Raw genomic sequence first — 54331 nt, forward strand, 5'->3', positions numbered from 1 at the left:
GTACCGTTTTCTTTTTTTCATGCGGCTTCCTTGGTGTGCCATCGGCCCAGTAGCTGAACCGATGGAGGATAATGCGTTCGATGATGATTTGGATGATGATCAGGGCCAATTTAATGATGGTGGGCATGTTTTATTCGTATACGATGCCGCCGCCGATTAATTCGGGATGGGCGTCAAAATCGATGCAGCCATGATCGGGATTGCACTCTTGGGCGGCTGTATTTTCATGGTGGGCAATGGCTGGGGCGCAACCATAACCGAGTGCGGCGGCTAGGATGGCGATGATTAGTGTGTAGCGGATTTTCATTTCAGACGGCCTTTCTTAAAAATATCGGGGATTGCGTCCATTAATGCTTCTGCAACCATTTCGGCGCGGTCTTGCGTTAATGCTTTAAAAATTCGGTCTTGCTTTGAGCGATTTGGAAATTTGAATTGCCATGTGGTGTTGATCGATTTAACTGTCCCGCTTGCTTCGAAATGTGAATTCGGGATATTAAGCACGAATATCGATTGGTAGTTATTGCGATGCTGTGTTTGAATTTTCAGCATAAGCCGGCCATATTTTGTGCGGTAGATTTTACGTTTCATTTACATGCTCCCTAAGTGAATGGTTTGTAGTAATTCTTTGAGTGCGGCTTTGACTGCTTGCTGTGGTTCGCGGTGTCCGCCGGTTCTGGCTAGGTTTTCGCCGGATTCGTTGCGGATGATGCAGCTGTAGTAGGTCAGATAGTTGGTTGTGGTGTTGGCGGTTACGTCAATCCGCAACAGGTAGGTTTCTTGGGCTTGTGTAGTCATGCGGCGGCTCCTTTTGGGTTGTTGGCTTTTGCGGCTTGAGTGGCCAACCATGCGTCTATGTTGGATTCAAGCCATACTGTTACGTTGCAGGCGATTTTGAAGGGTTTGGGGAAAGTGGCGTCATAGCGGGTGTTGTCGGGGTTGCATTTTGCCCAGACAAAGGGAATGCTGACCCCCAGCTTTTCGGCGACTTGTTTGGCGCGTAGGGCGCGGTCGGTATATTTTTCTGAAGTCATGGCGGTTTCCTTTGTTTTTGCTTCGATGTGAGAATATTAGCAAATTGCTATTGTAAATAAAATAGCAAAATGTTATTTTTATTGTATTTTATTGTTTTGAAAGGTTATTTATTTTTTGTGAAATATCAATTTGCTATCTTTAGATAAAATAAAGGCCGTCTGAATATTCAGACGGCCAAGTATAGGGAAAAGAAAAACCCGCTTTGTGGCGGGCTGGTAAAAAATATTACTTAGGCTGCAGCATCTGGATTGTCACGCAGATATTCAGCTTCTGCTACGTCGTCTTCAAAGTTGAGAGAAAGTGGAATATCACTGCCTTTTTTATCATTGCATACGTCAACGTCGGTTTTAAGCTGGACACAATCTCCGACAATTTGTTGTCGGCGCTGTGAAAATGCTTTATGAAAATGTTCTACGGGGACGTTGGGGTCATCTAAATCAGCCCATAGCGTCAATTGTTTGCCATTAACACTTTCTCTTACCGCGTGTTTGGCACGATAGCTGCGTCCTTTAGGGTCTGCGCGCAGCTCTTCTCTGAAGTGGCGTGAAAATGTATTGGCGGCAAGCTGGATTTCATCGCGCATATTGGGCTGGTAAAGTTTGTTGTCCAATGCCCATCCTGCCAAATCATGAACATCTACTCTTCCGTCTTCAATGCCTTTGGCCTGTTTGTATTGTTCTACGATTTCTGAGATTTGTTTTTTTGTGGCGTTACTCATCATTACTCCTATTTGCAAAACCCCAGCCGTCATAGGTTGAGCCGTTTAAAATGAAATTCCGTACCGGAACAAGATGTTTGCGCAATTGCTGATATTTTCCTGTGCGGTTGTGAAGCTGCCCGACCACCAAGCCCGGGTGTATTTCATTGACACCTGCAAAGGCAATAATTTTCCTTTCGGAAAAAATATAGGCACCTACGCGGACAATATAGCTGTCAAGTTTGGCGGCGGGGACGCAAAAATCTGCCGCTGCTTTGTTTGCCAAATGTTCCGATTCGGGTAGCCCGTCAATCTGAATGCCGATGTCTTCATCAATGACAGCCTGGTTTTTGCCGTCTCCGTTTAGGATGTGTTCCAATTCATGCCGGAGGGTAAACCAGAAATTGTCTATGCGGTCGTAGCGCAAGGTCATGCCGATAACTGGCTTTTGATTGTCCAGCCAAAAACAGGCGGCATCCAGTTTGCTGTTGGGCAAGCTTTCGACAAAGATTAATCGGATGCCGCATGCAGACAGTATTTTGGGAACGTGGCGGACTTCTTCTGCCGAACGAAGCAGACCGGACAATTCGTCAATGGCTTTTTTTATAGCCGCATTGCTGAATTTTCCCGTTGTCAGTTGTTCGGCTGCCAGTTGTCTGACTTTAAAAAGCCATGCCAAGTTTGTTGTGCTGATTGTTTGTTGGTAGGCAGCCGCGTTTTGCTTGGCAGAAAATTGGAATTGCGGTGTTTGGTTGATTGTCTCGAGATTGAAGAAGTTTTTTACAGCACTTTCTAACTCTTCAAATGTTTTGCCGGCAGAAATCCAGCCGCGTTTTACCATTTCTTTAATCGGATAGTTCTGATACAAGGCTGCTCTTAACGGAATCTCTTGATACTTGTCGGCTTCGAGTTGGGATAGCTGGAATCGGGCTTGAAGATTAAGCCATGTTTCTGCAGAAATACCCAATGCTTGATGCAGCTGCATGGCAGTATCAGGGGTGATGCCCAATTTGCCGGATATGATTTGGTTTATGGTTTTGGCGGGTCGTTGAATGATTTCTGCTAAATCTGACTGTGTCAGATTTCTAGCGGAAAGTTCGGCTTTTAGAACTTGTCCTGGGTGTATCGGTTGAGCGGGTAAAATTTGTGTATTCATTTTGGGTGGTCTTTTAACTCTAGTCGGTGCAATACGATTTGTTCGTTTTCTATGTGGATAATTAAATTACATTTTGAATTGACGGTTATGGAATAGTGGCCTGAACTGTCATTACACGGCGACAAGTTTAAAAATGAAGCTTGGTGCAAATCGGTTATGCGCTGTACAGACAAAAGATAGTTCACAATTAACCTGTATGCACCTGTTGCTTTTACACCTATCTGCTTATCCTGAAAATATGGTTCGGTGAACAGCAAGTATAAATAGTTTGTTTCAAACTTTAGCTGCATTCTAAGATTTTCCTATTATATCAAATTTACACTTAGTGTAAATCTGTAATATTTAGATTTTAAGATGGCCGTCTGACAACAGACGGCCTTTTGTGATTATGTCCGGATTACAGGTCTAAAAAGTCGAGGGGGAGGACTTTCCAAAATTTTCCGTGTACGGTTAATTGGTCGTATTCGTCCGGCAATATATCAAAATTGGATTTTGTGTAGGCGGGATTGTCGGATGTGACGTGCAAAACGCCGCCTTTCCCGCGTGCGAGCCTTTTGATGTAGGTATAGCCTTGGAAGGTAATCAGGTATATGCCGCTGTTGGTAAATTCGGCGATGTCGGTTTTTATCAGGGTAATGGATCGGCGCGGAATGGTCGGTTCCATGCTGTCGCCGTCGGGCGGGCATAAGCTGACGTTTTTCAGATTAGCTGTGCCAAGCAGTTCTTGTAGGGCGCTATTGGGTAATTCTATCGATCGGAGGAGGTCGGGGAATTCGGGGTTAATGTGTCCGTGGCCGCAAGATGCGGCTACGTCGTATAGATTTAATGTTGTGCTGTCATTTTTTCGAGATGAGAAGCTACCTATCGTTTGACTATCTTTATCTTCAGGCTGATCAAACCAGCCAATCGGTTTGCCTGTTTTTCTTTCAATTTCGCGCGCGGTATCAGATTTTAGCGATCGGGGCTTACCCGTGGAACTGGGTGTGCCGTTTATCCATTGGCTTATTTGTGCAGGATTTTTATCAATTTGCCGTGCAAGTGTAGCTTGAGAACCGTATTCGGCAATTAGGATGCGCAGTTTTTCGCGGTATGTCTCTTCAATGGTTTTCATAATAATTCCTTTTTTTAAATCATAGCAAAATGCTATAAATTTAAAATACGCAAAATGCTATTGCTTAGTAATTAGCAATTTGCTAATATTGCACCATTAGGAAAGGAATTTTATGAAGCTTAATGAATATTTCCATTCGGAAAGTATTTCTGCGGCCGCTTTTGCAAGAAAGATTAAAGCCCATGCTCCTGATGTTTTGCGTTGGGCAAATGGCCAACGAACACCGCCTGTGATTTGGTGTGTCCGTATTGAGAGTGCTACTGGTGGGGTTGTTACGCGCCGCGATTTACGCCCTGATGATTTTGCTGAAATTTGGCCTGAATTAGTTGAGGTATGAAATGAATGAAATTGTAATTGCCGATAAGACCATTCGTCTTTCAGATGGTTTGTATTGCCTGAATGATTTGCATAAGGCTTCAGGCGGTGAAAAACGATATGAGCCGAATCGGTGGCTTAGATTATTGCAAACATCTGAGCTAATTCGAGAGTTGGAGTTTGAACAATGTGAACCGCAGATTTGCGGTTCAATGAAAAATCAATCACTTAGTGAACCCCAGATATGGGGTTCAATGAAAAATCAACCACTTATTAAAACCATTAAAGGTTTTGGAAAAAATCAAGGGACTTTCGCCTGCCGTGAGTTGGTTTACAGCTATGCGATGTGGATTAGCCCGAAATTTCATCTACAGGTTGTCCGTGCTTTTGATGCGTTGGTATCGGGTCGGACGGCTGTATCGGCGGTTTGTCCGAACCAGCTGCCGCCGTCGGTGATTCCGTTTGAGTTGTCGGTGCCGCGTACTGCCGATGAGGCGCGCAAGCTGGCGTCGCAGTTGGCTTTGGAGCGCCGTTCGCTGGATTTCAAAATTGCGCGTGCCCAGCCTTGGTTAAGGTTTTGGGCTGATTTGGAAGCTGAGGGCGGCGGTGCCGGCTTGGTTTTGCGTTAATTCTGTCGCCTTTGGTGACTGTGTCTTGAAATACCCCTGATTCCGATACGCCATGTCGGGATGTTTTTCCACCTGCCTTTTCCATTAGAGGGGGGGGCAGGCTTTTTTTACGCCTAAATTTTGTATAAGGCCGTCTGAAATGAATAAATTAGACTTTAAATCTGTTGCTGATGCTGCTTTGAATGCGGTGGATAATTTGCTTGCGGAATGGTTGCCCGGTGGCAAGTATAAGGGGCATGAGTTTTTTGCGCTGAATCCGACACGCGCGGACCGTCATTTGGGTTCATTTGCGGTGAATACGCATTCGGGCGCATGGGCTGATTATGCGACTGATGATGCCGGCGGGGATCTGATCAGCCTTTATGCTTATTTGTTTACGCATGGCAATCAGGGCGATGCGCTTCGTGCTGTGGCCGAACGTTTGAATATAGGTGGCTTTGAGCCGGTGGAGCGTGTTCTTTGGGATGGTACTCCGAACTATGGTAAATCTGGTCGGGCGCGGGAAACGTGGACGCCGATTGTGCCGGTGGATGAGGCGAAATTGGGCTTTTTGCGTGGTTCGTCGTCGTTTAAATTTCGGGCTAGGGATAAGAGGGTTGATCGGCAGGCGGTTTATCGTGATGAGCAGGGCCGTCCGTTGATGGTTATTCAGCGCTTTATCGGTGCTGACGGGCATAAGGAAGATCTGCCGTTTGCATGGTGCCAGAATGGCAAGGGCGAGCAGGAATGGCGGAATCGTCGTGTGCTTGAGCCTTTGCCGTTGTATGGTTTGGATGATTTGGCACGTCGCCCGAATGCGCCTGTTTTGTTGGTCGAGGGGGAGAAATGTCGGGACGCGGCGGCAAATTGCCATGATTTGGCTGATTATGTTGCGGTATCTTGGCACGGTGGTGCAAATGGTTGGAAAAAATCCAACTGGCAGCCACTTGCCGGCCGTAGGGTGGTGTGTTGGCCGGATTGTGATAGTCAGCGCCGAAAACGTTCCAAAAAAGATGCTGAGGAGGGTTTGAGTGAATGGGATATGCCGTATTTGGATTATTTGGAACAGCCGGGTATGGCGGCGATGTTGGGTATTGCGGCGGTATTGGTTGATTTGGGCTGTTCGGTCGAAATCGCGGATATTCCACGCCCTGGCGTTTGGCCAAGTGGTTACGATATTGCTGATGTGTTGGTGGATACTGAGCCGCTTACCAGTGTTCGGGCGGTGATGTCCGCTTTGCGGACGTATCCTTTTGTGGATGATTCCGACCCGGCAATCTTCCCGCGCCCTTCTGATAATATGAGTGGGTGCGATGCACCGCACCCACAAGATCAAGGGGGCGGCGCGGGGGCGGATGTTGAACATTCGTCTGTGGGTAGCCGTGAAGGTTTGGTTATGCAGGAATTGATGGATAATTTTGCTCAAGTCGGTTTGAAGGAGCGTGTTATCTCTTTGAAAACAGGGGAAATTTTTAGTTTTCGTCAGTTGGGCAAGATTTTCGGCAAAGAGGCGGTGCTTGGTTGGTCTTATAAGGCTAAACGGCAAAAGGTTGAGGAATTTGAGGCTGAAATCATCGGTAAGCGGTTGAAGTTGGAGGCGTTGGCCAAGATTGATGATATGTTTGCGGATATGATTAACCGCTATATTTATTTGGATGGGACAACTGATGCTTTTGATATTAAGTTGGATTCGGTTGTGTCATTGGCGGCGGTAAAGGCGGCGTGGCCGGAGCAGTTTGATGATTGGTCGAAATCTCCGGCACGAATGGTATGCCCGATCTCAAATTATGTTTTTGAGCCTGATTTGCCGTGTGGAGTATCGTTTAATGATGATAATTTAGTCAATTATATCAATATGTTTCGTGGTTTACCTGTGCCTGCGGTTTTTCCGGAGGTTGAGACGGCCAAGGATGTGTCGATTGATGATTTGAAGGCGCGTTTCCCCGGGTGTAAGCATATCATTGGCTTGATTGAAAATTTATGTGCCGGCAATGGTAATAAGGCTGATGCATCTGTTGAGTGGGTTTTGAATTGGTTGGCTTGCCGCTTCCGCTGGCCTGAACGTAAGCCTGCAACGGCTTTGGTTTTCATTTCTGAAACTCAGGGGGTGGGTAAATCGACGTTCGGTGAGCGTGTTGTTAAGGGTTTGTTTGGTGATTATTTGCGCCAACTTGACCAAAATGCGCTGGAATCTCGCTTTAATGCGGTTTTGTTGTTTGCGTTGGTTACAATTTTTGAAGAGATTAGTCCGTCTGATGAGCGAATGAATATTATCGGTAAGCTTAAAAATATGATTACGAGTGATGTGATTATGGTGGAGCGCAAAGGGCGCGATGCTGAAAAACATTCGGATTATAATTCGTATATCATTTTTTCGAATGATGAGCGTTCGATACCGATTGAATCAAATGACCGTCGTTTTATGGTATCAGGTTGTAGTCGGAAATTCACGGATGATATGTATGCTAATTTGGATGCAGAATTGAAAAATGGCGGTATTGAGGAATTTGCTGCGTTTTTATGTGCTTTGCCGTTGATGTACACCAATGATCAGGGGGAGCGTGTGCCGTTTAATCCGCATTCTAAGCCGTTGATGACGCCTATTAAACGCCGAATGATTAATCTGAATAAGCCGGGTTGGGAGGCATTTTTGGATGATTGGTATAATGGTGATATTGATGTGCCTTTTATTACTTGTGCGGCGGCGGATTTGTGGAAGGTTTATAAGAAATGGTGCTACGATACTAAGACTTTTAGTATGACCCAGAAGAATTTTTATTCAAATATGGCCAAGCGCTTACAAGATGTGAGAACTTGGGTTAGAATGAATGGATATGACAAGAAGCGGTTGCGTATCTTTGTGGTGCCACATAATTGGTTGCGCCCGGAAATGCAGCAGCTCTTCCCACAGCCCAACACGGATAATACTGCCCGTGATTCGGAGGATGCTGTCAGTAAGATGGATTATTACGGCAATCAGGTGGCGGAATTTAGCCGCATTTTAGAAAAATTGTCGTTGTAATTTTGGTTTGTCCATATTTTTGATGGTTTGTCCATATTATGGGGTCTTCTGAAAGCCTTATAAATCGTGGTTTGTCCAGTTTGTCCAGTTTGTCCATAGGTTAAAACCTTATACGCGCGTAATGATTTTTTCCATTACGCGCTTTTTTGTGTATACATGGTTTTTTATTTTTATTTTTTACTTCCACATACGGACTTACTTAAAAAGTATGGACAAACTGGACAAACCAATAAATATAAGGCTTTTGCTATGGACAACACCCTGGACAAGTATGGACAAACCAGATAAAAATTTTGAAAAATGTGGACAATCTAATTTTTGTTGGTTGTTGTTGCTTGGTTTGATATAATTTCATTCATATAAAACAAAGCTCTGCGTTAATTGATGGGGCTACAGGGTAACTGTATGGCGAGATTGATACAGGATTGAATGACAATTAATGGACTGTTGGAATATTGGGCAGATTGGTGTTTAGGCCGGTTTGATTCTTCAGGTCGGTGTTCGAGTAAATTAAATGCGTTGATGGCTTCTGGAGTGTCGTTGCCCGGCAGTTCAAACGCTTTTTCGCAAATTCCATATGGTATTGATGGTGATGCGGTTGCGATGACTGTTGATCGGTATGTGTCTAGGTTGTCGGCAGTGCCCGCGGCGGTGGTGCGGGTTGAGTTTTTAACGGTTGGTAATCAGTTGGAAAAAGCGGCTAATGTATCGCAGCAGTGTGGGGCGGTTGTCAGTCATCAAAACTACCGTGTAACATTGCACCGGACAATCAAGAAACTTGAGGCCAATCCTGAAATTGCATTTTTATTGAGAAAATTGTCTTGACGGGTTGTAACATTTGATGTTTAATTATGACAGACTGTGGTTTACGTGCGTAACGAGACCACAGTTTTTTATTGTCATTACCCGTATAGGCCGTCTGAACCGCCATTCAGACGGCCATTTCTTTGGGGTGGATATGATAAAGATTAAAGTGGATGCCCGCGAAACTGTGCGTTGGTTTGATAATGTGCAGAAAAAACAATTGCCGTTTGCGTGTAGTCGAGCTTTAAACGCTGTGGCAAAAGACGTTAAGACCGCCGAACAAACGGAAATGAAGTCGGTTTTTGCTACTCCGAAAGCTTATACCGTGAATTCGGTTTTTGTCCGAAAGTATGCGCGTAAGGCTGATTTAACTGCTGTTGTTGATTTTAAAGACGGTGGCCGTGGGCGCAGTGCTGCGAAATATCTTGCGGCACAAATCGAAGGTGGGAGCCGTAGGCAGAAGGCGGTGGAATCATTATTGATTGGCCGTGGGTTAATGCCTGCAGGAATGAAGATTGTTCCGGCTGCGGTCAAGCTGGATCAGTACGGTAACATAACGCTTGGCACGTTTAGGCGCATGGTTGCCGGCGTAGCGGCGGGTACGCACTTTGCGCTGCATTGTCGGCATGGCAAGCTTGAGCCTGGGCTTTATCAGCGTAGTAAGCGCGGCAAGGTTAAGCCCTTGCTGATTTATGTGAGTGGTGCCAGCTATGGTAAGCGATTTAAATACTTCGAAACGGCAGAACGTACAGTTCAGTCCAAGTATCGTCAACACTTCGATAGGGAGTTGGCAAATGCTGTGGCAACAGCCCGTTAGGTACTTCCGCCGTTGTTGGACACGCGGGTGATTCGCGCCGCGTTTTTTGTGAAGCGACAGGGGGCGTTAGCTTCCTTACTTGGTTTTGTTTCGATGATTTTTGTGTGTGCTGTGAGTTTTATGGGTGGCCTTTATCCACCCAATTTTTTTAGTGTGTTTCAGATGGCCTGTCATTTTTGGATGGGTGATATTGGGTCTAGTGGCAAGCCGTCTGAAGTGCATTTTTAGGACTTGGATATGCTGGTAAATAAAAGGCAGTTGTCCGAGATTTTAGGCGTGTCCGAACGATCGTTGACGGATTGGCAGAAAGAGGGTTTACCTGTTGCCAGCTATGCCGACAATCGAGGACAGGCAAATGAATACGAAAGCAGTGAAGTTATCCGCTGGATGGTTCAGCGTGAAATTGAGCGACTGAACAAAGAGAAGCCACGCGATAGACTGGACAGGCTTAAAGCTGATGCGATTGAGCTTGATATTAAAGAGAGAACGGGCGAACTTGCCCCGGCCGCGTTGTTTGAACGCGCTTGGTCGGATCATATACTTGCTGCTCGTACCGAATTTTTAACGATGCCTGATATTTTGGCCACCGAATTAAGCGCGACGGCTGGCGTTGAAATCGACCCAGATGCCATTGCCGCCCATATTTACCGAGCGCTTGATAAGCTGGTGAACTACGGAGCCGATGACGATGCAGACAGCGACAACAACGATGCAAGTGCAGATGGCTGATACCGTGTTGCGCGTGTTGCGGCAGGCATGCCAGAAATGGCGTCCGCCGCGTAAGGTAAAAACGCGTGACTGGGCGAATAAGTACCGCTACTTGTCGAGTATTGAAGCAGCCCGACCCGGTAAATATGTTTTGGGCGTTACGCCATATCTTGAGTGGGAAAACAGCCCGCTTGACGCTCTTGATGATCCAAATGTACAAGTGATTTGCTGCCAAAAATCCGCGCAAGTCGCATGGACTTCCGGTGTATTGGGTAACTTTTTGGGCAAGACAATCGACACCGACCCTAGCCCAATACTGGTGCTATTCCCGAAAGAGGGTGCGGCCAAGGAGTATATGGACGAGAAGTTCACGCCGATGGTAGAGGCTACACCTGCCCTGCGTGAAAAAGTCGATACCCGTGCACGCGTGAAAGGGCAAAGGCAGCTATTTAAGAAATTCCCTGGCGGTTTCCTTAAGCTGGTAGGTTCAAACAGCCCGGCTAGCGTGAAATCGTCGCCAGTGCCGATTGTGTGTGTGGAAGAACCAGACGACTGTAACTTAAACCTACGGGGACAGGGCGACAGTATCAAGCTGGCGAAGGAGCGAACAAAAACCTACCGCCGCCCGAAAATTGTTTTAGGTGGAACACCAACCATTGCAGGCGTATCAACCATAGCAGCCGAAATGGAGCTATCCGATAAACGCGTGGGGATGGTGCCATGCCATGAATGTGGCGAGGCGCACGCTTTGAGTTTTGACTACTTAAATTGTGATGAAGATCCAAACGGCAACCATCCCGTTTTCGGCAAGAAATTGCCCGAAACTGCACACTACACCTGCCCGCATTGTGGCAGCGTATGGAACGATATGCAGAAAAACCGCAATGTGAAGCGAGGCTGGTGGCAAGCTACCGCCCCCTTTCATGGCACCGCTGGTTTTTATTTGAACGAGCTTTACAGCCCGTTTCCCGGCAGTGTCTTTTCGGAATTGATGAAGAAATGGCTGACCGCGCAGTACGAGATGGATAACGGCGATGTCGCCCCAATGATTGCATTTGTCAATTCATCAATCGGCATTCCGTTTGAAATGACGAACGACGGCGTTAAAGAGGATGAGCTGGCTGAACGTGCCGAAGACTACCCGGAAAATACCGTGCCACGCGGTGGCCTGTTGTTGACAATGGGTGTTGACGTACAGCACGACCGATTGGCCATTATTATTCGCGCCTGGGGGCGTGGTGAGGAAAGCTGGCTGGTTTGGTGGGGCGAGATACATGGCAATACCGTTGACCCAAAATCAGACGTTTGGCGTAAGCTGGCGGAAATGATTTTTCAGACGGTCTACCGGCATGAAAGTGGTTCCGGTCTGAAGATTGCCGCGGTGTCTATTGACAGTTCGGACGGCAATACGTCTGATGCGGTTTATGGTTTCGTACGCGCCTGCCGCGGTTATAAGAATATCAATGTGATGGCTGTAAAGGGTAGTTCGAACCCGGATAAAGAGATTTTCAGCCGCGCCCGTGCGATTGATCTGAAACACAAAAACACCAAGGCCGACAAATTCGGCGTACAGGTGTATAGCGTTGGGGTGAGCCGTGCGAAAGACCTGCTTATTGATGAGCACGCCCGAATTAATTTAGAAGGTAGCGGCGCCGGCCGTATGCACTTTTATTCAGGCGTACGCGCCGATTACTGCGGTCAGTTGTTGTCTGAAATCAAAGTGCCGAGCCGGATGAATAAGCACAAAAAAGTGTGGCAGAAAAAAGTAGGAGTGCGAAACGAAGCGTTGGACTGTGAAGTGTACGCACTTCATGCCGCCCGTTCGCTGGGTACGCATACCATGTCTGCCACGCGGTGGGCACTTTATGAATCGGCCTTGTTGCAATCGGAACTGTTTTCAGAACCGAAAGCTGAAGCTGATCAGGTTGTTGGATCTGAAACCGGCCACAAAAACAGCAGCGGTTATTCGGCCGTGAACCGTCGCAAGCGTGGCAGCAATTTTGCAACTAATTTTTAAAATCGTATCCTGATTGCGTAGAATGTCAGGCAACTTCACAGGGATAAGCAGCCTATGTTTCTGTGTCGGAATATTGCTGCCGGGGATTTATTCGCCTCGTTAGACAGTTAGGATATGACAGCCGGAAAGACGGCTTTTAAATCATTGACACGTCGGCGGTGGCACTGCACGACGGTGAAGGACCGAGGCCGGAGAGATGTAGCCGGTACAGTCTGTAAACAGCCCGGCGGTGGCGCGTCGTTAGCAAAGGCAACTGCTACTGTTACTCTCAACCGCCGCCCGGCCTGTAAGTTATGCTTACAAGTTAGGGCGGTTTATAACCGCTTAAAACTATGAAAACCAAAATTTTAGACTACATCCGCGCCAATCCCGGCTGCACAACTACCAGTATTAATAAAGCAGTGCGAGAAGATCGAAGCTGGGCAGATTGGATTAATACGCGCAACGATATAGACAACCTGATTAAAGAAGGGTTGGTCAAATCGAGTGAAGGAAACTGTATCACTTTATTTTATTTAATGGATAAGGCCGTCTGAAATGACTATCCAGCAAATCACCGCCGATCAGCGTGAACAGCAGTTCATAGCCGAATTGGATGATGCCCGTGAAATCTTGCAGGTGCTTAAAACCGCCTATAAGGAACATGCTACCGGCCGTGGCTTGACCAAGCGCTACAAAATTAAAGACCGTGAAATGGAGTTTGTCGATTTGGCAGATTTGCTGAAGCAAATCCGCTATTGGGAAAACGAAATCCGGAAATTTGAAGCTGCTTTAGGTTTTTCAGCCCGGCGTAGCGGACGTATTATTTGCCGATTCTAGGATTACACCATGCCAACAAATAACCCAACCGTGCAAAAGCGCGGTTTTTTTGCGCGGTTGTTCGGCAGGCGGGAAGCCGTCCCGAAAACAGCCCGCCGCAGCTTTGCCGGAGCACGTCCGGTCGGATCGCTGGCTTCATGGCAGCCGCAAAACTGGTCGGCGGATGCCTTGGCGCGGTCAGACCTTGACCGCCTGCGTGCCCGCGCCCGCAGCCTTGCTCGCGACAACGACTACATGCGCAAGTTTTTGAACATGGTCGAAAGTAACGTTATCGGGCGCGACGGTTTTGCCCTGCAAATGCGTGTTTTGCTGGATAACGCCGACAAGCCCGATGCCTTGGCGAACAAAGCCATCGAAGCAGCGTTTTCCCGCTGGGCGCGGCGCGGGGTGTGCGACGTTACCGGCCAGATGTCTTTTACCGACCTGCAACGGCTGCTGATTCGCAGCGTGGCGCGGGACGGCGAAGTGCTGATTCGTCATATTTCAGGGTTTGATAATGATTACGGCTATGCGTTGCAGGTGCTGGATATTGACCGTTTGGATACGGGATACAACGTTCCGCAGCAAAACGGGCGTAACGCCGTGCGCATGGGGGTTGAGTTAAACAGCTATTCCCGTCCTGTGGCGTACTGGCTGCGGACGGCGCATCCGGGCGAATCATACGGACAGACGAATACGGGCAATTTACGCGAACGGGTGCCGGCAGCGCAAATCAGCCATATTTTCCTGCACGACCGCCCGGAGCAGCGGCGCGGCTTTCCATGGGTGGCTTCGGCCATCATCGGCCTGCAAAACCTGTCGGGCTATCAGGAAGCGGCCATTATCGCCGCCCGTGTCGGTGCATCGAAAATGGGCTTTTTCAAACAGACGGAAGATGCCGACAACTTTATGCCGCCGATTGACGGGCAAGAGGTCGATAACGGGCGCGGCAGCATCGATTTAATCGATTCGGTCGAGCCGGGTACGTTCCACGAACTGCCGCAGGGTTACGACTTTACGCCGTTCGACCCGGATTACCCGCACGCCAATTACGACGCATTCGTCAAAGCCAGTCTGCGCGGTATCGCCAGCGGTTTGAACGTGGCTTATCACAGTTTGGCGAACGACCTTGAGGGCGTGAACTTTTCCAGTATCCGCAGCGGGACGCTGGAGGAACGCGACACATGGATGACGTTGCAAAACTGGTTTGCCGAAGCGTTCTTGTATGACGTATTCGACCGCTGGATTGAGGCGGCGTTGCTAATGGGCGCAATCAAGATGCCGTCCGGCAAATCGCTGCCTGCCGGCAAGCTGGACAAGTTTAAGGCCTGCAACTGGCAGGGGCGCCGCTGGTCGTGGGTTGACCCGCTGAAAGATATTAATGCGCATAAAGAGGCGGTGGCGCTGACGGTCAAATCCCGCCGCGATATTTGCGCGGAAATGGGTTTGGATTTTGAAGATGTTATTACCCAAATCGAACAGGAAAACCAGATGTTGGCAGGAAAAGGAATCATTGCCGACGTAAAACCGGCCGCATCGGCGGCAGAACCGGAATCGGAGGATAACTCGAATGAAGAAAATGAAGCCTGATAAGGCGCAAATGCAGAAAATGAGCCGCTTTGCCGTATTTCAGCGCGAAAGTGTTGATGTTGAAAAACGGACGGTTGAAGTGGCGTTTTCCAGCGAAGAACCGGTACGCCGCTGGTTCGGCGATGAAGTATTAAGTCATGCGGCGGGCGCCGTTGACTTGAGCCGCCTGAATGACGGCGGCGCGGTGCTGTTCAATCACGCCTGGGGTGACCAAATCGGCGTCATCGAACGGGCTTGGATTGATGCCGACAAGCGCGGCCGTGCTTTGGTACGTTTTGGCAACGGTGCGAAAGCGGCGGAAAAATTCCAAGACGTGCAAGACGGCATCCTACGCCATATCAGCGTTGGCTACCGCGTGGAAGACATGGTATTGGACAATCCCGATGCAGACGATGAGGACTACCGTTACATCGTTACCCGCTGGATGCCGTATGAAATCAGCTTTGTAACCGTTCCGGCAGACCCGACAGTAGGTGTCGGCAGGTCGGTGGAGCCATTTATTGAAAACCCTGTAAACCCAACCCCTGAAAAAGGAAATCGAAACATGGATAAAAATCAAACGCCCACTACGGTGGAAACTCCCGCTGCTGCAACCCCTGCCGCCGCAGCAACCGATACCAACAACACTGCCGAACGCGGTATGCAGAATGAACGCGCCCGCGTTTCCGAACTGTTGGCCATTGGTCGCAGTTACGCCGCCCACGGCGGTATCGAAGCCGCCGAAAAGGTTATTAAAGAGGGTGGCAGTGAAGCCCAATTACGCGCCGCCATCATGGCAAACATGCAGACGAAGCCGACCGTTACCGCCGGTGAAATCGGCATGACGGATAAGGAACAGCGTGAATTTTCCCTTCTGCGCGCCATGTCTGCCGCCGCAACCGGCAAATGGGACAAAGCGGGCTTGGAACGCGAAGTGTCGGAAGAGTTGGAAAAACGACATGGTCGTGCAGCGGCGGGCTTCTTTGTGCCGACTGATTTGATTGCCCGCGCTTACAGCAAAGGCTATGCGGCAAACGGCGGCAACGTCATCGAAAACGACTTCCGCGAAGACTTGTTCATCGAACTGTTGCGCAACAGACTTGCCGTTGCCCAGTTGGGCGCCACCGTACTGGACGGCTTGGTCGGCGACATCACCATTCCGAAACACCTGACCGGCAACACCGTTCAATGGGTGTATGAAAACGGCAGCGCGTCCGAATCGAACGCCACTTTCGGACAAATGAGCCTGAAACCGAAAACCATTACCGCCAATACCGAATTGAGCCGCAAATTCATTTTGCAGTCTTCGCTGTCTGCCGAACAGTTCGCCCGCAGCGAATTGTTGAAAGCGATGATGCTGGGTATCGATTTGGCGGCCATCAACGGCAAAGGTACCGGCAACGAACCGACCGGCATCCTGAACACTGCCGGCATCGGCGCGGTGGAAATCGGTGCGAACGGTGGTGCGCCCGAATGGAAGCATATCGTCGCTTTGGAAAGTGCCATTGCCGCCGCCAATGCCGACATCGGCGATTTGGCCTACATCACCAATGCCCGCGTGCGCGGTTTGCTGAAAACCAAGCTGAAGGCCGACGGCGTGTCCGGCTACATCTGGCAGGACGGCGCAACGCCGTTGAACGGCTACCGTTGCGCGGTATCAAACCAAATTCCGTCCAACCTGACCAAAGGCACGGCGGCCAACAACTGCAGTCCGCTGATTTTCGGTAACTGGTCTGATCTGATGATTGCACACTGGGGCGTTTTGGATGTGATCGTTGATCCGTACACCAAGTCTACTGCGGGCGCGGTACGCATCACCACGTTGCAAGATGTGGATATTGCCGTCCGTCATGTCGAATCCTTTGCCGCCATTAAAGACATCGTGGCTGCTTGATTGTGAAACCCAAGGTCGTCTGAATTTCAGACGACCTTATTGATTGAGGTATTAAAAATGGCAAAAATCAAAATTATCCCGACTCGTAGTTTTTTCGATGGTGAACAGATGTTTGCCGTAGGGAAAAAATATTCGGTGGACGAATCTGCGGCGGCTGTCTATATCCGCGAAGGTTGGGCGGCAGAAGCGCCTGCCAAAGAGGCTGAATCCTCTGGTGCCGATGGCGGTAACGCATCCGGTGAGGGCGGCGAGGGCGGCAGTGTTTAATGAGCCGCTGAACGTGTTTACCAATCCTGCCGATTTCGGTGAAACCGTGATGATTGGCGGGCAGCCGGTGCGCTGCATTTTCGACCGCGAATACGCCACAGATAACGGCTACGGCATCTCTGCTGGCAATGCCGATCCGTATTTAATCTGCCTTTCCGCCGAGCTGCCGGACACGGTGGCGGAAGCGGAAATACAGGTGCGGGGCGTTGCCTACCGGGTAGCCGAAGTGCAGGCCGACGGCACCGGCATCACCGTTTTACAGTTGAGGGCGAAAAATGAGCCGGCACCAACTTACTGACATCCGCGCCGCCGCCGTGGCGCTGCTGCGTACCAAGTTTAGACGGGTGTATCCCTATCGTTGGGTGGCGCCAGCGCAAAACAAACTGCCGTGCGTGGTGGTATCGGTGGCATCCCGCAGCAGCAGCGTATTTAACGCCGCGCCGCTGGAATTGCGGCACGAAGCACAGCTGGCCGTTACCTGTATTGTGCAGGGCAACGAAAAAACCGAAGACGTGGCGGAGGAAATGACCGCGCTGGCGGAAAAACTGTTTTATGCCAACCCCACACTCGGCGGCGAGCTGGGCGAGGATTTGCTGCCGCTGTCGCTCACCATCGAGGCCGAAGACCAAGGCGAATACGTGAGCGTATTTTACACCCAGCTGTGGCAGGCGGTGTGGTATGAGCAGGCCGGCGATTATGTGGGCGATGAAAACCACCACCCGCAGGCGCATATCGGCCCGCAGCTGATCACCGAGGCACAGATGGCCACGCACTGGCAACTGTATGGTAGCAATTCCGAGATTGATGCCGAAGACAACATCCCGAAAAGCTGAAAGGGGCTTTTATGACTACGTTTTATGTGCGACCGGTTGGCGATTATCTAATCACCGACCCGGCCACCGGCGAGCCGCTGCCGAAAGACGGCGCGCAGGTGGAGAAAAACAACTACTGGCTGCGCCGCCTGAATGCGGGCGAAGTAGAGGCGGTGGCCGGCAAAGACAAAGAGGCTAACAAATGACGATTGCATTTAATGAGATTCCCGGCACCCTGCGCGCGCCGGGCAGCCGCACCGAATTTAACAACGAGCTGGCCAAAAAAGGCGCAAATATCAAGCCTTATCGCGCCTTGCTGATTGCACCGGTCACCGGCGGCAGCGCGGAAGCAGGCAAGGCCGTGCCGATTACCCGCCTGGAGCAGGCTGCCGGTATGTTTGGTGCGGGCAGCCTGATGTATTGGGCGGCCAAAGGCTGGTTTGACAACAAAGGCGGCGACATCGAAACCTTCGCCCTGCCTTTGTCCAACACCTCCGGCTCGGCCGCCAGTGGCAAAATCCAAATTGCCGGTATGGTGCAGGATAGCGGCGTGGTGTATCTCTACATCGGTGGGCAGGCAGTCAAGCTGGCGGTAAAAGCCAATGATGGCGCTGCTGCCGTGGCTACCGCGCTGGCAGCCGCCATGAATGCCGCCGTCGATTTGCCGGTGAGTGCGCAGGCAGATGCCGGTGCAGTAACGCTGACGGCCAAAAACAAGGGCTTGCCCGGCAACGAGATTGACCTGCGGCTCAATTATTATCCGCGCGACGAGCAAACGCCAACCGGCCTCACTATTTCCATCACTGCAATGGCCGGCGGCGCGGGTACGCCGGATTTGTCCGCCGCCTTGGCCGGGCTGGGCGATAAACAGTTTGATGTGATGGTGATGCCGTTTACCGATGCCGCCAGCCTGAAGGCGGTGGAGGATGAATTGGCTTCCCGTTGGGGGCCGATGCGCGCCATCGGCGGTTTGGTGTTTGTCGCCAAGGCCGACAACTACGCCGGGCTTACCACGCTGGGCAACGGCCGCAATAGTCCGTTTTCGGTGATCGGCGGTTTGCCCGGTGTGCCTAATTTGCCGGTACAGCTGGCTGCAGCGACTGCCGCACAGGCCGCGTTTGCCGCACAAAACGACCCGGCACGCCCGTTCCAAACTTTGGAACTCAAAGGTATCCTGCCGCCCGCCGACAGCGCCCAGCTTACCCTGCAGGAGCGCAACCTGCTGCTGTATAACGGCATCTCCACCTACCGCACCAACGCAGGCGGCGCGGTGATGATCGATATGCTGATCAGCACCTACAAAGTGGGCAAACTGGGGCAGGCCGATGAGAGCTATCTGCTGATTAACACGGTGTGGACATTGAGCTATCTGCGCTATGACTGGGACACCTATATCCAGCAAAAATACCCACGGCACAAGCTGGCGGATGACGGCAACAAATTCCCATCCGGCCAGCCGATTATGACCCCCTCCGGCATGAAGGCCGAAATGGTGGCGCGCGCGCAGATTTGGCAGGCATTGGGTTTGGTGGAAAACATCGACCAGTTCACCGCCGACAGCTACGCCGAACGCAACATCGGCAACCCAACCCGCCTCGATACATTCATGGTGCCCGACCTCGTGAACCCGTGGATTATCACCGGTAACGTGATTGCGTTTATCGTTTAACCCCTAACGCCCCGCAGGCTGCCTGAAAGCCTGCGGGGTTTGGAGCAAATATCATGGCAAAATCAAACCGCCGTGCTGGCGTGATTTTTTTCAAAGTCAATGGCAACCAGCTGGATGCCAAAGGCAACTTTACCTACAACTTGGGAAAAGGCAAGCGTGAGGCGATTATCGGCGCGGACGGCGTGCACGGTTACAAAGAGATCCCGCAAACGCCGTTTATCGAAGGCGAAATCACCGACCGACCCGATTTGAAACTGGCCGATTTAACCAGCATCGACAATGCCACCGTTACCCTGCAGCTAGCCAGCGGCAAAACCGTGGTGCTTTCAGATGCCTGGTATGCCGGCGAGGGCACGGGCAACACAGAAGAGGCCAATATCGGCGTGCGCTTCGAGAGCAAATACGAAGCGCAGGAAATTTAAAGGAAAACAAGCAAATGGATAAACTTATTATTCAGTTGAGCAGCCCGATCCAGTTCGGGCGCGAAGAAATCAGCGAACTGGACATCCGCCGCCCGACCGGCCGCGATTTGATGGGCTTGGAGATTAAATTCAGCCCGGACAGCTTGATTTTGGATGCCAAAACCCTGTTTGCGCTGGTGGGTAAACTGACCAACATCCCGCCTAACGTGCTGGCGCAGATGGATAGCGCAGATGTCTTTGTGTTGAGCGCGGAGATGCAGGGTTTTTTGCTGTCTGGCCGCCAGACTGGGCAGACTACGCCGCAGTAGTGGCCTATACCTTCAAGGGCAGCGCCGGCGACGTGCTGGCGCTGGATATTGACGAGCTGCAGTGGTGGTATGAGCGGGCGGGCTGGATTCGGGAGCAACTGGAAGAGTAAGGCTACCTGAAAGCGGTTTCAGGTAGCCTGACGGTTTAGCCGGTGATGACGCGGCTGATGAGGTTATGCAGCTTGCCCACTTCGTTCAACACCCAATTCAAGGTGTTTTCGGAGGTGCCGGGCAGCTCGTTGTAATCGCGCTTGCGCTCGTAGGCTTCGATCAGCACCTCGTGCAGCAAGGAAACCATAAACAGCCCGCCCCTGGTGCGGCGCTCGTATTCGCCGCGATCCAGTTCGGTATATTCGAAATCGGCCAGGATGGCGTCGAGCATATCGCCGCCGTTGCCCGCCGAGAGCCAGCGGAAATGATGCTGCAGTTCGTCGCCGCCGCTGCAGCTTTCGGCCTGCCCTGCCACCATCGGCAGCCCGGCGGCGGTTTGCGTTTTGCGGTGCAGCCGCCGGATCATGCCCACCAGTTCGTGATAGGTGGCCTCATGCGGCCGCTTGCCGAAGGTGTCGATAAAGAAGCGCTCCACGTTGCCGTCGCACCAGTTGTGGATTTCCTTTAAGCGGTCGCACAGCATGAGCAGCACCTGTTGCAGTTCTTTGCGGGTGGGCAGTTCGGTGACCACGGCGGGCAGCGCCACGGTGGGCGGCTGCTTGGGCTGCATAAAATGCGCGGCGAGCACTTGGAAGCATTCACGCTGGTATTGCAGCAGGCGTTCGCGGATTTGCGGTTTCGCGCGGCGGGCATCGACGCCGAACAGCCAGCCGTTGAGGTATTCCAGCGGCAGGCAGAGGGTTTCTTGTTTGCCACCGTTTGAAGGGGTGGTCATCATAACCACACCTTGTGCCATGACGCTGTTCCGCATGATGCGTTGCCGTTGGGCGCGCCAATCCAAGCCGATATTTTCACAAATCGGCTTCATGGCAACGTAGTGCTGGTGGTTTTGGGTGAATACGGGGATGGTTTGACCGTGGAACGGGATAGATTGAGGGTGAGCCATAATAGTTTCCTTTGTCTTAATTTCGAAGTTGCCCCGGAAAGGGGCGGCCGCGAGGTTCGAAAACCTAGACAAAGAGGCCGGCGTTATTCCCTGCCAAGGCAGGTATTGTATTCCGCGCCCTCGCGGCCATAGGAAACTTGGCTGTAACAAATCAACAACACGGGAGCCGTGAATCTTATGGACGTAAAAATATCGCGGTAACGGTGCGATGCCGTTTGTCTTGAGGTTTTCGACGCCTCGTGGAGCGCACTCTATCGTATGAGGATTGCCTTGTCAAGATTAGCGTTATAAGATGTTTCCTTTTATAAGGAGATGTTATGCTTAGCAAATTGTTGGCGCTCCTATTTCATCGTAAACATCATCCATCCTTGCCGCCGTTTAATCGGAAAATTGAGCGGAGCAATGATTTTGACGATGCCGACAGACACGGATTGCTCGACTATGGGGGGAATACTTTACACACATATATTGACCGGGAATTACCGCAGATGCTGCCGCTGGAGCTACCCGCCCATATTGAATATTGCGATGGCATGGGCAACCACAGCAGCAGGGATATTGAGATCCATAGTTTCGCGCAAGACGGGGTTGATGGCTGGGTGAATGCATTTTGCGTGTGGCGGCAGGCGGAACGTAGCTTTATCTATCGGCGGATAGATAATTTTATTGACCGTATTACGGGGGAGGTTATGTCGGGTAGCATGTTGGCGAAATATTTATTTGATTTGTATATAATCACGCCGCATGGGAAACTGGCAAAACCATTGCAGCAATATAAGAATATTTTGCGGGTGTTAATAAGTGTGGCACGCGCCGATCGGCGCATGACCGTAAGGGAACGGCAGATAATCGTGGATTATCTGCTGGAACTGGCGGGGCTGCCTAATAGCGATGATTTGACTGCTGCGGCACATCAAAGCATAAAAGAAGAAATATTTGAATATGGTAGTATCCGTTCATTTAATAGTGCACTTCGCCAAATCGCGCAAAGACATCCTCAAGAGCGCGAACGGTTGTATGCAATGCTCGAAAAAGTGGTTGCTGCCGATAAAAAGACCACCACTGAAGAGCAAAAATATATAGATTGGGCAAAGAAAATTTTGATTATCAATGAATAGTAGTCGGCCGCCTGAATATCAGGCGGCTTTTTTATGGAGCAGCAAAATGTCCAAACCGAAAACCGAAATCGAAGTAACCGTACAAGACCGGGCCAGCCGCGCCTTGCGCACCATCCGCGAACGTTTCGGCGCGCTGAATAACGGGCGCGTGGGGCGGGCAATGGCGCAGGTGTCGCGGGCTACCGATCAGGCCACCGCCACCCTGAAACATTATGCGGCGGCCGGGGCGGTGCTGGCTGCTGGCGCGGTGTTTATGGTTAAGGGCGTGGTGGATACCGCCAGCGAATTTGAGCGCTACCGTAGCGTGCTGGAAACCATCGAAGGCAGCAGTGAAAAAGCCAGGCAGTCGATGGCGTGGGTAAGCGAGTTCGCAACGAAAACGCCATACGAATTGAGCGAAGTGAACGAAGCCTTTGTGAAGCTGAAATCCTACGGCCTCGACCCGATTAAAGACGGGCTGCTGACCACACTGGGCGATACTGCTGCCGGTATGGGCAAGCCGCTGATGCAGACGGTGGAGGCGATTGCCGATGCCATGACCGGGCAAAATGAGCGCCTGAAAGAGTTTGGGATTAAAGCGGAAGCCATTAAAGGTACTAACCGCATCATCTACGAATACACCGATAAACACGGGCGCCAGATGAGGGCAATGGCAGACAAGAACAACCGCGAACAAATCCGCGCCACCCTGCAGACCATTTGGAACGAAAAATACGGCGGGGCGATGGATAAGTTGTCAGGCACATTTGCTGGCATGATGTCCAACCTATCGGACAACTGGGAGCGCTTTAAGCTGATGATCGCCGATTCTGGCGTGTTCGACTATCTAAAAAATAAACTAAGCGGACTGCTGGAAAAAATCGATGCGATGGCGCAAGACGGCAGCCTGCAGAAACTGGCCGAAACCATCGGCAAAAACTTGGTAACCGCCTTTGAAAAAGCCTGGGAATTTGGTACCAAGTTATACGAGAAATTCAACGAAATCAACAATTATCTCGGCGGCTTTGGTAACACAATGCTGGTGGTGGCGGCGATTCTATCCCTGCCGCTGGTAGCGGCGTTTGTGAATGTGGCGTGGGCGGTAGGCTCGCTGGCGGTGGCTTTAATCGGCGCGCTGCCGGCGATTTGGGGCTTTACCGCCGCGCTGCTGGCCAATCCGATCACGTGGATTATCGGGCTGGTGGCGGCGTTTGCCGGTTTGGTGTATGTGATATGGCGCAACTGGGACGGCATCGGCGCCTATTTCAGCCGATTGTGGGATGAGGTGTCGGGCGCGTTTGCCGAGGCGTGGGAACTGATTAAGGAGCTGTGCGCTTCGGCGTTTGAGGCGCTTGGCTACTTATTTCTCAATTTTACGCCTGTAGGTTGGATGATCCAGTCGATGACGGCGGTGTGGGGCTACCTGAAAGGGGTGTGGCCGCAAATCCGGCAAACCTTTGTTGCCGCACTTTCCGCCATCGGCGGGGTGTTGTCCGGCTTCTCACCGATCAACCTGATGCGCGGCGGTTTTGAGGCGCTGAAAGGCTATATTTCCGGGGTATGGGACTGGATACGCGGAAAGCTGCAGTGGGCATTGGACAAGTTGGAATCACTGGGCAATACGGTGCGTTCGGTGTTCGGTGGCGGCGATGGCGCGGCGGCTCCGGGTACGGGCCCTGCAGGTGCGCTGGTGGGTAAAATGCAAAACCTGAATAAGGTGGCGGTACATATTGACCACAGCAATGTGCCGCGCGGCACGCGGATGCAGGCTCGGGCCAGCAACGGCGTGCAGTTGAGCACTAAGCAAGGTTACAGCCTGGCAACTTAGGAGCAAAAAAATGGCGTGGAAAGACAGGCTGCGGCCGGCCTCTTTTAAACAGGCGGCATTCGGCGTGGAAGCGCACAGCAGCGAGCAGGGTCGGCGGGTGGTGGTACACGAATACCCCGGCCGCGACAAGCCCTACGTGGAAGACCTCGGCGCGAAGGCACGGGGTTTTACGCTGCGCGGCTTTGTGGTGGGCAAGGACTACCAGCAAGCCCGTGATGCGCTGCTGGATGCGGTAAACGCTCCCGGGCCCGGCCAGTTGGTGCACCCGTATTTCGGTGCGCTGCGCGTGGTATGCACAGCGGTAAGCGTGAGCGAGAGCGGCGAAGCCGGTGGCATGGCGGTGTTTGATTTAACCTTTGTGGAGGCGGGCGAGAGCCGCTATCCGGCGGCGGAATCCGACCCGGCAGGCAACCTGTTGGATGCGGCGGATACGCTGGACGGGCAGCTGGCCGAAGCCTTCGGCAAGTGGTTTGATTTGGACGGCTTGCCGGATTTTTTAAGCCGCGACAATCTGCAGGCGCTCACCGAGCGCATCCAGCGACTGACTACGGTGGGCGGTCTGCTGGATTTGTCCAAACAATCGCCGTTTTTGCGGCAGGTGCGGCAGTTGTTGGATGCGGTGGGCGAGCTATCGGCAACACCGGCGGTGTTGGGTAGCCGCATCATCGGACTGTTTACCGATTTAACCGGCAGCTTCGGCCAGCCTTTGGGCGGCATTATGGGGCTGGCCAAGGCGTTTCGCACAGGGAAGCGCGAAGTATCGCGCGGGCTGCCAGCCAACCCTACGCCGTATCAGCGTGCCGAATCCAACCGGCAGGCGGTGCAGGTGTTGTTTGAGGCTGCGGCTTTAAATGCGGCTGCGGCCACGGCGGTTGTGCGGCCGGATGATGTGCATATCGAGCTGCCGCAGCCGGGTGGCAATTTCGGTGGCGGCAGCAACCAACCATCCAGCCGCATTGCGCCGAAGGCGGCCGCCGCCCCGCTGTTTGAATCGCTGGATGAGGCGGTGGCGCTGCGCCGCCTGCTATTGGCGTGGTTAGACGAGCTCGCGCCGCAGCTGCCGGATTCGGCATTTTCGGCGGCGCAGGATTTGCGCGCCGCTATCGTGCAGGCTTTGCCGGACACGGAAAACGAACTGCCGCGCCTAGTGGATTACACCCCGCAGCGCCCGCTGCCAGTGGTGGTATTGGCTTATCGCTTGCACGGCGATGCGCGGCGCAGCAGCGAGATTTTGCGGCATAACCCGGTCGCGCATCCGGGCTTTATGCCGGTGCGCCCGCTGCGGGTGTTGTCGGATTAAGGAGCAGTAAATGGCTATCGAGCTATTGGTAAACGGCGTTTTGTACGGCGGTTGGACGAGCGTATCCATCAGCCGTAGCATCGGCACTGCCGCTGGTGCATTTAACATCGAGTGCACCGAAAACGTGGGCGGCGAGGCAATACATTGGCCGATCCGCCCGAACGACGAGTGCGAAGTGCGGGTGGCCGGGCAGGTGGTGATTAAGGGCTATATCGACAAAACCACGCTCGATGTATCGGACAGCAGCCACAGCATTGCCGTGGCCGGACGGGATAAAACCGGCGATTTGGTGGATTGCGCCGCTGCCGTGAAGCAATGGCGTAATGTGTCGATTTTGGACTTGGCTAAAGAGCTGTGTGCGCCGTTTAGTATCGAGGTGGTGTTGGAGACCGAGCCGGGCAAGCCGCTGGCGGTGTTTAAAACCGAGCCGGGCGAAACGGTATTTAAAGCCTTGGAACGGGCGGCGAAAATCGCCGGTATTTTGCTGGTACAGGCACGGGGCGCATTGGTTTTGACCCATGCCGGAGCACAACAGGCGGCTACGCCGCTGGTTTTAGGCGGCAACATCAAATCCGGCACGGCCGATTACGATTATTCGGAGCGGTTTTCAGAATACACCATCACCGGCCAGCGGGCGGGCAAAGACAACGACCACGGCAAGGCGGCGGCTCATGTGCGCTCGGCAGTTAAGGATGAGGCCATCAAGCGCCACCGGCCGTTTGCCAAATCCGCCGACGGGCAGGCTACGCCCGAGATGGCACGGCGGCAGGCGGAATGGGAAAAGCAGGTGCGCGAAGCGAAAAGCACTCAGCTATCCTGCACAGTGGCGGGCTGGACGCAGCACAATGGCCAGCTGTGGGACATCAACCAGCGGGCACAAGTGGAAGCGGCTACGCTGGCAGTACAGGGCGAATTGCTGATTTCGGCGGTCGAGTACGGCTACGATGATTCGGGCGAGATAACCAAAATCGAGCTAATCCGCCCGGAAGCGCTGCTGCCATCGCCCGAAGCAGCGGAAAAAGCCAACCGCAACACCGCCGCCAAACCCGCACGCGGTAAAGGCCACAGTGGCGGTAAAGGCCGCAGTGGCGGCAAACGCGGGCGGCAGGGTAAGGGGCAAAACGCGGTATCCGGCGATGTGCTGGTGATCAAACCCGATGCGCAAGGCAATTACAAACCCGGAAACTTTGAAAGAGGAAAATCATAATGCAGGCGCTGAAAAACATGATCGGCCGCGCGATTTTAAATTTAATTAACGATGCCGCCGCCACGCAAACCGTTACCCTGGAGGCGCAGGCGGGCGATGTGCATGACGAGGTGGAGCTGTTCCAGCCATTCGGTTTTTCGGCACATCCGCCGGTGGGCAGCGAGGCGGTGGTGGTATTTGTGGCGGGAAACCACGACCACCCGATTGCCTTGTGCGCCGAGCACAAGGGCACGCGCCGCAACAATCTGGCCGAGGGTGAGGCGGCGGTTTACAACCTATGGGGGCATCACATCACGCTGTACAAAGACAAATGCGTGATAGAGACCCCTGTGTTTGAGGTTAATGCCAAAACATCAGCCACCATCAAAGCGCCGAAAATTACGCTGGACGGCGAAGTAAACGGCACCAAATCGGCGGTGTTTGCCCAAGACGTGAAAGACCAAGGCGGCAAATTTAGCATGGGCTTGATGCGCGCGCTGTTTAACCGCCACACCCACCACGAAAACGACGGCGGCGGCAATACCGACCAGCCGAACGAACAAATGGAGTAAGCATTATGCTGGGACTGATGCCTCAAGCAGACGGCGGCTGCCGCCTGTTGTTTGCCGGGGTGGATTGGCTTAAATCGGCAGTATGGATGAGCCTGGGCACCGACCGGCGTGCCGAAAACGACGATGTACTGCCCGGCGGAGACGGCGACAAGCGCGGCTGGTGGGGCGATAGCTTCCGCCCGCGCCGTATCGGCTCGCGGCTGTGGCTGCTGGAACGGCAGAAAATTACTGCCGACACCTTGCTGCGGGCGGAGGAATATGCCGCCGAGGCGCTCGCCTGGCTCACAGAAAAGAAAATCGCAGCGGCAGTGCGGGTGCGGGCGGAGCGGCACACGCTCACTTGCGCGATGTTGTATATCGAAATCGAAAAAGACGGCGGAGAAATCCGCCGTTTTGATTATTTGTGGAGCGTAAATCATGGCGTTTGAACGACCAAGCCTACCGGAATTGTGCCGGCGGGTGGAATTGGACATCAGCAGCCGCCTCTCGCCCTACCAGCACCCGCAGGAAGGTGATGTGGCATCGGTATTCGGCGCAGCTTTGGGCGCGGCATCGCACCTCTTGCACGGGCATTTGGATTGGATTGCTCAACAAATGCTGCCAATCACGGCCGCAGGCGATGACCTCGACCGCCACGCCCGCACCTGGCTTACCGTGCCGCGCAAGCCCGCCGCGTTTGCCAGCGGTCAGGCTACTGTGTCCGTCGGCCTGCCTTTGGTGGGTGATGAGCTGCGGCGTGAAGACGGTGTGCGCTATTCTGTGCGCGCGGTGTCCGGCAATACAGTGCTGCTGGATGCGTTGGAGCCGGGCCCGGCAGGCAACGCCAGCGCCGGGGCAGTGTTGCGCCACAGCGGCGGCATGGCCACGGTGGATAGTGGCGGTCTCTCCGGCGGCGCAGCGGCAGAAAGCGACGAAGAGCTGCGCGAACGCTTACTGCAGCGCATCCGCAACCCGCCGATGGGCGGCAGTGTAGCGGACTATATCCGCTGGGCGCTCGAGGTGCCGGGTATTGCCCGCGCTTGGGTTAAGCCAAACAGCGGCGAGATTAACCACGTGGTGGTGTATGTGGCAGGCGGCGACAACATTGTGCCCAACAGTACGCTGTTGGATGCGGTACGGCAGCATTTAGAGCTACTGCGCCCGGTAACGGCGCGGGTGTCGGTCGTCGCGCCGCGCCTAAAAACCGTGGCGCACCGCATCAAAGTGTATCCCGATACCGCCGCTGTGCGGCAGGCGGTGGAAAACTCACTGCGTCTGTTTTACCGGCGCGAAGCTTCGCTGGGCTCGGTTATCCGTATCTCGCGCATCAGCGAGGCGGTTAGTTTGGCGGCGGGCGAAACACACCATATGTTGCTTGCGCCCACAGCGGATGTGGTGTGTGAGCAAGACGAAATCGCGGTGCTGGGAGGTATCTCGTGGACTTAAGCATCAGGCAGGCTGCCTACCGCAGCCAACTTACCGCGCTGCTGCCCACCGGCCGCGCCTGGGCAACCGAATCCGACCCGGCGCTGGCCGATTTTATTGCGGCGCTGGCATTAGAGCTAGCCCGTATTGAGCAACGCGCCACCGAACTGCTGGCGGAAGCCACGCCATACGGCGCATACGAAACATTGCCGGAGTGGGAGGCTACTGCCGGGCTGCCGGATGAATGCAGCGCAGCGGCAGCCGGCGATATTCAGGCGCGGCGCATGGCGCTGGTAGCGCGGCTGGCAGGCGGCGGGGCGCAAAGCAAGGCGTTTTATCTGCACCTGTTGCGCGTATCCGGGCAACCACAGGCGGAAATCACCGAGTTTTACCCGGCCACCTGCAATGATGACTGCAATGCCGCGCTGTACTCCGACAATGACAGCTATTGTTGGGCGGTATCGTTGCGCGGCAGCGGAGACCACCGACCGGCCAACTGCAACGATGATTGCAACAGCCCGCTGCAGCTGTATCAAAGCAGCGCTATTGAGTGCGTGCTCAACAGGCTTAAACCGGCGCACACTTATCTGATTTTTAAATATGTTTAGGAGCGATTGATTATGCAGCGGATTTCCACTTCTTCCGCCGTTGCCGACCTGTTCGGCAACGGCAAAGCAGGTTTTAGAAACGGCGATTTGCCGCGTGGCGTGCTGCCTACGGCGTTTAACGCCGAATGGTGCAACCATGTGCAGGAGGAGATTTGTAATGTGATTGAGGGCGCGGGTGTGGCACTTAATCCAGATAAGCGCGACCAGCTGCTTGCCGCCCTGAAAAAACTAATCGATGAGCAGGCCGGCGGCAAAGGTTTGCCCGTAGGCGCAGTGGTGGGTTTCCCCCGCGCGGTTACCAACCCCGAAGGCTACCTGACAGCCGACGGCAGCCCCTTTAATCAATCCACCTATCCCGACCTGTATCGCGTACTGGGCGGCAACAAGCTGCCCAACCTCACGCGCTCCGACATCGGCATGACTGCCCACTTCCCGGTTGCGGACATCCCGGACGGCTGGATTAAGTACGACGAGATTGCTGCCAAGGTCACGCAGGCCGCCTATCCAGAGCTCTACCGCAAGCTGGTGGCGCAGTACGGCTCAATCGATGCCGTACCCAAGGCCGACGACCGCTTTATCCGTAACGCTGCGGGCGGCCTTGCGGTGGGCACGCAGCAGGGCGACGCCATCCGAAATATCAAGGGCAAAACATCGTTCTGCAGTGACAACAATGGCACGCTCGGGCTTGGCCCGAAAGACCCGGAAGGCGTGTTCGGCGGCGAAGGTTCACCGAACGCCTACATCACCGATATTGACGGCCACCGCCAAGGTTATAACTATCTGACGTTTGATGCCTCACGCAGCGTGCCGGTGGCGCACGAAGTGCGCCCTAAAGCCATTGCGATGGTATTGTGCATTAAAGCTCAAAACAGCCTGGACGACGTGGTGATGTGGATTAAGGCGTTTGGCAAAGTAACCAATGCCGGTGTATTGGATGCCTCCACGCTGGCGGCAGATATACAGCGCAAGGCCAACCGCGATGAGGTAGCTCTAAAAGCCCACACCCACCGTGCCGCCGAAATCACCGACTTTGCCGAGGCAGTGGCCGCGCTCACCGTGCACCAAAAAATCGGCACGTTTGACATTTGCAGGCTGCCGGACGGCACACAAATCGAATCCGGCACGGTGCGCATCCAAAACCACAATAACAACCCGACAGCCCGGGTGCTGACGTGGCCGCTGGCCTTTGTCACCGCCCCTGTGGTGGTCGCCACCATATCTGCACCGGAAGTCAACGTGCGCGATGTTTGGGTAACCATTGACAGCAGGCAGAGTAACCGGTCGGCCGTGCACTACTGGTTGTACGAGCCGAACTATAACACCCCGGATGTGACGGTTAATTTTGTCGCCATCGGGCGTTGGAAATAAAGGAGCTGAATCATGACTGTGTATTTTTACCAAAACGGATTTTTGCACACCGACGATACGCCGCCGGAAGGTGCGATCGCCCTTACCGCCGCCGAGCATGAGGCGCTGGTTGTCGGGCAATGTACCGGCCAAATCGTGATGCCGGGCAAAGACGGCAAGCCTGTATTGGCCGACCCCGCGCCATGCCCATCCAGCACATGGGACGGCACTCAATGGCAGATTGACCCAGAGTGTGCCGCCCGGCTCAAAGCCGAGCAGCAAGATGAGATGTGGGAGCGCATCAAGGCCAAGCGCTACGACAACCTGCGGCATGGGGTGTACGCCAAATCGGTTGGGAAGTGGTTTCAGACCGACGACGCCACCCGCCTGCAATACCTAGCGCTGGCACTGGAAAGCGTAACGGGCGGTTTTAAAAAGCCCATCAACTGGAAAACGATGGATAACAGCTTTTTGATGCTCACACCCGAGCTGCTGCGCGAAATCATGCAGACCATGCACGATGATGAGGAGGCGGATTTTATCAACGCCGAACGCCATAAAGCCGCCATGCTTAAAGCCGAACACCCGCTGGAATACGACTACAGCGACGGCTGGACGGCAAACTTTGATGAGCAGCCCGCCACCGAGCTTGAGGAGGCCGCGAAATGAATACGCAACCCATCTATCTAGCCCTTTATCGAGGCCGCCGCGACGGCAGCGGCTGGCGCGTATGGTGTGCAAGGGCGACCGACTGGCTCACCCGTGTTTTGACACGCGGCAAGTACAGCCATTGTGAGATTGCGGTGCGCGAACATCCGCAGGCATCGGTTTATACCTGCTACTCCGCCTCCATCAGGGACGGCGGCGTACGCGCCAAAAAGATGCCGCTGCCTGATGACAAGTGGGACTTAATCCCAATGGTGTCAACCTCCGAGGCACACGAACGTCTGCAAAGGGTATGGGCGGAAACCAAAGGCCAAGGCTACGACTTGAAGGGCGCATTGGGCATTGCCTTTGGGTTGCGGCACAGCCGCCGCCGCTGGTTTTGCTCCGAGTGGTGCGCCGCCGCATTGGGGTTACCCGCAGGCTGGCGTTGGTCGCCCAACGACCTTGCCGCCATCGTGTCAGCAAAGAGCGTGAGCAATTTGTAGAGGTTGATTATGGGCGATACTGTAAAAATTAAAGCGCATATCCCAACGCTTAACATCGAAATCCCGACCGGAAACGCGCGGCGGTTTGAAATCTCAATCACATCGGACGGCAAGCCATACGACTTGTCGTCTTTTGATTTAAAGATGACATTCCGACCAAGTGTCGGCGGCGAATTTGACGGAAGCGAAAACCTGACTAAAGACGGTCAGGTTTTATTTTTAACGTTCCCGCCTGAATTTTCTGCCGGCGTGAAATGGCGTAGGGCGCGATATGACATATTGAACGCCTCTACCCATCAAACGCTGATTCGTGGGGAAATCGAACTGCTGGAGGTAATCACGAAATGACTGAATATATTTTCAGGCTGTCTGACGAAACGCCAAAAATCGAGATTGACGTAAAAGCCGCCGCTATCATCAATGGTGTTGGTCAGGACTTGTACGACCGCGCTAAAAAAGAGCTTGGTTTTACCGGCACTTTTGAGGAGTTCCTCGCTAAGTTCAAAGGCGAACGAGGCGAGAAAGGCGATACAGGCGCGAATGGGGACAAAGGCGATACTGGAGAGCGAGGCGAACGAGGATTGCCTGGCTTACCTGGTACAAATGGCACAAATGGCGAACGTGGCCTGCCGGGTCAGAAAGGCGATAAAGGCGACACAGGGCCAAAAGGTTCTGACGGCAAATCAGCAACTGTAACCATTGGCAAGGTAACAACAGGCGAGACGGCAAGCGTGACCAACACTGGTTTTCTTGGAGGAACAAAATGAGTAACTCGCTAAAATGGGTTAAATATATGTTGGAATGGCGTTTTCTGCCTGTGCGTTTTCAAAAGTGGCTGTTTGGCACAGGCACGCGCGTGGTTGAGTTTGCCAGTGGGCTGTCGATGATTGGCTATGCCGCCGTGTTTGCGTTTTCGCCAGTGGACATCTACAACTGGCCTATTTATTACAAATTCAAGACGATACCTGAATCTATCCTGATTCCCGTTTTCGGCGGTATCGGCTTGTTGCAGTTGGCGGCGATGTACTGGCAGACGTACAAGGGCAACGTCTTTTCAGGCTACTTATTGCTGGTGTCGGCGTTCATTTGGTATCTGACGGCGCAGGCGTTCTGGGGAGCGTTTCCGCCTGCTCACACGGGCATGGTCATTCCGCCAATTCTGGCTTTCTTATGCGTCTTGGCCGGCAATAACTCACTTAAATTCTTGTTTTCGGGCGAAAAACTGAAAGACAGCCTAAAGGGGGAATAATGGATTTTTTCCAATTTGGCTACTTGTTTGCCATAGGGGGAGGCATTGTCGGTAGTGCGTGGTCGAGTATCAAAGACCACGACAAAATCGTGTCAAGTTTGTTTGAGGCGGTTGTATCGGCAGTAGCGGCGGCGGCGGTAGTGGAACGGTTTTTGATGGTTAATCAAGTATGGACTTGCGCTATTGCCGGCGCGTTTGTCGGTATTTTGACAGGTCACGCAATGGATACCGTGAAAACCCTTGCTCCGGGCTTGATGAAAAAGTGGGTCAAGAAAACGGCTAACAAATTTATCGATAATGAGTAACGACAGGTCGTTTGATTTTCAGACGGCCTTTTTTATTTGGAGAACGAAAAATGCAAGAGTTAGAATGGCTCAAAGAAGCAAGAAAACACATCGGTTTGAAAGAGTTTGTTGGATCAAAACATAACCCAACAATCGTACAATGGCTGAAAGATATGGGGACATTTCCTAATGCGGCTAAATCTTGGTATTTTGAAGATGAGACGCCTTGGTGCGGTTTGTTTGTGGGGCATTGTTTAGGCAAAGCAAATCGCGCCGTCATCAAGGATTGGTATCGCGCCAAAGCGTGGGCAAGCGCGGGACTGACGAAGCTGTCAAAACCTGCCTATGGCTGCATTGCAGTCAAGTCCCGACAAGGCGGCGGTCATGTGTTCTTCGTGGTCGGTAAAAACGCCAAAGGTCAGATTTTGGGCTTAGGCGGGAATCAGGGCAATACCGTGTCTGTTGTGCCATTTAACGCCGCAGACATTGATGGCTACTACTGGCCGTCTAAATTGGTTGATGGTAAGCCGGTGCCGTCTAGCCCGTCGCCTGAGCGATATAATCTGATAAATGCTGTTGCTACGGCGAGCCAAGGGGTAAGCGAGGCATAGCGATAATCCCGTCGAGTTTGCAAAACATAAAGTCTCGATGTGGTAAGAAAAAAGCCGCGAAGCCAGCGAAGCCGCTGACTTCGCGGCTTTTGAATTTGCCGAACGTGAGCTGAAAAATTATAAGGATATGTTGGAATTATGGTTGAAACGTTGCTCAAAAATTGGAAATTGATTGCGGTTTTACTTGTGATTGCAATCTGTATCGGCGCATGGCAAGCCGACCGCAAAGCGGAATATCGACGCGGACGCGATGAAATGAGCGCGGATATTTCTGCTAAATTGAAAGATTCATTTATCGAGCAGGCAAAGCAGTCGCGTGAAAAAGAAAAGAAAACCGCCGCTGCATTCGTTGCCCGCCAAGTAGAGTTAGAAAAGGAAAAACAAGATGCTGAAAAAATTAATGCTGATCTGCGCGTTGAGCTTAACCGCCTGCGCGAATACGTCGCCCGTCAAAGTGGCAGCCGAAACCTGCCCGCAACCGCTCCATCCGCCCGTGCATCTGATGGCGAAGAAGTTGCCAAAGGCTGGGCATTATTCGGAAAATGCGCGGCTGAATATGCTGGAATGGCAGAAGTAGCAGACCAGCAAAGAAATGATCTGGCTGAATGGCAGGCTTATGGTCGTATTGTTTCTGGTGAATGAAAAAGCCCCCTTGCGGGGGCTTGCTCTATAAAAGCTTACTGTATGGAAAGAGTAGGTTAAGAGAAGCTGATATTCAGATTTTTGCCGAGCTTTTCAGCGGCTTTTTCCAAAAAATCAATTTTTGTATTGTGACGCAAATTCAGTAGGCGGTCAATTTGCGGCATGTGTACGTCTAATCTTCTTGCCATTTCGGCTTTCTTTACATTTTGTTGTACCATTTCATTAAGTAGCAGGATTTTAGCTGTTTCTAATGCCGGTAAAACGACAACATGCTCACCATCATTTTCTGATGGCAGAGGGACTGCTTTCCTGTCTTCAAAATATCCTTCTAATGCGCAAATCAGGCCATCAATTGCTTCGATTTTTGCTGTATCTTCGTCTTCTCCGACTGCGACAGCTTCCGGAATATCTGGGAATGTTACTAATAAAGTACCATTATCGTCTGGCGTTAGAGTATAGGGGTAAGCTAACATATGCACCTTTCATTTAGTAATCCAGTATAGTTATTAGGTAGCAAGCTCCTCCGAGCTTGCTCCTTTTTATTTCTTATTTATTTAAGATCTAAGTCTTTTTTGATTTTTTGAACCAATCCCGTACCGATTTCTTTACTACCATGGTTTGGGAAAACTGATGTTTTATTACCAAGTTTTATTAATTGATGGCTTCCGCGTTTTAGCGTGGTAAACTCTACACCTTGAGAGAGTAGCCATTTCCTGAATTCGCTGTATTTCATCATTCACCTCCTTTCCATACAGTAAGGTCATAATACAACAAAAATGTTGTGATTGCAATACTAAATACAACATTTTTGTTGTATTTAGTATTGCTCAAGATGATTTGAATTTGTGGGTATATATGGGGGTATATGAATTATTAGAAAATAAAAATATATTTATATACATATGTTTATTATTGAAAGGATAATCATGATGGAAAATGGTTTTTAACAGATAAATGGTCAAAGGCCGTCTGAAAGTTTCAGACGGCCTTCAATATTAAATATAAACCGAAAATCAGAGAAAATATGAATATCAAACAAGTTATCCAAGCCTTGCCCAAAGCCGAGCTGCACGTCCATATCGAAGGGACGTTCGAGCCGGAGTTGATGTTTGAAATCGCCAAGCGCAACCACATAGCGATTCCTTATGAGAATGTCGATGCGGTACGGCAGGCTTATGATTTTCACAATCTGCAGTCGTTTTTGGATATTTATTATGCCGGTGCCGGCGTCTTGCTGCACGAGGCGGATTTTTACGATTTGACCCGCGCATATCTTGAGCGTTGCCGTGAAGACAACGTCGTGCATACGGAAATATTTTTCGATCCGCAAACCCATACTGCGCGTGGCGTGGCGTTTGAAACCGTGATGAACGGCATTGTCCGCGCCTGCCGTGAAACCGGGCAGCAATGGGGCATAAGTACGCGTTTAATTATGTGTTTCCTGCGGCATTTGTCGGAAGAAAGCGCATTTGAAACCTTAAATCAGGCTTTGCCTTATAAAGAACACATCATCGGCGTAGGCTTGGATTCGAGCGAGCTGGGGCATCCGCCATCCAAGTTTGAACGTGTGTTTGCTCAGGCTCGGGCGGAGGGTTTGTTGACGGTGGCGCATGCCGGAGAGGAAGGACCGCCGGAATATGTTTACGAGGCTTTGGACTTGCTGCATGTCCGCCGTATCGATCATGGCGTACGGGCGGAAGAAGATGGGGCCTTGATGGCACGTTTGATTAAAGAGCAAATGCCGTTAACCGTTTGTCCGTTGAGCAATTTGAAATTAAAAGTATTTCCGGCGATGGCAAAACACAATTTACGCCGTATGTTGCAACGCGGCGTGTTGGTAACTGTCAATTCCGATGATCCGGCATATTTCGGCGGCTATATGAACCGCAATTTTGAAGCGCTTGCCGAGGCGTTGGATTTGAGTGCGGAAGAAATCAAAACCTTGTGCGCCAATTCGTTCCGCGCTTCGTTTTTGAGCGAGGCGGAAAAGGAAGAATGGATACAGAAGATTGAAGGTTTTGATGTTGAATAACGATAAAAGGCCGTCTGAAAAAGTTTCAGACGGCCTTTTATGATGGCGGTTAGTAGTCAACTTTGATTTTAGGCGTTTCCTGCGCGGCTTTGTATTCTTCTTCCAATTCAAAGCGCAGCGGATACAAATTCAATTTTTCCATCAGCAGACGGTCGCCGTCTTCGTCCGGATTGCCCGTAGTCAGCAGCTTGTCGCCGTAGAAAATCGAGTTTGCGCCAGCCATGAAACACATAGCCTGCATGGATTCCGGCATATTGCTGCGGCCTGCGGACAGGCGGACGTAGCTGTGCGGCATAGTAATCCGTGCCACAGCGATGGTGCGGACAAATTCCGTCCAGTCCAAATCTTCGGCATCGGCCAGCGGCGTGCCTTCTACTTTAACCAACTGGTTGATCGGCACGCTTTCGGGCTGAGGGTCGAGGTTGGCAAGGCTGGCAATCAGGCCTGCGCGTTCGGCACGGGTTTCGTTCATGCCGACGATGCCGCCGCAGCAGACTTTTAAACCGGCATTGCGGACTTTGCCCAAAGTATCCATGCGGTCTTCATGTTTGCGGGTGTGGATGATGTCGTTGTAGCGTTCGGGGTCGGTGTCGAGGTTGTGGTTGTAGTAGTCCAAACCGGCTTTTTTGAAGTCTTCAGCCATGCCGTCTTCGAGCATGCCGAAGGTGCCGCAAACTTCCATGCCCAAGCCCTTCACCGCGCTGATGATTTCGGAAACGACAGCCACGTCTTTGGGTTTGGGGCCGCGCCATGCCGCGCCCATGCAGAAACGGCTGGCGCCGCGCGATTGGGCAATTTTGGCTTTTTCGACGATTTCGTCCACATCCATCATCTGCTCTTTGCCCAGATTGGTGTTGTGGTGTGCCGATTGCGGGCAGTAGGCGCAGTCTTCGGGGCAACCGCCGGTTTTGATGGAGAGCAGGGTGGAGAGTTGGATTTCGCGCGGGTTGAAGTTTTGGCGGTGGATTTCGGCGGCTTGGAAAACGAGGTCGAGGAAAGGCAGTCCAAACAAAGCCTCGACATCGCATTTTTTCCAATAACGCGCAGTCGGATGCGGCTTGCGCTCGGTTTGACGGCGCAAGGCTACGGGAGATACGGTCATAGTGTGTTCTTTCGTGTTTACAGCGACGCAGTGTCGCTGACGGCTTGACTGCCGGCGCAATGACGGCAGCAGCAGGTTTAAAATCAATATAAAAGGCCGTCTGAAACGGCGCAGCAAGTGTAACGCTTTTGATAATGTAGAGCAAATGTTTCAGACGGTCTGAAATATGGTTTGCCCGGGTTTGCTATAATCGCATTTTTAATTTTTCCGTTTTCTTATGAATGCGCCCAAAGCCTTCGCCGTACTCGGCCCGACCGCCGGCGGTAAAACCGCACTGGCCTTAAATATTGCCCAATCGTTGCCGGTGGAAATCATCAGTTTGGATTCCGCGCTGGTGTATCGCGGCATGGACATCGGCACGGCCAAGCCGACTGCCGAAGAGCTTGCCGCCGTACCGCATCATTTGATTGATATTATCTCGCCGCTGGAAAGTTACAGCGCGGCGGATTTTGTCGGCGACTGCGTGCGCTTGGTGAACGAAATACATGCGCGCGGTCGCTATCCGTTGATTGTCGGCGGTACGATGATGTATTTCCACGCGCTGACGGAAGGTTTGAACGATTTACCCGGTGCGGATGCGGCGGTGCGCGCACAGCTTCAGGCGGAAAAAAACGAACACGGTCTGGCAGGCCTGTATCGCCGTTTGCAGGAAGTTGACCCGATTACGGCAGGCCGTCTGAAAGCCAATGACAGCCAGCGTATTGAGCGCGCTTTGGAAGTCTATCTTCTGACCGGTAAGCCTTTGAGCGAACATTTCACAGAGCAGAAGCAGGCTGCGCCTTTATTGGATTTATGCACGGTTGCCCTTATCCCCGAAGACCGTCATTTGTTACACTGCCAAATCGAAAAACGCTTTTTAAATATGCTGGAACACGGTTTCCTAGATGAAATGCACGGCTTACGCCGTGATTATCCGCAGCTGCATGCCGATATGCCGTCTATGCGCTGCGTGGGCTACCGTCAGGCTTGGGATTATCTCGAAGGCGAAACCGATTATGACACCTTTGTCGAAAAAGGCATTATCGCCACGCGCCAGCTTGCCAAACGCCAGTTGACCTGGTTGCGGAAAATTCCTTTGGCGCACACGTTAGATCCTTACGCAGACGGCGATTATGTTCAGACGGCCTTAGCCTTGGCGCGTCAGCATTTTCAGGAATAATCCATGCTGAACACGCCACCACTTGCGCCTAAAACATTGGCCGTGCTAAAAGAATTGGGTATTTGTACACGGGAAGATTTACAGGAAATCGGCGCAGTCGGCGCATTTTTATTGCTGAAAGCGTCGGGTTTGACCGTAACCAAAAGCACCTTGTGGCAACTGGACACGTTGGTTTCAGGTATGGATGTCCGGCATATTTCCGAGGAGAGAAAGACGGAGCTGGGCGAGGCTTTGAAAAACCATCCGCCTGTTGCCGTTTTCCCTTCTCAAGATGATATGGAAGCCTTTATGCGGCTGGCGATAGAACAGGCCAGACAATCGGCGGCATTGGGCGAAGTGCCTGTTGGTGCGGTCATCGTATATCAAGGCGAGGCAATCGCAGCGGCACACAATACCTGCATTGGCGACCACAATGTCAGCCACCATGCCGAAATCAATGCGCTTGCTGCGGCTGGCAAAGCCTTGCAAAACTACCGTTTGGAAGATTGCGACGTGTACATCACATTAGAGCCTTGCTCTATGTGCGCATCTGCCTTGATACAGGCGCGGGTCGGGCGCGTGATTTATGGTGCGGCCGAAGCCAAAACCGGCGCGGCAGGCAGTGTGGTCGATTTGTTTGCCGACAAACGTCTGAACAAGCATACCGCAATTTTGGGCGGCATATTGGCAGAAGAATGCCAAAGCGTATTGCAGGATTTCTTTGCGGCCAAACGTAAGGCCGTCTGAATTTCAGACGGCCTGTCAGCAAAAACATTTTATTTTAAATTTTCGGATTTCCCATGTCAGTCAATCATTACGAAAACTTCCCTGTCGGCTCCATTGTGCTGCCGCGCCGTTTGCGCAAGCCGGTTCACGCCGTTTACGCTTTTGCACGGACGGCGGACGATATTGCCGACGAAGGCAATGCCGAAGCAGCCGAACGCCTGCGCCAACTGGACGAGCTGAAGGCAGAGTTAGACCGCATTGCACAAGGCGGGAAATCGCAAACGGCTTTAATGCAGCGTTTGTACAACGAAGCGATTGAGCCGTTTCAATTACCGTTGCAGCCGTTTTATGATTTGCTGGCGGCGTTCAGTCAGGATGTGGTCAAAACCCGTTACGAAAACTTTGGCGAATTGATTGCCTATTGCCGCTTGTCCGCCAATCCGGTGGGGCGCATTATGCTGCATTTGTACGGGCAAACTGATGAAGTGAGCATGGCGCAAAGCGACGGCATTTGCACTGCCTTGCAGCTGATTAATTTCTGGCAGGACGTGGCGGTAGATTGGCAGAAAGGGCGCGTGTACATCCCTCAAGAAGATTTGCAGAAGTTCAAAGTCAGCGAAGAGCAGATTGCGGCCGGCAAAGCCGACTTTGCTTTTCAACGACTGATGGCGCATGAGTGTCAACGTGCTTTTCAAATGCTGAAGGCAGGCTCGCCGTTGGGCAAAACCCTCAAAGGACGAATCGGTTTTGAGCTGCGCATGATTATTGTCGGCGGCCAGTTGATTTTGCAGAAGCTGGATGGTTGCAAATATGACGTGTTCAACCAACGCCCGCTGTTGGATAAAAAAGATTGGATGATTATCATCAAACGGGCATTGATGAAGAAATAAAAAAAGGCCGTCTGAAATGGATGTTTCAGACGGCCTTGATGTTTTTGATTAGCGGTTTTTCAAACGGTTGATGCGGTTGTCCAAAGAAGGATGGGTGCTGAACCAAGAATCTTTGGCTTCGCTGGCAATGCCCATTGCGGTCATGGTTTGCGGCAGGTCGCTGGTGCCGCCTTTTAAGCGTTGCAGGGCGGCAATCATTTTCGGCGCGCCCACCAGTTTTGCAGCGCCTGCATCAGCGCGGTATTCGCGTTGGCGGCTGAACCACATCACGATGATGCTGGCGAGAAAGCCGAATACGATCTGCAATACCATGCTGACCATGAAATATGTACCTTGCGACGTGCTGCCGTCATTGTTGCGCGCCACCATGCTGGAAACGATACGCGCCAAGAAGACGACAAAAGTATTCACAATACCTTGAATCAGCGTCAGCGTTACCATATCGCCGTTGCCGACGTGCGCCATTTCATGCGCTAAAACGGCTTCGACTTCATCTCGGGTCATGTGGTCGAGCAGGCCGGTGCTGACAGCGACGAGCGAGCTGTTTTTGGTTGCGCCGGTTGCAAAGGCGTTAGGTTCGGGAGAGTCGTAAATGGCTACTTCCGGCGTTTTCAGATTCCATTGACGGGCTTGCGCTTCAACAGTTGCCAACAGCCAAGCTTCTTCTTCGCTTTGGGGCTGGTTAATGACGACGGCGCCGACCGAATGTTTGGCGATGGTTTTCGACATCAGTAGGGAGACAATCGAGCCGCTGAAGCCGACGACTGCGGAATAAGCCAACAGGCTGCCGACTTGGTCGGTACTGTTGATGCCCAAGATGGCCAAAATAACACGGATGACAACCAGAACTGCGATATTGGTCGCGATAAATAAGAAAATGCGTTTCACCGATTATTCCTTTTTAGTGTGGTTTGTGAGGTGATTTTTATATGGGCGCATTGTCTCAAAAACTCTATAGAGAGGAAACAGCGCAATAGGCAAAGGTATGCAAATTCAAAGCAATTGAAGCAAAGGCCGTCTGAAAAGGTAGTCTCAACCAGTGAGAATCGCTTTTTAGACGGCCTTTGACAGGTAAAACTATCTGCCGGCTTCTTCCAGCCAGTTGCGCGGTATAAGGAATTGATTGAGGCGTGCTTCGGGTGAACCTTCTTCCGGCACATATTGATACTCGAAGCGTACCAAAGGCGGCATGGACATCAAAATGCTTTCCGTACGGCCGCCGCTTTGCAGACCGAACAGTGTGCCTCTGTCCCAAACCAAGTTAAATTCGACATAGCGTCCGCGGCGGTAGAGTTGGAAATCGCGTTCACGTTCTCCATAAGGCATATTTTTGCGTTTTGCCACAATCGGCAGATACGCTGCGATATAGCCTTCTCCGACTGCCTTGATAAAATTCAAGCAGGTATCGAAATCCCAGCGGTTTAAATCGTCAAAAAACAGGCCGCCCACGCCGCGTGTTTCGTTACGGTGTTTCAAGTAGAAATATTCGTCACACCATTGTTTGAATTCAGGATAAACCGATTCGCCAAATGGCGCGCATACGTCCCGCGCCACTGTGTGCCAATGCACAATATCTTCTTCAAACGGATAAAACGGCGTCAAATCAAAGCCGCCGCCAAACCACCAAACCGGCTCGGCATTTTCAGGATAGGCAATAAAAAAGCGTACATTGGCATGGCTGGTCGGGACATAAGGATTTTTCGGATGAATGACCAGCGACACGCCCATGGCTTCAAATGCCGCGCCTGCCAATTCCGGACGATGGGCCGTAGCAGAAGCCGGCATTTTTGTTCCCTTTACATGCGAAAAATTCACACCTGCCTGCTCGAATACTGCGCCGTTTTTCAATACACGGGTTTCGCCGATACCCAGCTTCCCAGTCCATGCTTCATGCACAAATTTGGCTTTGCCATCTTCTTGCTCCAGCGCGGCGCAGATTTGGTTTTGCAGTGTTTTGAGGAGGGTTAGAACGGATTCTGTGTGCATGATATATCCTTGATGGTTTCGTATTTGTAAAATGATAGGGCGGAAGATGATTTAAGTTGTTGAAACTAATTGTTATTTTTATATTTCTTTATTATGGGTAAATTTTGCATGGGCGTATCTTGCAATCAAGCGTTACTCATCGGCAATAGATTGAAAGGTATTACGGGGTTAAAAATACAGTTGCTACTCTTGCTGCATGATATTGGCAAGATTTAATTTAAATGTTTGTTGAATCTTGTTTACATCCTTAGCAAAAATATGATAGTCACTCGAAGAATAGATAGATTTTATTCTATCCAAATTAGTTTGTTGATAACATTTTTTCATTTCCGCGATGAAAAAATTATCTTTTCCTCTTTCATTGAGACAGTTATTTTCTAACAGATAGATTGCCCATGCTGTAAAAATAAATGTACTATCTTCCGGATATTCAGATAAATAAATTTCGAATTCAATTATAGAATATTCAGCTGCTTCAATTAATGTTATATCTAAATCTCTGACAAATTTTTCCGTTATATTTTTAAATAATTTCTTGAATTCTATATAATTTTTTATTTTTTCCATGATTCTATTTTCCTGTAAAAATATTTAATTGAATATTTGGATAGCGATTTTTAAACTCTAAAATAACATTGCTGCAAGATTGACAGGCCTTTAATGATGATATTGCGATACCTTTCAGACGGCCTTGATTTATTCAGTAAAAAAAGTATGTGCGCCCAAATAGTTTTTTGCGTAGAACGGAGTAGAAAGTTTTTCGGTTTTGATGGTTTTACCGCTGCTGGGGGCGTGGATAAATTCGCCATTGCCGATGTAGAGGCCGACATGGGAGTATTTGTGTGCGCCGCCGGTATTGAAGAAGACAAGATCGCCGGCTTTCAATTTGCCGTCGGGAATTTTTCGGCTGGCTGCGGCCATATCGCGTGCGGTGCGTGGCAGATTGACATTGAGGGCGTTTTTATAGACGTATTGGATCATGCCGCTGCAGTCAAAGCCTGTGGCTGTGGTGCTGCCGCCCCATTTATAGGGTGTGCCGATCAGGCCTAGGCTGTGAAGCATCAATTCCTGCGAACCTTGGGTGTGGTCGATATGGGAAATACGGACAGGTTGGACTGTTCTGGCGGTTGTTTGCGGCTTGTGGGATTTATGCTTGCCAGTGGTGCCGCAGGAGGCCAACAATAGGCCGGTGGTACAAACAAATAGGGTTTTGCAGATGAGTCGAGACATGGTGAATTCCTCCGGCCGCATGATTTTTGTTTTCAGACGGCCTCTATAATAATCCTTCTATGGGTAGGATGGACAGGATTTTTGAAGTCATCCGTTTCCAGAACTTGGCTTCGGGTTCGTGTGCGTAAGTTCGTTTTTCGCTTGGGTCATACCAGTATAGTTTGTTGTAATTGCCAAGCGTTACCTGATAGGCATAGCTTGGGGTAGTTGTAACGAGGGTGCGCTGCATTTGGCCTGCGATTTCGGGGCTTTCAATGACGACCCCCATTTCGGTATTGAGGCGTGCGGAACGTGGGTCGAGGTTGAATGAGCCGATGAAAATGCGTTTCTCGTCCACGATGAAAGTTTTGGCATGCAAGCTGGTGGCGGAGCTACCGGTCAAGCCGCGGTCTTTGGAGGTCGGAACGGCGTGGTTGGGCTGGAGCTCGTAAAGTTTGACCCCGGCTTTAAGCAAGGGCTTGCGGTATTTGACGTAGCCGGAATGGACGGCGGCAACGTCGGTTGCCTGGAGGGAATTGGTCAGGACGGTGACGTCCACGCCGTTGTGAATAAGCTTTTCTATGGCCTTAACGCCCGACTTTGTTGGTACAAAATAAGGGGAGACAAGGTAAACGCTTTTTTCGGGTTGCTTAAGGGCGTCTTGCAGGCGTTCGGAAATAGGCGGTTTGTGCCGGTCGCGGTCTAAGCCTTTGGCCGGGTCATCGCTGATTAGGCGTGTGCTGACGCTTTGCCATTCCAGAAGGTTGCTCTGCATTTTTTGATAGAGGTTGGAGTGTTCGATGCTTTGACGGTAGCGGATGAGCGTTTGGTTTTTATCTTGGTCGGTGTAATTGAGCTCTGCCAATCCTTTTTGCAGATTTCCCCGTTTGATGATGCTGGTTGCGTTGTAGGCGGAATGGCTTGCCCAATAGCGGTCGAAGTCTTGAGAAACTTCGGTTACGACGCGGCCTGTAGCGAGGATATCGAGGTCGGCAAAGATGGTATCGTCGTTAACCTTAAAATATTCGTCGCCGATATTGCGCCCTCCCAAAATGGTGGCACGGTTGTCGGCGGTAAACGATTTGTTGTGCATTCGGCGGTTAAGTCGCGGAAAATCGGCAACATAGCCGAGTGCACGCCATTTTCTGAAAATAAAGGGATTAAACAGACGGACTTCGATATTGGGATGATTGTCGAGTGCTAGCAGGAGATCATCCATGCCGTTGGTGTTGTTGTCGTCCAGAAGCAAACGCACACGGACGCCGCGTTCGGCCGCGCGATGAATCAGGTTGAACAGAAGCTTGCCGGAGATATCGTTGTGCCAGATATAGTATTGCAAATCGAGGGTATGGTCGGCGGATTCAATCAGGGCTGCACGGGCGACAAAGGCTTCATGGGCATCGTTCAGCAGATAGATATGGGAAACATCGGTCTTGGAGGATGTAGAAGGAATGCCTAATGCGCTGTCCAGCCGCGGCGTTGCAGGTATGTCAAGATAACTGCTTTGGGTACGTTCGTCCAATGAAGGCAAAAACGCGGCGCAACCGCCCAATAGCAGGGTATAAAGAAGGGGGAGATGAAATTTCATGGGGAACCGGTACAAACAATCCCTACCTAAATGACATTTAGGCAGGGATTGAATTGAAATTAGGTTGCTTGAATCAGCCTAGAAGGCAACATAATTTGCCGGATTGACCGGTTTGCCGTTTTGACGGATCTCAAAGTGCAGCTGGGTACGAGATGCATCGGTATTACCCATGTGCGCAATGGTTTGACCGCGTTTAACGGTTTGGTTTTCATTAACCAGCAGGCGTTGGTTGTGGCCGTATGCGCTCAAGAATGAGGAGTTGTGTTGGATGATGACCAAGTTGCCGTAACCGCGCAAGCCTGAGCCTGCGTAAACGACTTTACCGTCTGCCGCTGCAACAACAGGCTGGCCTTGCGTACCAGCGATATCTACGCCTTTGTTGCTGCCACCGAAGTTGGCGATAACGTTACCGGTAGTCGGACGCTGCCATGTAATGCCGCTGACGTTGCGGCTGCTGCCGGTAGACACGGTTGGTGTATTGGCAGGAGTGCTTGGGGTTGGAGCAGTGGTTGTCGTTGTTGGAGTAGAAGGTTTGCTTGCAGAAGCTGCAGGTGCAACGTAGCCCTCAGGTTTCACGCGCAGGGTTTGACCAATGCTGATGGTGTTGTCGGCCAGGTTATTCCATGCACGCAGATTGTCTTGGGTAATGTTGTAGCGTTTGGAGATGTTGTAAACGGTATCACCACGAACAACAGTATGTGTCGCTGCATTAATATCAACAGGCGCATAAGAAGGCGTGTAAGTGCCGATGCTGCCGCTGTTGTACGTTGGAGCAGGTGTACTTGCCGGCGGAGTGTATGGAGCATCTGCCGCTGGGCTGGTGTTGGTATTGTAAGGCGCTGCACCGTAAGGATTGTCAGCGGTAGAGCCTGTTGTTGAACCACCGCTTGGTGTGCCGACGACTACAGGAGCCGGTTGTTGGCTGGCACAGGCTGCAAGTAATAAAACCAAAGCTGCCGATCCGGCATAAGATACACTTTTTTTCAACATGTTAATGACTTTCGTATTCGGGTAATTGTTCTCATCGGAGCATATCATAATAAAAATATGCTTGTTTCTCAAGTGTTCGGCTGTTAGGGACTGTTAAGGCGCAGGGATTTCTGACCAAAAGGAAGCGGTTTGCTCCATTTGTCCGTAGGCAGTCAAATCGACTTGCAGGGGGGTAATCGTGATGAAGCCGGACGCGCATTCGCCAAAGTCGGTACCTTCTTCGCTGTCGGAAACATCGCCGACCGGCCCAATCCAATAAATTTGTTCGCCACGTGGATTATACATGGGAACAATGCTTTGTTCATGATGACGACGCCCGAGCCGTGTAATTTTTATGCCTTGGATATCCTCAGGTGCGACGGCTGGGATATTGATGTTCCATAAGATGGGTTCGGAAATAGGGCGTTTGAGAAAGTAGGAAAGCAGTATCCAAGCGGCTTTTTCCGCAGTCTCCCAATAACGGCCGCTGGAATCGGCAAGCGAGAAGGCGATGGCGGGAATGCCCATTAAATAGGCTTCAGTCGCGGCGGCAACCGTACCAGAATAAAGCGTATCGTCGCCCATGTTTGCGCCGTTGTTAATGCCGGACAAGACTAAGTCGGGTTTGAAGTCGGCAAGAGCATGCTGGCCGACATGAATGCAGTCGGTCGGGGTGCCATTCACATAGTAAAACCCGTTTTCCGCCTGTTTCAGTTGTAAAGGACGATCTAAAGTCAGGGAATTGCTGACGCCGCTGCGATCGCGTTCGGGCGCAACCACTCTGACATTGGAAAATTCTGCACATACTCTTGCTAAAACTGCCAAACCGGGCGCAAGATAACCATCGTCGTTTGAGATTAATATGTTCATGTGACAATATTGTGTCTATCGGTAAGATGGGCGGTATTGTACTGGTTTGCTTGAGCGATTGTCCATGAATCGGCAACGTTTGGGCGGAAAGGATAATAATGAAACATTATGAGTTAGACCCCAAAGCTTTATTGGGTGGCGTGATTGCTTCAGACGGCAATCAGGAGATTGTTCAGCTTTCACTGCAGAAGAATAATGAAATTCCGGCATATGAGGCGGATGCGATTATTTTGTTTTTGGTTTTAAACGGCAAAGCCGAAATCAAAACGGTGGACGAAGTTTTGCAGACCGAAGGCTTGCAAGTTATCCGTCTTGAACCGATGGAAGCGCACAGCATTCGCGCCTTGGCCGATAACACCAATATTTTGGTTATCAAACAATTGATTCACGAAACCGGCCTCAGCAAACGTTTGAGATTTGGAAGTTGCTGCCTGTAATGGCAAAAAAGGCCGTCTGAAAAGTTTCAGACGGCCTTTTTAAAATCAGCTAGATTTATTTCAAACCTTTTTTCACCAAGTCTTCATAACCGCCATGGTTGGTTACGTTAGTGTAGCCGGCTTTTTTCAGCTCAGTCAGCGCGGCTTCTGCACGGCGGCCGCTGCGGCAGTAGAGGTTGACCGGTGCGTTTTTATCCGGGCTGACGGATTTGATGCGTTCAACGATTTGGTCGTGCGGAATATTGAGCGCACCTTGCAAATGGCCTTCTTTAAACTCTTCGGCAGAGCGGACATCAATCCAAACGCCTTTTGCTTTTGCAGGTTGAGCCGCGCTTTTTTCAACTTTAGGCATAGAGGCTGCGGAAGCGGCCAAAGGAGTGGCAACAGCGGCGGCAAAAAGTACGGCGGTCAGCAGTTTCTTCATGGTTCAATCTCCTATTAGACAGAAAACAATATGATAACTTTATCAGTTTAGCATTTCATCAGGCCGTCTGAAAGGGGAGTCAGCTTTCAGACGGCCTGATTTTACACACCGATTAGCGTTGGGTTTCTACTGCTTCCAAAGCGCGCAAAGCGTAGGTATAAGCGGCACCTGCGTTCAGGGCGATAGCAGTGGCCAATGCGCCGGCGATTTCGCTTTCGGTTGCACCTGCCTTGGCTGCAGCGGCGGCATGCACGCTGATGCAGCTTTCGCAACGTGTGGTAATGGCAACGGCGATGGCGATCAGTTCGCGAGTTTTGGCATCCAGTGCTTCGGCAGCGGCTGCTTGATCCAGTGCGCCGTAGGCTTGCAGCATTTTAGGATGGTTTTTACCCAGTTCGCCGAATGCTTTTTTTACCAAGGCGGTATGTTCAGGCCAGTCTTTAAACATGATATGTCCTTTCTTAATGTAAGTGGATAAGATAAAAAATCCTATCCGTTTATGTTTGGTGTGTGTATTATTGCAATAATTGGAAGAATGAAATCGTCAAAACATCTCATTTATTGGTAAAAAACACTATGGATATTTTGGATAGGTTGGTCGAATTGGCGCAGGTAAAAGGCAGCGTGGATGTTCAATGTCTTTTTCGGGGGGAGTGGTATGTGCGGCATGAGCCCAAGCGTACGAATGGTTTGGTACATATCGTAACTGCCGGTTCGGGTTATATCCGAATTGATGGGGAGCAAGAGGCCAGGCTACTGAGTGCGGGGGATGTCATTTTTTTTCCGCGCAGCGTAGGGCATACTTTGAGCAGCGATAGTAGTTGTGAAAATCTCGGCGTCAACGTGCTGACGAGTGAAAAAGGCGCATTTAAAGTCAAGCAGAGTCATGCAGGAGGCGATGCGGCTTTGCATCTTTTCTGCGCGCGATTTGAATATGAAGCGCAGGCGGATATTATGGCAGGGCTGCCTGATACGGTTTTACTAAATATTAACCATCCTTCTTTGCAGTATTTGGTGGCATTGTTGCAATATGAGAGCAGTCAGGCTTTGTCTGGCTCGGTAGCGGTTGTGAACGCGTTGGCTTCGGTGTTACTGGTATTTCTACTTCGAGCCAGCCTGGAGAAAAATGGGGAAGCGCAATTAAGCGGTTTGCTGAATGGTTGGCAGGACAAACGCCTACGGAATCTGCTTCAGGCAGTAGTGGATAAGCCGGAAGAGGAATGGAATATCGAGAAAATGACCGCGATAGCCAACTTATCTCGCGCCCAGTTGATGCGGGTATTTAAGCAGCAGACGGGAACAAGCCCTCATGCCTTTGTTAACAGTATCCGCTTGCAGCAGGGGGCATTATTGTTGAAACAGACGGCGGATTCGGTTTTATCGGTTGCGCTCTCGGTCGGTTTTCAATCGGAAACGCATTTCGGCAAGGCATTCAAAAAGCAATATGGGATATCGCCGGGGCAATATCGTAAGAATGATCGTACTGATGAAGCGGCAGTACAAGCGGAAGAAATACCGATTTACTTTATTTGAACAGATGATAAAAGGCCGTCTGAAAGTGTAAAAATGAAATCTAAGATTTCCAAAACACTTTTCAGACGGCCTTAATTTTAAAACATATCAATCAAACAGAATTAGTCCAGTTTTTTGAAATGACGGCGACGTTCCAATTCGCTCAGGTAGCGTTTACGCAGGCGGATGGATTGTGGCGTAATTTCAACCAGTTCGTCATCGTCGATGAACTCAACTGCGCCTTCCAAAGTCAATTTGATAGGCGTAGTTAGGCGCACGGCTTCATCTGTACCGCTGGCACGGACGTTGGTCAGTTTTTTACCTTTCAGAGGGTTTACCACCAAGTCGTTGTCGCGGCTGTGAATACCGATAATCATGCCTTCGTAGACTTTGTCGTTTGGAGAAACGAACATACGGCCGCGGTCTTCCAAGTTCCACAGGGCGTAAGCAACGGCTTCACCTTGCTCTTGAGAAACCAATACGCCGTTGTGTCGGCCGGGCATATCAGGTTTAACCGGTGCGTAGTCGTCGAATACGTGGCTCATCAAGCCGGTACCACGGGTCAGGGTCAGGAACTCGCCTTGGAAACCGATCAGGCCGCGGGCAGGAATGTGGTACTCCAGACGGGTACGGCCATTGCCGTCACTTTCCATATTGGTCAATTCGCCACGGCGACGGCCAAGCTCTTCCATAACGGCGCCTTGGTTTTCATCCGGTACGTCCACGGTCAGGTTTTCGTAAGGCTCGCATTTTTGGCCATTGATTTCACGGAATACCACGCGCGGTTTGCCGACTGCCAATTCAAAGCCTTCGCGGCGCATGTTTTCCAACAAAATGGTCAGGTGCAATTCGCCACGGCCGGAAACGCGGAATACATCAGCGTCGGCAGTATCTTCAACACGCAGGGCAACGTTGGTCAGCAATTCTTTTTGCAGACGGTCGCGGATTTGGCGGGAAGTTACGAATTTGCCTTCAGTACCGGCCAAAGGAGAAGTGTTAACCATAAAGTCCATGGTCAGGGTCGGTTCGTCCACGCTCAACATAGGCAAGCCTTTAGGATTGTCTTTGTCGGTAATGGTTACGCCGATACCGATGTCTTCGATACCGGAAATAATCACGATGTCGCCGGCTTCAGCTTCTTCCAAAGGTACGCGTTCCAAGCCTTGGAAACCTAACAGTTGGTTGATACGGCCCTGGGCAACTTGTTCTTCATGATTCATAACGGCAACGACTTGGCCGGGTTTGATGCGACCGTTCAGGATGCGGCCGATACCAAGGCGGCCGGTGTAGTTGTCGTAGTCCAGTTGGGAAATTTGAAGTTGCAACGTTGCGTCTGCGTTGCCGCTTGGAGGAGGCGTGTGTTTCAAAATGGTCTCGAACAGAGGGCGCATGTCGCTGCTCTCGTCGTTTTCATCCAATTTGGCAAAGCCGGACAGACCTGAAGCATAGACGATAGGGAAGTCCAATTGTTCGTCGGTTGCGCCCAAGTTGTCGAACAATTCGAATGTTTGGTCGATAACCCAGCTTGGACGGGCAGACGGTTTGTCGATTTTGTTGATGACAACGATAGGTTTCAGACCCAAAGCCAAGGCTTTTTTGGTCACGAAACGGGTTTGCGGCATAGGGCCTTCTTGTGCGTCAACCAACAGTACGACGCAGTCAACCATGCCCAATACACGTTCCACTTCGCCACCAAAATCGGCGTGTCCCGGGGTATCTACGATGTTGATGTGGTAGCCTTCGTATTCGATGGCAGTATTTTTAGCGAGAATGGTAATGCCGCGCTCTTTTTCAAGATCGTTGCTGTCCATTACGCGCTCTTCTACTTGCTGGTTGGAACGGAATGTACCGGACTGACGCAGCAATTGGTCAACTAATGTGGTTTTGCCATGGTCGACGTGGGCGATGATGGCAATATTGCGGATTTGTTTCATGATGATTTATGTGTTTCAGCTAGGTGCTTAAAAAAAAGATAACTGGCAATTATAGCACGATTCCTAAGTGTTGACGGAGTAGAAGATTCAAAAAAATGAGGCAAAAGCAGTTGAGAATAATTCATAATTAAATTTGATTGATTTTGTTGGATTATTTGCTTTTATTTATGGTTAACGAATGTAAATGTTTTTGAGTAATACAATAGATTCTTAATACTAATGTCAAAAAAATGTTATTAAAAACAGGTAATTAATTTTTCAGATGGCCTTTTAGGCGGGTTAAATTTTTTGATAATTGTTTGTATTTTAAATAGAAAATTTGTCAAAAGTGCTACTTATGCATACAATTACCTCATTCCGTAACAACACACGAATCTTCATTTCGTGATCGTCAACTTTTAAAAGAAAGAGAAAGAATTATGCAAGGCAACCAAGCAGTTATTGATTACATGAACGAATTATTGTCTGGTGAGTTGGCTGCTCGCGACCAATATTTTATCCACTCTCGCATGTACTCTGAATGGGGTTACACCAAACTGTTCGAACGTTTGAACCACGAGATGGAAGAAGAAACCACTCACGCCGAAGACTTCATCCGTCGTATCCTGATGTTGGGCGGTACTCCTAAAATGACCCGTGCCGAGCTGAACATCGGTACCGACGTAATTTCCTGCCTGAAAGCAGACTTGAACACTGAATACGAAGTACGCGATGCGCTGAAAAAAGGCATCAAATTGTGCGAAGAAGCTCAAGACTATGTTACCCGCGATTTGATGGTTGCCCAACTGAAAGACACTGAAGAAGATCACGCTCACTGGTTGGAACAACAACTGCGTCTGATCGAATTGGTCGGCGAAGGCAACTACTACCAAAGCCAACTGTAGTCTAGCGTATAACGTATAAGGAGCTGAAAATGAAAGGCGATCGCTTAGTTATCCGCGAATTGAATAAAAACTTGGGCTTGCTCTTGGTTACCATCAACCAATACTTCCTGCATGCCCGCATTTTGAAAAACTGGGGCTTTGAAGAATTGGGCGAACACTTCTTCAAACAATCCATCCGCGAAATGAAATCCGCAGACGATTTGATCGAGCGTATTTTGTTCTTGGAAGGCCTGCCTAATCTGCAAGAGTTGGGTAAACTGTTGATCGGTGAATCTACCGAAGAAATCATTGCCTGCGATCTGAAAAAAGAGTATGAAAAACATGATGCTCTGGTTGCAGCCATCGCTCTTGCAGAAGAACAACAAGACTACGTCAGCCGTGATTTGTTGGAAAAACAAAAAGACATCAACGAAGAACACATCGACTGGCTTGAAACTCAGCAGGAATTGATTGGCAAAGTTGGTTTGCCAAACTACCTGCAAACAGCGGCGCAAGAGGACTAAAACACAAACCACTGCCAAATATAGCAGTCCCTGCTCCCATCAACGGCATATCTTTACGGATATGCCGTTTTCTTTTATGGAAATGCTTTAAGGCCGTCTGAATGTTCAGACGGCCTTGATTTTATATCGCTTTCAAACGGTATAGATAAGTGGTTTCCTTGTTTCTGGCAAACGCTAAAGGATCGGATTCATCTATTGCTTTTTTGTGTTGCGGTTTGGTTTTCAAAATATCGACTGCATTGAGTGAGGCCGTCTGAAAGCATAGGTTTAGAAAGTCTTTATCGCGCAAATGCAAGTGTTCTGCCAAGTCGGAAATAATCAGCCAGACTTCGCCGTTTGGATTTAAGTGATGACGTACGCCGTTGAGGAACGCAGTCAGCATGGCATTATTGGGGTCGTAAAGGGCGGTCTCAATAGCGGAGGTAGGTTTTGCTGGCAACCAAGGCGGATTGCAGACGATAAGGTTGGCGCAACTTTCTGGAAATAAATCAATCGATTGGATGTTGACGGCTTTATCCAAGCCTAGGCGTTCGAGGTTTGCTGTGGCGCAGGCAATTGCTTTGGGGTTGGTGTCTGTGGCAATGATGTCGGGTATGCCTCGCTTGGCCAAAATTGCGGCAATAACACCTGAGCCGGTGCCGATGTCAAAGGCCGTCTGAATATTGGGAGCGAGTGGTGCTTGGGCGATTAAATCCAAATATTCGCCACGCAGTGGAGAGAATACGCCGAAAGGAACATGGATTTTTCCGTCTAGCTGCGGAATGTCTATACCTTTTTTGTGCCATTCGTGCGCACCGATAAAGCCTAGCAGTTGATTTAGCGGTAAGAGAAACGGTTTGTCGTTTGGTGTGTCGTAAACATCGCATAGGGCGGCGTAGATGTCAGGTGAGCGTGCATTGTCCAGTTGAAAATTCGGTTGGATTTCAACGGCAAGCATATTGAGCAAACGGCTTTGCTGAGCCTGTTTCATACGGTGGGCGTGAAAGGCCGTCTGAATATCGGCAGGCGCGTCTTTCTTTTTTTCAGACGGCCTGCGGATACGTTTTTTCATTGCGGCCAAGACTTGCTTGGCATTGTGAAAATCGCCAGTCCAAACAGTTGCAGTTTGCGCGTGGGCATTTTTTAGAATTTCTGTTGCACCTGCTTCTTGTATGTAAACCGCCTGCTTGGGCGGCTTTTGTGTGCTTTCGTTACGCCATTCGATGTCGGAGCGGTTGGTAGGGATGGTGTGGGGCATAATGTGTTTCAAATCGGGGAAATAGGGGATTAGTTTACTATATTTAGGATATGTTCGGTTTGAGAGGAGCTTTTAATAGTATAAATTAGACAAAATGTATAAAAATTTCTCAGATTTTAAGATTTGTACTAATATTTTGATAAAAATAGATTGTCGTTTTGTCTAAAATGAGTATAATGCAAAACCAGAACACAATAATCTTAATCAGATTTGGACAAGGAACATCATGCAATTAGACATTGACCGTTTGGTTGCCTATTTTGGCGGCGTAAACGCGCTGGCCGAAGCCCTGAAACAGCACGATCCGGAAAATGCTGCGACCACAGCGGCTATCTACAAATGGCGTACACGCGGTTCCCTGCCTTTGGCTCAGTTGCAAAAACTGACCGCTTTGGCGGAAGCGCAAGGCAGACCGCTTGATTTGAATGCTTTTTTACAAAAAAACGAATCTCTGGAGAGAACAGAAATGACACAGACCAATCGTGTAATTATTTTTGACACTACCATGCGCGATGGCGAGCAGTCGCC

General features: G+C 51.0%; 68 protein-coding genes and 1 pseudogene (3 of these 69 cut by a window edge). 44 read left to right on the forward strand and 25 right to left on the reverse strand.

Translation table 11 applies throughout. The features are described 5' to 3' along the window. Positions 1-21, reverse strand: the beginning of a protein-coding gene (locus tag O3660_RS06265; RefSeq protein WP_371464665.1) for a hypothetical protein. It extends 531 nt beyond the left edge of the window; the window shows 21 of its 552 coding nt (coding positions 1-21); its start codon is at positions 19-21; the stop codon falls past the left edge of the window. After that, positions 1-127 carry the 5' portion of a hypothetical protein gene (locus O3660_RS06270; protein ID WP_371464666.1) on the reverse strand. Its footprint begins 17 nt before the window's first position, so 127 of the gene's 144 nt are visible here — the first part of the coding sequence; the start codon lies at positions 125-127; the stop codon falls past the left edge of the window. Before O3660_RS06270 ends, O3660_RS06265 begins: the two co-directional genes overlap by 38 nt. 3 nt (positions 128-130) lie before the next feature. Beyond that, positions 131-307, reverse strand: coding sequence for a hypothetical protein (locus O3660_RS06275; protein WP_314273561.1), 177 nt, complete (start codon positions 305-307; stop codon positions 131-133). Beyond that, positions 304-588, reverse strand: coding sequence for a hypothetical protein (locus O3660_RS06280; RefSeq protein ID WP_049349607.1), 285 nt, complete (start codon positions 586-588; stop codon positions 304-306). The genes O3660_RS06275 and O3660_RS06280 overlap by 4 nt, the downstream gene beginning before the upstream one ends. Next, positions 589-795 carry a hypothetical protein gene (locus O3660_RS06285; protein ID WP_371464667.1) on the reverse strand — a complete coding sequence of 69 codons (207 nt, stop codon included), beginning with the start codon at positions 793-795 and terminating at the stop codon, positions 589-591. Then, a complete protein-coding gene (locus O3660_RS06290; protein WP_371464668.1) occupies positions 792-1031 on the reverse strand; it encodes a helix-turn-helix transcriptional regulator in 240 nt (79 codons plus the stop codon). The genes O3660_RS06285 and O3660_RS06290 overlap by 4 nt, the downstream gene beginning before the upstream one ends. Before the next feature lie 230 nt (positions 1032-1261). Beyond that, positions 1262-1753, reverse strand: coding sequence for a hypothetical protein (locus O3660_RS06295; protein ID WP_371464669.1), 492 nt, complete (start codon positions 1751-1753; stop codon positions 1262-1264). Then, positions 1743-2885, reverse strand: a complete 1143-nt coding sequence (locus O3660_RS06300) for a HigA family addiction module antitoxin (protein ID WP_371464670.1) — start codon at positions 2883-2885, stop codon at positions 1743-1745. The genes O3660_RS06295 and O3660_RS06300 overlap by 11 nt, the downstream gene beginning before the upstream one ends. A gap of 397 nt (positions 2886-3282) precedes the next feature. Further along, positions 3283-3996 carry a S24 family peptidase gene (locus O3660_RS06305; protein WP_371464671.1) on the reverse strand — a complete coding sequence of 238 codons (714 nt, stop codon included), beginning with the start codon at positions 3994-3996 and terminating at the stop codon, positions 3283-3285. Positions 3997-4108: 112 nt separating this feature from the next. On the opposite strand from O3660_RS06305, the gene O3660_RS06310 reads away from it, so the two are divergent. From O3660_RS06310 to O3660_RS06395, 18 genes are all read left to right on the forward strand, one after another. Further along, positions 4109-4333: a YdaS family helix-turn-helix protein gene (locus O3660_RS06310; RefSeq protein ID WP_070826981.1), complete on the forward strand. Its 225-nt coding sequence runs from the start codon at positions 4109-4111 to the stop codon at positions 4331-4333. 1 nt (position 4334) lies between these two features. Then, positions 4335-4940, forward strand: coding sequence for a KilA-N domain-containing protein (locus O3660_RS06315; protein WP_371464672.1), 606 nt, complete (start codon positions 4335-4337; stop codon positions 4938-4940). A 139-nt stretch (positions 4941-5079) separates the two neighbouring features. Further along, positions 5080-7941: a DUF5906 domain-containing protein gene (locus tag O3660_RS06320; RefSeq protein WP_371464675.1), complete on the forward strand. Its 2862-nt coding sequence runs from the start codon at positions 5080-5082 to the stop codon at positions 7939-7941. Positions 7942-8370: 429 nt separating this feature from the next. Beyond that, positions 8371-8766 (forward strand): hypothetical protein, encoded by a 396-nt coding sequence (locus O3660_RS06325; protein ID WP_070826984.1) that lies wholly within the window; start codon positions 8371-8373, stop codon positions 8764-8766. A gap of 16 nt (positions 8767-8782) precedes the next feature. After that, positions 8783-9562: a hypothetical protein gene (locus O3660_RS06330; protein WP_371464677.1), complete on the forward strand. Its 780-nt coding sequence runs from the start codon at positions 8783-8785 to the stop codon at positions 9560-9562. 237 nt (positions 9563-9799) lie between these two features. Next, on the forward strand, positions 9800-10291 hold the full coding sequence (locus tag O3660_RS06335) for a terminase small subunit (RefSeq protein WP_371464679.1): 492 nt from the start codon (positions 9800-9802) through the stop codon (positions 10289-10291). Continuing rightward, positions 10251-12287 (forward strand): phage terminase large subunit family protein, encoded by a 2037-nt coding sequence (locus tag O3660_RS06340; protein ID WP_371464680.1) that lies wholly within the window; start codon positions 10251-10253, stop codon positions 12285-12287. Before O3660_RS06335 ends, O3660_RS06340 begins: the two co-directional genes overlap by 41 nt. A 332-nt stretch (positions 12288-12619) precedes the next feature. Beyond that, complete coding sequence (locus O3660_RS06345; protein ID WP_070826988.1) at positions 12620-12823, forward strand: hypothetical protein; 204 nt, start codon at positions 12620-12622, stop codon at positions 12821-12823. A gap of 1 nt (position 12824) precedes the next feature. Next, a complete protein-coding gene (locus O3660_RS06350) occupies positions 12825-13106 on the forward strand; it encodes a hypothetical protein (RefSeq protein WP_070826989.1) in 282 nt (93 codons plus the stop codon). A gap of 9 nt (positions 13107-13115) precedes the next feature. Then, positions 13116-14675, forward strand: a complete 1560-nt coding sequence (locus O3660_RS06355) for a phage portal protein (RefSeq protein WP_371464681.1) — start codon at positions 13116-13118, stop codon at positions 14673-14675. Next, positions 14656-16548: a phage major capsid protein gene (locus O3660_RS06360; RefSeq protein WP_371464682.1), complete on the forward strand. Its 1893-nt coding sequence runs from the start codon at positions 14656-14658 to the stop codon at positions 16546-16548. Before O3660_RS06355 ends, O3660_RS06360 begins: the two co-directional genes overlap by 20 nt. Positions 16549-16605: 57 nt before the next feature. Further along, positions 16606-16815: a hypothetical protein gene (locus O3660_RS06365; protein ID WP_049351691.1), complete on the forward strand. Its 210-nt coding sequence runs from the start codon at positions 16606-16608 to the stop codon at positions 16813-16815. Further along, positions 16787-17113, forward strand: a complete 327-nt coding sequence (locus O3660_RS06370) for a hypothetical protein (RefSeq protein WP_371464683.1) — start codon at positions 16787-16789, stop codon at positions 17111-17113. The genes O3660_RS06365 and O3660_RS06370 overlap by 29 nt, the downstream gene beginning before the upstream one ends. 106 nt (positions 17114-17219) lie before the next feature. Beyond that, complete coding sequence (locus O3660_RS06375) at positions 17220-17648, forward strand: hypothetical protein (RefSeq protein WP_371464684.1); 429 nt, start codon at positions 17220-17222, stop codon at positions 17646-17648. A gap of 11 nt (positions 17649-17659) precedes the next feature. Next, positions 17660-17833: a DUF2635 domain-containing protein gene (locus O3660_RS06380; RefSeq protein WP_082887733.1), complete on the forward strand. Its 174-nt coding sequence runs from the start codon at positions 17660-17662 to the stop codon at positions 17831-17833. Next, positions 17830-19296 (forward strand): phage tail sheath subtilisin-like domain-containing protein, encoded by a 1467-nt coding sequence (locus tag O3660_RS06385; RefSeq protein ID WP_371464685.1) that lies wholly within the window; start codon positions 17830-17832, stop codon positions 19294-19296. The genes O3660_RS06380 and O3660_RS06385 overlap by 4 nt, the downstream gene beginning before the upstream one ends. A 53-nt stretch (positions 19297-19349) precedes the next feature. Further along, the gene (locus tag O3660_RS06390) at positions 19350-19718 is read left to right on the forward strand and encodes a phage tail tube protein (protein WP_371464686.1); all 369 of its coding nucleotides are present in this window, start codon (positions 19350-19352) and stop codon (positions 19716-19718) included. Positions 19719-19732: 14 nt separating this feature from the next. Further along, a complete protein-coding gene (locus O3660_RS06395; RefSeq protein ID WP_371464687.1) occupies positions 19733-20026 on the forward strand; it encodes a phage tail assembly protein in 294 nt (97 codons plus the stop codon). Between the two features lie 145 nt (positions 20027-20171). Here the strand turns inward: O3660_RS06395 and O3660_RS06400 are convergent, their stop codons facing one another. Continuing rightward, positions 20172-21083 carry a phage antirepressor N-terminal domain-containing protein gene (locus O3660_RS06400; RefSeq protein WP_371464688.1) on the reverse strand — a complete coding sequence of 304 codons (912 nt, stop codon included), beginning with the start codon at positions 21081-21083 and terminating at the stop codon, positions 20172-20174. 317 nt (positions 21084-21400) lie between these two features. On the opposite strand from O3660_RS06400, the gene O3660_RS06405 reads away from it, so the two are divergent. The 17 genes from O3660_RS06405 (at position 21401) to O3660_RS06485 (ending at position 34362) form a co-directional block, all read left to right on the forward strand. Beyond that, complete coding sequence (locus O3660_RS06405; RefSeq protein WP_371464689.1) at positions 21401-22201, forward strand: TerB family tellurite resistance protein; 801 nt, start codon at positions 21401-21403, stop codon at positions 22199-22201. 46 nt (positions 22202-22247) lie between these two features. Continuing rightward, positions 22248-24008, forward strand: a complete 1761-nt coding sequence (locus tag O3660_RS06410; RefSeq protein ID WP_371464690.1) for a tape measure protein — start codon at positions 22248-22250, stop codon at positions 24006-24008. A gap of 10 nt (positions 24009-24018) precedes the next feature. Further along, positions 24019-25308 carry a DNA circularization protein gene (locus tag O3660_RS06415; RefSeq protein WP_371464691.1) on the forward strand — a complete coding sequence of 430 codons (1290 nt, stop codon included), beginning with the start codon at positions 24019-24021 and terminating at the stop codon, positions 25306-25308. Positions 25309-25318: 10 nt separating this feature from the next. Continuing rightward, the gene (locus O3660_RS06420; protein ID WP_070826999.1) at positions 25319-26515 is read left to right on the forward strand and encodes a phage baseplate assembly protein; all 1197 of its coding nucleotides are present in this window, start codon (positions 25319-25321) and stop codon (positions 26513-26515) included. Then, the gene (locus O3660_RS06425) at positions 26515-27066 is read left to right on the forward strand and encodes a phage baseplate assembly protein V (RefSeq protein ID WP_371464692.1); all 552 of its coding nucleotides are present in this window, start codon (positions 26515-26517) and stop codon (positions 27064-27066) included. Before O3660_RS06420 ends, O3660_RS06425 begins: the two co-directional genes overlap by 1 nt. Before the next feature lie 5 nt (positions 27067-27071). Next, complete coding sequence (locus O3660_RS06430; protein WP_371464693.1) at positions 27072-27494, forward strand: phage GP46 family protein; 423 nt, start codon at positions 27072-27074, stop codon at positions 27492-27494. A gap of 19 nt (positions 27495-27513) precedes the next feature. Continuing rightward, a complete protein-coding gene (locus O3660_RS06435; RefSeq protein ID WP_371464694.1) occupies positions 27514-28491 on the forward strand; it encodes a baseplate J/gp47 family protein in 978 nt (325 codons plus the stop codon). After that, on the forward strand, positions 28482-29078 hold the full coding sequence (locus O3660_RS06440) for a YmfQ family protein (RefSeq protein WP_371464695.1): 597 nt from the start codon (positions 28482-28484) through the stop codon (positions 29076-29078). Before O3660_RS06435 ends, O3660_RS06440 begins: the two co-directional genes overlap by 10 nt. A gap of 12 nt (positions 29079-29090) precedes the next feature. Further along, entirely contained in the window at positions 29091-30446 is a 1356-nt protein-coding gene (locus O3660_RS06445) for a phage tail protein (RefSeq protein ID WP_371464696.1), read from the forward strand. Between the two features lie 12 nt (positions 30447-30458). After that, positions 30459-31094, forward strand: a complete 636-nt coding sequence (locus O3660_RS06450; protein WP_070827004.1) for a DUF4376 domain-containing protein — start codon at positions 30459-30461, stop codon at positions 31092-31094. Beyond that, positions 31091-31576 carry a hypothetical protein gene (locus O3660_RS06455; protein WP_371464697.1) on the forward strand — a complete coding sequence of 162 codons (486 nt, stop codon included), beginning with the start codon at positions 31091-31093 and terminating at the stop codon, positions 31574-31576. Before O3660_RS06450 ends, O3660_RS06455 begins: the two co-directional genes overlap by 4 nt. A 9-nt stretch (positions 31577-31585) precedes the next feature. Then, positions 31586-31924 (forward strand): hypothetical protein, encoded by a 339-nt coding sequence (locus O3660_RS06460; RefSeq protein WP_070827006.1) that lies wholly within the window; start codon positions 31586-31588, stop codon positions 31922-31924. Further along, positions 31921-32343 carry a hypothetical protein gene (locus O3660_RS06465; RefSeq protein ID WP_371464698.1) on the forward strand — a complete coding sequence of 141 codons (423 nt, stop codon included), beginning with the start codon at positions 31921-31923 and terminating at the stop codon, positions 32341-32343. The genes O3660_RS06460 and O3660_RS06465 overlap by 4 nt, the downstream gene beginning before the upstream one ends. Then, the gene (locus tag O3660_RS06470; RefSeq protein WP_371464699.1) at positions 32340-32825 is read left to right on the forward strand and encodes a hypothetical protein; all 486 of its coding nucleotides are present in this window, start codon (positions 32340-32342) and stop codon (positions 32823-32825) included. Before O3660_RS06465 ends, O3660_RS06470 begins: the two co-directional genes overlap by 4 nt. Next, positions 32825-33130, forward strand: coding sequence for a hypothetical protein (locus O3660_RS06475; RefSeq protein ID WP_371464700.1), 306 nt, complete (start codon positions 32825-32827; stop codon positions 33128-33130). Before O3660_RS06470 ends, O3660_RS06475 begins: the two co-directional genes overlap by 1 nt. Before the next feature lie 50 nt (positions 33131-33180). Beyond that, entirely contained in the window at positions 33181-33720 is a 540-nt protein-coding gene (locus O3660_RS06480) for a TIGR02594 family protein (protein ID WP_371464701.1), read from the forward strand. A gap of 138 nt (positions 33721-33858) precedes the next feature. Next, complete coding sequence (locus O3660_RS06485) at positions 33859-34362, forward strand: hypothetical protein (RefSeq protein WP_371464702.1); 504 nt, start codon at positions 33859-33861, stop codon at positions 34360-34362. Between the two features lie 56 nt (positions 34363-34418). Here O3660_RS06485 and O3660_RS06490 read toward each other — a convergent pair whose 3' ends face one another. Together O3660_RS06490 and O3660_RS06495 are read right to left on the reverse strand one after the other, a co-directional pair. Then, complete coding sequence (locus tag O3660_RS06490; protein WP_049351671.1) at positions 34419-34835, reverse strand: type II toxin-antitoxin system HicB family antitoxin; 417 nt, start codon at positions 34833-34835, stop codon at positions 34419-34421. 77 nt (positions 34836-34912) lie between these two features. Further along, a complete protein-coding gene (locus tag O3660_RS06495; RefSeq protein WP_234395568.1) occupies positions 34913-35098 on the reverse strand; it encodes a type II toxin-antitoxin system HicA family toxin in 186 nt (61 codons plus the stop codon). Between the two features lie 288 nt (positions 35099-35386). On the opposite strand from O3660_RS06495, the gene O3660_RS06500 reads away from it, so the two are divergent. Further along, complete coding sequence (locus O3660_RS06500) at positions 35387-36394, forward strand: adenosine deaminase (RefSeq protein ID WP_049351670.1); 1008 nt, start codon at positions 35387-35389, stop codon at positions 36392-36394. A 49-nt stretch (positions 36395-36443) separates the two neighbouring features. Here the strand turns inward: O3660_RS06500 and bioB are convergent, their stop codons facing one another. Continuing rightward, positions 36444-37496: a biotin synthase BioB gene (bioB, locus tag O3660_RS06505; RefSeq protein WP_004519884.1), complete on the reverse strand. Its 1053-nt coding sequence runs from the start codon at positions 37494-37496 to the stop codon at positions 36444-36446. A gap of 217 nt (positions 37497-37713) precedes the next feature. On the opposite strand from bioB, the gene miaA reads away from it, so the two are divergent. Genes miaA through hpnC form a run of 3 tightly spaced genes read left to right on the forward strand, consistent with a single transcriptional unit; the run spans position 37714 to position 40250 of the window. Continuing rightward, positions 37714-38655, forward strand: a complete 942-nt coding sequence (gene miaA / locus O3660_RS06510; protein ID WP_049351669.1) for a tRNA (adenosine(37)-N6)-dimethylallyltransferase MiaA — start codon at positions 37714-37716, stop codon at positions 38653-38655. Positions 38656-38658: 3 nt separating this feature from the next. After that, a complete protein-coding gene (gene tadA, locus O3660_RS06515; RefSeq protein WP_049351668.1) occupies positions 38659-39381 on the forward strand; it encodes a tRNA adenosine(34) deaminase TadA in 723 nt (240 codons plus the stop codon). Positions 39382-39434: 53 nt separating this feature from the next. Continuing rightward, entirely contained in the window at positions 39435-40250 is an 816-nt protein-coding gene (hpnC, locus tag O3660_RS06520) for a squalene synthase HpnC (RefSeq protein ID WP_049351667.1), read from the forward strand. A 48-nt stretch (positions 40251-40298) separates the two neighbouring features. On the opposite strand, the gene htpX is transcribed toward hpnC, so the two are convergent. From htpX to surE, 8 genes and pseudogenes are all read right to left on the reverse strand, one after another. Further along, positions 40299-41138, reverse strand: coding sequence for a protease HtpX (gene htpX, locus O3660_RS06525; RefSeq protein WP_049351666.1), 840 nt, complete (start codon positions 41136-41138; stop codon positions 40299-40301). Between the two features lie 189 nt (positions 41139-41327). Then, positions 41328-42236 carry an oxygen-dependent coproporphyrinogen oxidase gene (hemF, locus tag O3660_RS06530; protein ID WP_049351665.1) on the reverse strand — a complete coding sequence of 303 codons (909 nt, stop codon included), beginning with the start codon at positions 42234-42236 and terminating at the stop codon, positions 41328-41330. A 183-nt stretch (positions 42237-42419) separates the two neighbouring features. Further along, positions 42420-42803, reverse strand: coding sequence for a hypothetical protein (locus tag O3660_RS06535; RefSeq protein WP_002219725.1), 384 nt, complete (start codon positions 42801-42803; stop codon positions 42420-42422). Positions 42804-42807: 4 nt separating this feature from the next. Then, a pseudogene (locus O3660_RS06540) lies at positions 42808-42903 on the reverse strand (deaminase domain-containing protein); the annotation flags it as partial. 29 nt (positions 42904-42932) lie between these two features. Beyond that, complete coding sequence (locus O3660_RS06545; protein WP_049351701.1) at positions 42933-43466, reverse strand: C40 family peptidase; 534 nt, start codon at positions 43464-43466, stop codon at positions 42933-42935. A 43-nt stretch (positions 43467-43509) separates the two neighbouring features. Beyond that, entirely contained in the window at positions 43510-45033 is a 1524-nt protein-coding gene (locus O3660_RS06550) for a phospholipase D family protein (protein WP_049351664.1), read from the reverse strand. Positions 45034-45111: 78 nt separating this feature from the next. Continuing rightward, complete coding sequence (locus O3660_RS06555; RefSeq protein ID WP_371464703.1) at positions 45112-46023, reverse strand: peptidoglycan DD-metalloendopeptidase family protein; 912 nt, start codon at positions 46021-46023, stop codon at positions 45112-45114. 93 nt (positions 46024-46116) lie between these two features. Beyond that, entirely contained in the window at positions 46117-46872 is a 756-nt protein-coding gene (gene surE / locus O3660_RS06560; RefSeq protein ID WP_049351662.1) for a 5'/3'-nucleotidase SurE, read from the reverse strand. A gap of 98 nt (positions 46873-46970) precedes the next feature. Between surE and O3660_RS06565 the strand changes: the two genes are divergently transcribed. Continuing rightward, positions 46971-47309 carry a hypothetical protein gene (locus tag O3660_RS06565; RefSeq protein WP_049351661.1) on the forward strand — a complete coding sequence of 113 codons (339 nt, stop codon included), beginning with the start codon at positions 46971-46973 and terminating at the stop codon, positions 47307-47309. A gap of 55 nt (positions 47310-47364) precedes the next feature. Here the strand turns inward: O3660_RS06565 and O3660_RS06570 are convergent, their stop codons facing one another. Next, positions 47365-47733 carry a rhodanese-like domain-containing protein gene (locus tag O3660_RS06570; RefSeq protein WP_049351660.1) on the reverse strand — a complete coding sequence of 123 codons (369 nt, stop codon included), beginning with the start codon at positions 47731-47733 and terminating at the stop codon, positions 47365-47367. A gap of 112 nt (positions 47734-47845) precedes the next feature. Continuing rightward, a complete protein-coding gene (locus tag O3660_RS06575; protein WP_003686488.1) occupies positions 47846-48181 on the reverse strand; it encodes a carboxymuconolactone decarboxylase family protein in 336 nt (111 codons plus the stop codon). A 128-nt stretch (positions 48182-48309) separates the two neighbouring features. Between O3660_RS06575 and O3660_RS06580 the strand changes: the two genes are divergently transcribed. Continuing rightward, complete coding sequence (locus tag O3660_RS06580; RefSeq protein WP_049351659.1) at positions 48310-49266, forward strand: AraC family transcriptional regulator; 957 nt, start codon at positions 48310-48312, stop codon at positions 49264-49266. Between the two features lie 101 nt (positions 49267-49367). Here the strand turns inward: O3660_RS06580 and typA are convergent, their stop codons facing one another. Next, the gene (gene typA / locus O3660_RS06585; protein WP_049329418.1) at positions 49368-51179 is read right to left on the reverse strand and encodes a translational GTPase TypA; all 1812 of its coding nucleotides are present in this window, start codon (positions 51177-51179) and stop codon (positions 49368-49370) included. Between the two features lie 419 nt (positions 51180-51598). Here typA and bfr (O3660_RS06590) point away from each other — a divergent pair, with 419 nt between their 5' ends. Next, positions 51599-52063, forward strand: coding sequence for a bacterioferritin (bfr, locus tag O3660_RS06590; RefSeq protein WP_003686357.1), 465 nt, complete (start codon positions 51599-51601; stop codon positions 52061-52063). Positions 52064-52092: 29 nt separating this feature from the next. Continuing rightward, positions 52093-52566: a bacterioferritin gene (gene bfr / locus O3660_RS06595; protein ID WP_003686403.1), complete on the forward strand. Its 474-nt coding sequence runs from the start codon at positions 52093-52095 to the stop codon at positions 52564-52566. A 121-nt stretch (positions 52567-52687) separates the two neighbouring features. On the opposite strand, the gene O3660_RS06600 is transcribed toward bfr (O3660_RS06595), so the two are convergent. Beyond that, entirely contained in the window at positions 52688-53803 is a 1116-nt protein-coding gene (locus O3660_RS06600) for a class I SAM-dependent methyltransferase (RefSeq protein WP_049351658.1), read from the reverse strand. 226 nt (positions 53804-54029) lie between these two features. Between O3660_RS06600 and O3660_RS06605 the strand changes: the two genes are divergently transcribed. After that, positions 54030-54331: the start of a 2-isopropylmalate synthase gene (locus O3660_RS06605; protein ID WP_003686450.1), read on the forward strand. 1492 nt of this gene lie beyond the right edge of the window; 302 of the gene's 1794 nt are visible here — the first part of the coding sequence; it begins with the start codon at positions 54030-54032; the stop codon falls past the right edge of the window.

Origin of the sequence: Neisseria sp. 27098_8_139 (assembly GCF_041433195.1) — a bacterium.
Classification (GTDB): Bacteria; Pseudomonadota; Gammaproteobacteria; order Burkholderiales; family Neisseriaceae; genus Neisseria; species Neisseria subflava.

What these genes read in the sequence shown, in the direction of transcription:
- O3660_RS06415 (WP_371464691.1), top strand. Translation starts at nt 24,019, where the DNA reads ATGGCGTGGAAAGACAGGCTGCGGCCGGCCTCTTTTAAACAGGCGGCA.
- O3660_RS06380 (WP_082887733.1), top strand. Translation starts at nt 17,660, where the DNA reads ATGACTACGTTTTATGTGCGACCGGTTGGCGATTATCTAATCACCGAC.
- O3660_RS06550 (WP_049351664.1), bottom strand. Translation starts at nt 45,033, where the DNA reads ATGAAATTTCATCTCCCCCTTCTTTATACCCTGCTATTGGGCGGTTGC.
- O3660_RS06480 (WP_371464701.1), top strand. Translation starts at nt 33,181, where the DNA reads ATGCAAGAGTTAGAATGGCTCAAAGAAGCAAGAAAACACATCGGTTTG.
- O3660_RS06300 (WP_371464670.1), bottom strand. Translation starts at nt 2,885, where the DNA reads ATGAATACACAAATTTTACCCGCTCAACCGATACACCCAGGACAAGTT.
- O3660_RS06345 (WP_070826988.1), top strand. Translation starts at nt 12,620, where the DNA reads ATGAAAACCAAAATTTTAGACTACATCCGCGCCAATCCCGGCTGCACA.
- O3660_RS06305 (WP_371464671.1), bottom strand. Translation starts at nt 3,996, where the DNA reads ATGAAAACCATTGAAGAGACATACCGCGAAAAACTGCGCATCCTAATT.
- miaA (WP_049351669.1), top strand. Translation starts at nt 37,714, where the DNA reads ATGAATGCGCCCAAAGCCTTCGCCGTACTCGGCCCGACCGCCGGCGGT.
- O3660_RS06410 (WP_371464690.1), top strand. Translation starts at nt 22,248, where the DNA reads ATGTCCAAACCGAAAACCGAAATCGAAGTAACCGTACAAGACCGGGCC.
- O3660_RS06420 (WP_070826999.1), top strand. Translation starts at nt 25,319, where the DNA reads ATGGCTATCGAGCTATTGGTAAACGGCGTTTTGTACGGCGGTTGGACG.
- O3660_RS06275 (WP_314273561.1), bottom strand. Translation starts at nt 307, where the DNA reads ATGAAAATCCGCTACACACTAATCATCGCCATCCTAGCCGCCGCACTC.
- bfr (WP_003686403.1), top strand. Translation starts at nt 52,093, where the DNA reads ATGAAAGGCGATCGCTTAGTTATCCGCGAATTGAATAAAAACTTGGGC.
- O3660_RS06280 (WP_049349607.1), bottom strand. Translation starts at nt 588, where the DNA reads ATGAAACGTAAAATCTACCGCACAAAATATGGCCGGCTTATGCTGAAA.
- O3660_RS06475 (WP_371464700.1), top strand. Translation starts at nt 32,825, where the DNA reads ATGGATTTTTTCCAATTTGGCTACTTGTTTGCCATAGGGGGAGGCATT.
- O3660_RS06545 (WP_049351701.1), bottom strand. Translation starts at nt 43,466, where the DNA reads ATGTCTCGACTCATCTGCAAAACCCTATTTGTTTGTACCACCGGCCTA.
- hpnC (WP_049351667.1), top strand. Translation starts at nt 39,435, where the DNA reads ATGTCAGTCAATCATTACGAAAACTTCCCTGTCGGCTCCATTGTGCTG.
- O3660_RS06600 (WP_049351658.1), bottom strand. Translation starts at nt 53,803, where the DNA reads ATGCCCCACACCATCCCTACCAACCGCTCCGACATCGAATGGCGTAAC.
- O3660_RS06295 (WP_371464669.1), bottom strand. Translation starts at nt 1,753, where the DNA reads ATGATGAGTAACGCCACAAAAAAACAAATCTCAGAAATCGTAGAACAA.
- O3660_RS06450 (WP_070827004.1), top strand. Translation starts at nt 30,459, where the DNA reads ATGACTGTGTATTTTTACCAAAACGGATTTTTGCACACCGACGATACG.
- O3660_RS06290 (WP_371464668.1), bottom strand. Translation starts at nt 1,031, where the DNA reads ATGACTTCAGAAAAATATACCGACCGCGCCCTACGCGCCAAACAAGTC.
- tadA (WP_049351668.1), top strand. Translation starts at nt 38,659, where the DNA reads ATGCTGAACACGCCACCACTTGCGCCTAAAACATTGGCCGTGCTAAAA.
- O3660_RS06385 (WP_371464685.1), top strand. Translation starts at nt 17,830, where the DNA reads ATGACGATTGCATTTAATGAGATTCCCGGCACCCTGCGCGCGCCGGGC.
- O3660_RS06555 (WP_371464703.1), bottom strand. Translation starts at nt 46,023, where the DNA reads ATGTTGAAAAAAAGTGTATCTTATGCCGGATCGGCAGCTTTGGTTTTA.
- O3660_RS06575 (WP_003686488.1), bottom strand. Translation starts at nt 48,181, where the DNA reads ATGTTTAAAGACTGGCCTGAACATACCGCCTTGGTAAAAAAAGCATTC.
- typA (WP_049329418.1), bottom strand. Translation starts at nt 51,179, where the DNA reads ATGAAACAAATCCGCAATATTGCCATCATCGCCCACGTCGACCATGGC.
- O3660_RS06360 (WP_371464682.1), top strand. Translation starts at nt 14,656, where the DNA reads ATGAAGAAAATGAAGCCTGATAAGGCGCAAATGCAGAAAATGAGCCGC.
- O3660_RS06325 (WP_070826984.1), top strand. Translation starts at nt 8,371, where the DNA reads ATGACAATTAATGGACTGTTGGAATATTGGGCAGATTGGTGTTTAGGC.
- O3660_RS06465 (WP_371464698.1), top strand. Translation starts at nt 31,921, where the DNA reads ATGACTGAATATATTTTCAGGCTGTCTGACGAAACGCCAAAAATCGAG.
- O3660_RS06350 (WP_070826989.1), top strand. Translation starts at nt 12,825, where the DNA reads ATGACTATCCAGCAAATCACCGCCGATCAGCGTGAACAGCAGTTCATA.
- O3660_RS06335 (WP_371464679.1), top strand. Translation starts at nt 9,800, where the DNA reads ATGCTGGTAAATAAAAGGCAGTTGTCCGAGATTTTAGGCGTGTCCGAA.
- O3660_RS06330 (WP_371464677.1), top strand. Translation starts at nt 8,783, where the DNA reads ATGTTTAATTATGACAGACTGTGGTTTACGTGCGTAACGAGACCACAG.
- O3660_RS06565 (WP_049351661.1), top strand. Translation starts at nt 46,971, where the DNA reads ATGAAACATTATGAGTTAGACCCCAAAGCTTTATTGGGTGGCGTGATT.
- O3660_RS06535 (WP_002219725.1), bottom strand. Translation starts at nt 42,803, where the DNA reads ATGGAAAAAATAAAAAATTATATAGAATTCAAGAAATTATTTAAAAAT.
- bioB (WP_004519884.1), bottom strand. Translation starts at nt 37,496, where the DNA reads ATGACCGTATCTCCCGTAGCCTTGCGCCGTCAAACCGAGCGCAAGCCG.
- O3660_RS06355 (WP_371464681.1), top strand. Translation starts at nt 13,116, where the DNA reads ATGCCAACAAATAACCCAACCGTGCAAAAGCGCGGTTTTTTTGCGCGG.
- O3660_RS06365 (WP_049351691.1), top strand. Translation starts at nt 16,606, where the DNA reads ATGGCAAAAATCAAAATTATCCCGACTCGTAGTTTTTTCGATGGTGAA.
- O3660_RS06320 (WP_371464675.1), top strand. Translation starts at nt 5,080, where the DNA reads ATGAATAAATTAGACTTTAAATCTGTTGCTGATGCTGCTTTGAATGCG.
- O3660_RS06315 (WP_371464672.1), top strand. Translation starts at nt 4,335, where the DNA reads ATGAATGAAATTGTAATTGCCGATAAGACCATTCGTCTTTCAGATGGT.
- O3660_RS06470 (WP_371464699.1), top strand. Translation starts at nt 32,340, where the DNA reads ATGAGTAACTCGCTAAAATGGGTTAAATATATGTTGGAATGGCGTTTT.
- O3660_RS06490 (WP_049351671.1), bottom strand. Translation starts at nt 34,835, where the DNA reads ATGTTAGCTTACCCCTATACTCTAACGCCAGACGATAATGGTACTTTA.
- O3660_RS06425 (WP_371464692.1), top strand. Translation starts at nt 26,515, where the DNA reads ATGCAGGCGCTGAAAAACATGATCGGCCGCGCGATTTTAAATTTAATT.
- O3660_RS06460 (WP_070827006.1), top strand. Translation starts at nt 31,586, where the DNA reads ATGGGCGATACTGTAAAAATTAAAGCGCATATCCCAACGCTTAACATC.
- O3660_RS06430 (WP_371464693.1), top strand. Translation starts at nt 27,072, where the DNA reads ATGCTGGGACTGATGCCTCAAGCAGACGGCGGCTGCCGCCTGTTGTTT.
- hemF (WP_049351665.1), bottom strand. Translation starts at nt 42,236, where the DNA reads ATGCACACAGAATCCGTTCTAACCCTCCTCAAAACACTGCAAAACCAA.
- O3660_RS06285 (WP_371464667.1), bottom strand. Translation starts at nt 795, where the DNA reads ATGACTACACAAGCCCAAGAAACCTACCTGTTGCGGATTGACGTAACC.
- bfr (WP_003686357.1), top strand. Translation starts at nt 51,599, where the DNA reads ATGCAAGGCAACCAAGCAGTTATTGATTACATGAACGAATTATTGTCT.
- O3660_RS06570 (WP_049351660.1), bottom strand. Translation starts at nt 47,733, where the DNA reads ATGAAGAAACTGCTGACCGCCGTACTTTTTGCCGCCGCTGTTGCCACT.
- O3660_RS06340 (WP_371464680.1), top strand. Translation starts at nt 10,251, where the DNA reads ATGCAGACAGCGACAACAACGATGCAAGTGCAGATGGCTGATACCGTG.
- O3660_RS06405 (WP_371464689.1), top strand. Translation starts at nt 21,401, where the DNA reads ATGCTTAGCAAATTGTTGGCGCTCCTATTTCATCGTAAACATCATCCA.
- surE (WP_049351662.1), bottom strand. Translation starts at nt 46,872, where the DNA reads ATGAACATATTAATCTCAAACGACGATGGTTATCTTGCGCCCGGTTTG.
- O3660_RS06580 (WP_049351659.1), top strand. Translation starts at nt 48,310, where the DNA reads ATGGATATTTTGGATAGGTTGGTCGAATTGGCGCAGGTAAAAGGCAGC.
- O3660_RS06455 (WP_371464697.1), top strand. Translation starts at nt 31,091, where the DNA reads ATGAATACGCAACCCATCTATCTAGCCCTTTATCGAGGCCGCCGCGAC.
- O3660_RS06310 (WP_070826981.1), top strand. Translation starts at nt 4,109, where the DNA reads ATGAAGCTTAATGAATATTTCCATTCGGAAAGTATTTCTGCGGCCGCT.
- O3660_RS06500 (WP_049351670.1), top strand. Translation starts at nt 35,387, where the DNA reads ATGAATATCAAACAAGTTATCCAAGCCTTGCCCAAAGCCGAGCTGCAC.
- O3660_RS06445 (WP_371464696.1), top strand. Translation starts at nt 29,091, where the DNA reads ATGCAGCGGATTTCCACTTCTTCCGCCGTTGCCGACCTGTTCGGCAAC.
- O3660_RS06400 (WP_371464688.1), bottom strand. Translation starts at nt 21,083, where the DNA reads ATGGCTCACCCTCAATCTATCCCGTTCCACGGTCAAACCATCCCCGTA.
- O3660_RS06495 (WP_234395568.1), bottom strand. Translation starts at nt 35,098, where the DNA reads ATGATGAAATACAGCGAATTCAGGAAATGGCTACTCTCTCAAGGTGTA.
- O3660_RS06390 (WP_371464686.1), top strand. Translation starts at nt 19,350, where the DNA reads ATGGCAAAATCAAACCGCCGTGCTGGCGTGATTTTTTTCAAAGTCAAT.
- O3660_RS06485 (WP_371464702.1), top strand. Translation starts at nt 33,859, where the DNA reads ATGGTTGAAACGTTGCTCAAAAATTGGAAATTGATTGCGGTTTTACTT.
- O3660_RS06395 (WP_371464687.1), top strand. Translation starts at nt 19,733, where the DNA reads ATGGATAAACTTATTATTCAGTTGAGCAGCCCGATCCAGTTCGGGCGC.